Below are 57,671 nucleotides of genomic sequence, written 5' to 3' on the forward strand. Positions count from 1 at the left end.
GAATCGAAGCGGGGAAGGCACAGCCAGTCCACTGTGCCGTCCCGGCAGACCAGGGCGGCGGTCTGCATGTCTCCGATGAGTGCGTAATCCTCGATGCGCCCGGCCACGTGCATCTCCAGTCGAACGGCCATGTCGCCCCGTAGGGCATTACTGCGGGTCAAGAGGTCGTCGCAAGGGGTTGTTGTGGGGGATCCTGCGAACGTGTCACCTCGCCCTGGGCGAGTGTCCGAGCAGGATACGACGCACCTCGATGATCCGCGCGATCGTCTCGGCAACCGGTCTGACCCGAACGGGTGTGTGTACGAGTACTCGTGGTGATCATGCGAGGTGGGCGCCGGAATGCGGCCGGAAGCAGGCTCCCTTCGGCGCTGATACCCTGGTAGCCCGTGGACCGGTGGTCGTCCGCAACCGCAGACGAGGCCCCCGAACCGCAGCGACGGCGCCTCCGGAGTCTCCGGACGAAAACGCCGGTACGCACCTCACGATCGCGACCACGGGAGCCCCCTTTGGCTATGCAGCCCACATCCACGACGACCAAGCACATCTTCGTCACCGGGGGTGTCGCCTCTTCCCTCGGCAAGGGTCTGACTGCCTCCAGCCTCGGTGCCCTGCTCAAGGCGCGCGGCCTTCGGGTCACGATGCAGAAGCTCGACCCGTACCTCAACGTCGACCCGGGCACGATGAACCCCTTCCAGCACGGTGAGGTGTTCGTCACCAACGACGGCGCCGAGACCGACCTGGACATCGGCCACTACGAGCGCTTCCTCGACGTCGACCTCGACGGCTCCGCCAACGTCACCACCGGCCAGGTCTACTCGCAGGTGATCGCCAAGGAGCGGCGCGGCGAGTACCTCGGTGACACCGTGCAGGTCATCCCGCACATCACCAACGAGATCAAGCACCGCATCCGCCGCATGGCCACCGACGACGTCGACGTCGTCATCACCGAGGTCGGCGGCACGGTCGGGGACATCGAATCGCTGCCGTTCCTGGAGACCGTCCGCCAGGTCCGCCACGAGGTCGGCCGGGACAACGTCTTCGTCGTGCACATCTCGCTGCTGCCCTACATCGGGCCGTCCGGCGAGCTCAAGACCAAGCCGACCCAGCACTCCGTCGCCGCGCTGCGCAACATCGGTATCCAGCCGGACGCCATCGTGCTGCGCGCCGACCGCGACGTACCGACCGCCATCAAGCGCAAGATCTCGCTGATGTGCGACGTCGACGAGGCCGCCGTGGTGGCCTGTGTGGACGCCAAGTCGATCTACGACATCCCGAAGGTGCTGCACACCGAGGGCCTGGACGCCTACGTCGTGCGCAAGCTCGACCTGCCGTTCCGCGATGTCGACTGGACGACGTGGGACGACCTGCTGGACCGCGTCCACAACCCCGACCACGAGATCACCGTCGCGCTCGTCGGCAAGTACATCGACCTGCCCGACGCCTACCTCTCGGTCACCGAGGCCATCCGGGCCGGCGGCTTCGCCAACAAGGCACGGGTCAAGGTCAAGTGGGTCGCCTCGGACGACTGCAAGACCCCGGCGGGTGCCGCGAAGCAGCTCGGCGACGTCGACGCGATCTGCGTCCCCGGCGGCTTCGGCGACCGCGGTGTCAACGGCAAGATCGGCGCCATCCAGTACGCCCGCGAGCACAAGGTGCCGCTGCTCGGCCTCTGCCTCGGCCTCCAGTGCATCGTGATCGAGGCCGCGCGCAACCTCGCCGAGATCCCCGACGCCAACTCCACCGAGTTCGACGCCGCCACCTCCCACCCCGTCATCTCGACGATGGAGGAGCAGCTGGCGTACGTCGAGGGCGCGGGCGACCTCGGCGGCACCATGCGGCTCGGCCTGTACCCGGCGAAGCTCGCCGAGGGCTCGCTGGTGCGCGAGGCGTACGACGGCCAGCCGTACGTGGAGGAGCGCCACCGCCACCGCTACGAGGTCAACAACGCCTACCGGGCCGAGCTGGAGAAGAAGGCCGGTCTGGTCTTCTCCGGCACCTCCCCGGACAACAAGCTCGTCGAGTACGTCGAGTACCCGCGCGAGATCCACCCCTACCTGGTCGCCACCCAGGCGCACCCGGAGCTCCGCTCCCGTCCGACCCGCCCGCACCCGCTCTTCGCGGGCCTGGTGAAGGCGGCCGTCGAGCGCAAGACGGGCGCCGCGGCCGGTGGCGGCAAGGGCAAGTAGTCCGGCGCCGCACAGGCATTAACGTTGACCGGGGTACGGGTCCTTCGAGGACGCGTGCCCCGGTTTCTGTTTTTCGTGGGAGGACGTAGATGGGTTTCCAGGACACGCCCGAGGAGTGGCAGGTCACCGCGACCGAGACGCCCTTCACCGGCAACAAGACCAGCGTCCGCACCGACGAAGTGGTGATGCCGGACGGCACGGTCGTCCGCCGCGACTACCAGGTCCACCCGGGCTCGGTCGCCGTGCTCGCCCTCGACGACGACGGCCGGGTCGTCGTGCTGCGGCAGTACCGCCACCCGGTGCGCCACAAGCTCTGGGAGATCCCGGCCGGACTGCTCGACGTCCCCGGCGAGAACCCGCTGCACGCGGCGCAGCGCGAGCTCTACGAGGAGGCGTACGTCAAGGCCGAGGACTGGCGGGTGCTGACCGACGTCTACACCACACCGGGCGGCTGCGACGAAGCCGTACGGATCTTCCTGGCCCGGAACCTCTCCGAGGCCGACGGGGAGCGCTTCGAGGTATCCGAGGAGGAGGCCGACATGGAGCTGGCCCGGGTGCCGCTCCAGGAGCTGGTGCGGGGCGTGCTCGCGGGGGAGCTGCACAACAACTGCCTGGTGGTGGGCGTCCTCTCGCTGGCCGCGGTCCTCGCGGGTGACGGGATCGAGTCGCTGCGTCCGGCCGAGGCGCCGTGGCCGGCCCGCCCGTTCGAGGCCTGACGGGCCGTAGGGGCGGCCCGTGGGGCCGCTGAACGCTTCACCGTGGTCCTTCGATCGGAAAAGATGCTGATCCGATCGGGGGACCTCTGCGCCCTGCTCCAGGGAAATCGTCCGCACGCCTGAACTACGCTCGGAATGCCCTGACCGGAGTCCCGGCGGGCGACGCGTGCAGCGAAGTGGAGCGTGGCCCGTGACGGATCAGGCGGTGGACACCAGCGGCCCGGCCAAGGCAGCGGGAACCGAGGAGCCGTCCGGTACCGCCCCACCCCAATTCTTCGGCCGCGAGCGCGAGTTGAAGGAGCTGCGGGCCGACATCGAGAGAGCCGGCCTGGACACCCTGGCCGGCCGCAAGGCCGCCCGCGCCCGGGTCCTGCTGATCGCCGGACGCCCCGGTTCCGGACGCACCGCGCTCGCCGGTGAACTGGCCCGCAGGCTGCTCGCCGCCGGCGGCCACCCCGACGGACTGCTCCGCGCCCGGCTCACCGATCCCGGCGGCGCGGCGGTCCCCACCGAGCGCACCGCCCGCGAGCTGCTCGACCAGCTGGGTGTCGCCGGGCCGCCCGGCGCGGACGGGGACGAACTCTCCGAGATGGTCCGCGAGGAGCTCGCCGGACGCCGCGCCCTGCTGCTCCTGGACGACGCTGCGGACGCGGAGCAGGTCGACCCGCTGCTGCCGGACAACCCGGACTGCCTGGTCGTCGCCACCTCCGGGGGCCCGCTGACCGGCATCCCCGGCGTCCGCCCCTGCACCATCGGCGGCCTGGAGGCGGGCTCCGCCGTACGGCTGCTCGCCCCCGTCATCGGAGAGGTCAGGATCACCGTCGATCCACGGACCGCCGAGTCCCTCGCCGAGGAATGCGCGGGGATGCCGGCCGCCCTGGTGATGGTCGGGGGCTGGCTCGCCGCCCACCCCATGGCGTCGGTCGCCGATGTCACCAAGCAGCTGCGCGAACTGCCGGACGACACGGAGCAGTCCACCGGCTCCCGCCCGCTGGCCCGCGCCTTCCGGCTGGCCCACGACTCGCTGCCGCCGGCGGCCGCCCGGATACTGCGACTGCTCGCCCTCGCCCCCGCCGGGCTCGCCGACGCCCACACCGCGTCCGCGCTGGCCGGCTGCTCCGTCTCGGCCGCCCAGACGACCCTCGACGACTTCGTGGCGCTCGGGCTGCTGCACAGCAATGGCGCGGACCAGCCGCAGTACGAGGTGCCCGGCTGCCTCGCGCCGCTGCTGCGGGCGCTGCTGGAGGCCAGGGACCGGCCGGCGGAGATCCAGCTCGCCAGGGCCCGGATGCTGGAGCGGACCGTACGGCTGCTCCAGTCCTGCCGGGCGGTCACCGAACCCGAGGGTTCCCCGGCCCGCCGCAAGCTCGCCGGACTGCCGCGTTCGCTGCGCTTCCCCAACCCCGAGGCGGCCGCCGAATGGCTGCGGATCCGCCGGCCCGCCCTGCTGGCCTCGGCCCGGATCGCCGTCGAGGACGGTGAACTCGACACCCTGGCAAGGCGGTTGGTGGCCGCGCTGGTGCGGGCGCTGGCCGTGCACCGGGGCACCGAGGCCGCCGCGCCCGAGCTGTACGGGCTGCACGGTCTGGTGCTGGCCGTCGCCGAGCGGCGGGAGCTGCCGCGCGAGCGGGCCGCCGCGCTGCTCAACCTCGCCGATCTCGACGCCAGGACCGGCCGCACCCGGGAGGCACTGGCCCGCTACCGGGCCGCACTGGACGCCGGACGCGCCGCGAACGACCCGTACGCCACCGGCCGCGCGATGGAATCCGTAGGTGGCGCCTATGCCGAGCTGGGGGACTTCCAGCGGGCCTCCGACTGGTACGGCCGCGCGCTGGCGCAGCGGCTCACCCAGGGGGAGCGGGCCGACGAGGCGCGGCTGTACGGGCGGCTCGGCGCCGTCCACACCTATGCCGGGCGGTACGGCGAGGCGCTGCGCAACTGGCGCGCCGCGGCGGCCGGGTACCGCAGGCTCGGCGACGTGCCGGCCCAGGCGCGGGCGCTCAGCGAGGCGGCCCGGGTGCAGGAGTACGCGGGCCGGCCGCACGAGTCCCTGCACACCTGCCAGGAGGCCGTCGAGTGGGCCAGGCGGGCGGGGGACGTACGGCTGCAGGCGGCGCTGGAGCTCCGGCTGGCCGACACCTTCGACAGGCTCGGTGACCCGGCAGCGGCCGGGCTGCACCGGGGGTTGGCCGCCAGATTGCTGGACCAGGAAGGCGTGACCTGCGAAATCCGTAGTACGGCAACAGAAAAATAATGCTTTGTAAGGCTAGACAGCGCGAAACCCTTCATTAGAATGGCTCTGCCGCGTGTGTTCGCGGTGTCTCCATTTACGTAGTGTCTATCCGGGTATGTATAGCTATGTCCGGGTAACCCTCTGAGCCAAGGACCGTGATCGACGTGAAGGTCGGCATCCCCCGCGAAGTCAAGAACAACGAGTTCCGCGTGGCGATCACGCCTGCCGGTGTGCACGAGCTCGTCCGCCACGGCCACCAGGTCGTCGTCGAGGAGAACGCCGGTGCCGGCTCCTCCATCACGGACGAGGAGTACGTCGCCGCCGGGGCGCAGATCCTCCCCACCGCCGACGAGGTCTGGGCCACCGCCGACCTCCTGCTCAAGGTCAAGGAGCCGGTCGCCGAGGAGTACCACCGCCTCCGCAAGGACCAGACGCTCTTCACCTACCTGCACCTCGCCGCCTCCCGCGAGTGCACCGACGCGCTGATCGAGTCGGGCACCACGGCCATCGCCTACGAGACGGTCGAGACCGCGAACCGCGCGCTCCCGCTGCTCGCCCCGATGTCCGAGGTCGCGGGCCGGCTGGCCCCCCAGGTCGGCGCCTACCACCTGATGCGCTCCGTGGGCGGCCGCGGCGTGCTGCCGGGCGGCGTCCCGGGCACGGCGCCCGCCGAGGCCGTTGTCATCGGCGGCGGCGTCTCCGGCTGGAACGCCACCCAGATCGCCGTCGGTCTCGGCTTCCACGTCACGCTGCTCGACAAGGACATCAACAAGCTCCGCGAGGCCGACAAGGTCTTCGGCACCAAGGTGAAGACCGTCGTCTCCAACGCCTTCGAGCTGGAGAAGGCCGTCATCGAGGCCGACCTCGTCGTGGGCGCGGTGCTGATCCCCGGCGCGAAGGCGCCGAAGCTGGTCACCAACGAGCTCGTCGCCAAGATGAAGCCCGGAAGTGTTCTTGTCGATATTGCGATCGACCAGGGCGGCTGCTTCGAGGACTCCCACCCGACGACGCACGCCGAGCCGACCTTCAAGGTCCACAACTCGGTCTTCTACTGCGTCGCGAACATGCCGGGCGCGGTGCCGAACACCTCCACGTACGCCCTCACCAACGCCACGCTGCCGTACATCGTGGAGCTCGCCAACCGCGGCTGGGTCGAGGCGCTGCGCCGTGACGCCGCGCTCGCCAAGGGTCTCAACACCCATGACGGGCAGGTCGTTTACCGCGAGGTCGCCGAAGCGCACGGCCTGGAGCACGTCGAGCTGAGCTCGCTCCTCGGCTGACGGGTCAACCGCCTCCGTCAACTTCGCGCGTCCGGCCGGACCTTGCCGAGCAAGGTCCGGCCGGAGGCATGTCGGGCCCCTGCGGGGACCCCGTGCAACTCGTCTCGAACGTAACTCTTCAACCGATTCGTACACCCGTTAAAACCGCACCCCGGTGGCTGCGCGCCCTTGACAGCGGGGTGTTCGATTGCCGACACATCGGGCCGGGTCCGGCGGATTGTGTTGCTGCGGAGCGGTGACACGCCATAGAGTCGCCAATCGTCGGCATGGTGCCACGCTGACCTATCGATAAGTTTCCTGGTCACGTCCAAGGAGGTAAGACGACTTGTGAATGAGTCGACATTTACTCCCGGAGGTGTTCATCCAGGGATGCCTGCACGGGGCCAGGGCCCGATCGGGCTGGAGGCTGTCGGCTCCGTCGCTGTCCGCACCTTCGCCACCCAACAGCACATGACGACAGCCCCCCAGATGATGGACGGCCTACACGTGAACGCCATGGCCGGCAACGAGAGTGGCCGGGAGACCGCCCACTTCGCCGACTTCGACGAGGTGCCCCAGGGGCACTTCTACGACCCCGACGCCGAGTACGAGCCCGACCCGGAGTACGCGGCCACCCTCGCGCCCGACGCTGCCCGCCAGCGCCGCGAGCGGATCGGCCCGACCGGTCGCCCCCTGCCCTACTTCCCGATCCCGGGCCCGCTGACCGACCACGGGCCCGCGAAGATCATCGCGATGTGCAACCAGAAGGGCGGCGTCGGCAAGACCACGTCGACCATCAACCTGGGCGCCGCGCTCGCGGAGTACGGGCGGCGCGTCCTGCTCGTCGACTTCGACCCGCAGGGAGCCCTGTCGGTCGGGCTCGGCGTCAACCCGATGGAGCTCGACCTCACGGTCTACAACCTGCTCATGGAGCGGGGCATGTCGGCCGACGAGGTGCTGCTGAAGACCGCGGTCCCGAACATGGACCTGCTGCCCAGCAACATCGACCTGTCGGCGGCCGAGGTGCAGCTGGTGAGCGAGGTGGCCCGGGAGTCCACGCTGCAGCGTGCCCTGAAGCCGCTGATGTCCGACTACGACTACATCGTGATCGACTGTCAGCCCTCGCTCGGCCTGCTCACCGTGAACGCCCTCACGGCCGCCCACAAGGTCATAGTGCCGCTCGAGTGCGAGTTCTTCGCGCTGCGTGGTGTGGCGTTGCTCACCGAGACCATCGAGAAGGTCCAGGAGCGCCTCAACCCCGATCTGGAGCTCGACGGCATCCTCGCCACCATGTACGACTCCCGTACGGTGCACAGCCGTGAGGTCCTCGCGCGCGTCGTCGAGGCATTCGACGACCACGTCTACCACACGGTCATCGGGCGCACCGTGCGCTTCCCGGAGACCACGGTCGCCGGTGAACCCATCACCACGTACGCCTCCAACTCGGTCGGTGCCGCCGCCTATCGCCAGCTCGCCAGGGAGGTGCTCGCCCGGTGTCACGCCGAGTGAGTCTGCCCGGGGCCGACGAACTGTTCCGTACCACCGGAGGAATGGGGCTCCAGGCCTCGTCCCCGGCGGACCGGCGGCGCAAGGCGAACGGCGAGGCCCGGGTGCCCGGTCCGGCCGGTGAGAGCGATGGCGCGGCGGACGGAGCCGGGGCGGACCCGGCGCAGGCCACCGAAGGCGCCTCGCGCGAGGAGCACTCCGCGGCCGACGCCGACGCGGCGGAATCGCGCACCCGGGGCGGCGACGGCGACCGGGTCGCGGTGGCCGCGCAGGCGGGCCGCAGGCCCCAGCAGCCCGCACCGGCGGCCGCCTCGCCCGCCGCGCAGGAGGCGGTCCCCGCCCCCGCCGTCCAGCAGCAGCGCAGGCGTGGTGCCGGGCGCGGGGCGAACCGGCGGCCCAGCGGCCGTGAGCGCCACGACGAGAAGATCACCGTCTACGTCTCGGCCGAGGAACTGATGGACCTCGAACACGCCCGCCTCGTACTGCGCGGGGAGCACGGGCTCGCGGTCGACCGCGGACGGATCGTCCGTGAGGCGGTCGCGGTGGTCCTCGCGGATCTGGAGTCGCGGGGCGACGCGAGCATCCTCGTACGGCGGCTGCGCGGCCGCTGACGGGTGAGGCGCCGGTAGCCTGCCCGGTGGGCGACCGCCGAAGGAGCGGCCCGGCCCTTCCCGTACGGGCCACGCCCGCCGCCCGTATCCCGCTGCCCCTGGATCTTCATGCCGACGACCGACGAGCCCGCCCGCACCCCCCGCCGCCCCCTGGGGCGCGGTCCGGGCGGCCGGTCCGGGCAGCCGGAGCCGGCGGACGGCGGGGGCACCGTCGCGCAGGCCCCCGCCCCGCCGCCCGTCGAGGCGCCCGAAGCGCCCGTGGAAGCGTCTGTCGCGGCGGCCGGACCCACCGGGCTCCCCGAGCCGTCCGAGCCCGACGACGGGCGGTTCACCGTCCGGCTGGCGAACTTCGAGGGGCCGTTCGACCTGCTCCTCCAGCTCATCGCCAAGCACAAGCTGGATGTGACCGAAGTCGCGCTGTCGAAGGTCACCGACGAGTTCATGGCGCACATCCACGCCATGGGGCCGGACTGGGACCTGGACCAGACCACCGAGTTCCTCGTCGTCGCCGCGACCCTGCTCGACCTGAAGGCGGCCCGGCTGCTGCCTGCCGCCGAGGTGGAGGACGAGGCGGATCTGGCGCTGCTCGAAGCGCGGGACCTGCTCTTCGCCCGGCTGCTCCAGTACCGCGCGTACAAGCGCATCGCGGAGATCCTCAGCGACCGGCTGGTGTCGGAGGGGCGGCGGTTCCCGCGGACCGTGGGGCTGGAGCCGCACCACGCCGAACTGCTGCCCGAGGTCGTGATCAGCATCGGGGCGGAGGGCTTCGCCGCACTGGCCGTGAAGGCGATGCAGCCGAAGGCCGAGCCGCAGGTGTACGTCGACCACATCCACGCCCCGCTGGTCAGCGTGCGGGAACAGGCAGAGATCGTGGTGGCGCGGCTGCGGGAGGCGGGGGAGGCCAGCTTCCGCACGCTCACCGAGGACGCCCCGGACACCCTCACCGTCGTCGCCCGGTTCCTCGCGCTGCTGGAGCTGTACCGGGAGAAGGCCGTCGCGCTCGACCAGGACGAGGCACTCGGGGAGCTCCTGGTGCGCTGGGCCGGGGGCGAGGGGGCCGGGCCCGTCGTCACGGACGAGTTCGACCCCGAGACGCAGGACGTCCAGGAGGATGTGAAGGCATGAGTCAGCAGGAGAGCACCGGCTCCACCGTCGCGGATCTCGACCTCGGGCCCGCGCTGGAGGCCGTCCTCATGGTCGTGGACGAACCCGCCACCGAGGAGCACCTCGCCAAGGTCCTGGAGCGGCCCCGCCGGGCCGTCGCCGACGCGCTGCGCGCGCTGGCCGACGAGTACACCGTGCAGCGCCGCGGTTTCGAGCTGCGGCTGGTGGCGGGCGGCTGGCGCTTCTACACCCGCCCCGGGTACGCGGCGGCCGTGGAGGCCTTCGTCCTGGACGGCCAGCAGGCCCGGCTGACCCAGGCGGCACTGGAGACCCTCGCGGTGGTCGCGTACCGCCAGCCGGTCAGCCGCTCCAGGGTCTCCGCGGTCCGCGGCGTGAACTGTGACGGGGTCATGCGGACCCTGCTCCAGCGGGGTCTGGTGGGGGAAGCGGGCGCGGAACCCGAAACAGGTGCGATCCTGTACAGGACGACGAACTACTTTCTGGAGCGGATGGGCCTGCGTGGCCTGGATGAGCTCCCGGAGCTCGCGCCCTTCCTCCCCGAGGCGGACGCGATCGAGGCTGAGACGCTAGAGGGTGTGCCGTCGTTCGATCCGGACGCACCGGACACCCCGGATACTCACGCAGACGACAAGACGGAATTTTGATGCGAAGCAGTGGCAGGAACAGCGGAAGCGGCAGCGGCGGCGGCAGGAGCGGCGGCAGCCGGAACCCTCGCGGTGCCGGCGCCGGGCGCGACGGCAAGCAGGAGCAGCGTCCCCGCCGGCCCCGGCCCGAGGAGCGCCGCTACGACGTGGGCGCCACCGGGGAGAAGAGCGGCGACGGTCCCCGCAAGGGACGCGGCGCTGCGGCCCGCGGCGGCGCCAAGGGCGGCCCGAAGCCCGCACAGGGCGGCAGGAGCGGTGGCCCGCGTCGCCAGGGCGCCCCGTCCCGTCCGCGTGAGCTCGACGCCAAGATCGAGCAGCGCAACCGCGACCGGTACGCGAACAAGCCCGACATCAGGACGCCCAAGACGCACCCGGGCGCCGAGCAGGAGGGCGAGCGGCTGCAGAAGGTCCTCGCCCGGGCCGGCATGGGCTCGCGCCGGGCGTGCGAGGAGCTGATCGAGCAGGCCCGCGTCGAGGTCAACGGCGAGATCGTCCTAGAGCAGGGCATGCGCGTCGATGTGAACCGGGACGAGATCAAGGTCGACGGTCTGACCGTCGCCGCCCAGTCCTACCTCTTCTTCGCGCTGAACAAGCCCGCCGGTGTCGTCTCCTCGATGGAGGACCCGGACGGCCGCCAGTGCCTCGGCGACTACGTCACCAACCGTGAGACGCGGCTCTTCCACGTCGGCCGGCTGGACACCGAGACCGAGGGCATCATCATGCTCACCAACCACGGCGAGCTGGCCCACCGCCTGACCCACCCCAAGTACGGGGTGAAGAAGACCTATCTGGCCGCCATCCAGGGGCCGCTCCCGCGCGACCTGGGCAAGCGGCTCAAGGACGGCATCCAGCTGGAGGACGGGTACGCCCGCGCCGACCACTTCCGGGTCGTCGAGAACACCGGCAAGAACTACCTGGTCGAGGTGACCCTCCACGAGGGCCGCAAGCACATCGTCCGCCGGATGCTGGCCGAGGCCGGCTTCCCGGTCGAGCGGCTCGTGCGCACGTCCTTCGGGCCGATCCCGCTGGGCGACCAGAAGTCCGGCTGGCTGCGCCGCCTCACCAACACCGAGGTGGGCATGCTGATGCGCGAGGTCGGTCTGTAGCCCTCCTCCGTCCGCTCCACGGCCCGCGGCCGGTTCCTGTTCCCGAATTTCGAACAGGAACCGGCCGCGGGCCTTTTCCCGCGCCTCTTCCGCCTTTATAGTCAGAGTGACTATTAAGGAGGCGGGTGTGAGTCTCGCGGATTTCCTCGATCCCCTGCAACAACCCCTGGTGACGGTGCTCGACACCCCGGTCAGCTGGACCGAGGTGCTCGGCTTCGGCAGCGGGGCGCTGTGCGTATGGCTCGTGGCCCGCCAGCACCTCGCCAACTGGCCGATCGGTATCGCCAACAACCTCTTCTTCATCCTGCTGTTCACCCAGTCCGGTCTGTACGCCGACGCCGGCCTCCAGGTCGTCTTCATCGCCCTTGCCGCGTACGGCTGGTGGACCTGGACCCACGGGGGTGGACCGGGCTCACCGGACCTGCCGGTGCGGCGCACCACGCGCGCCGAATGGACCTGGCTGCTCGCGGCGGGGGCGGTGGGGACGCTCGCCCTCACTGTCCTGCTCGACCGCGCCACCGACTCGACCGTGCCCTTCTGGGACGCCCTGACGACCGCGCTGTCCCTGACGGCGACGTACGGGCAGTGCCGCAAGCTCGTCGAGTCCTGGTGGCTCTGGATCGCCGCCGATGTGGTGTACATCCCGCTGTACGCGTACAAGGAGCTCTATCTGACCTCGCTGCTGTACGTCGGTTTCCTGACGCTCTGCCTGATCGGCCTGCGCAACTGGAGGCGTGATCTCGCCGGGCAGTGGCGGCAGTTGGCGGAGGCGACGGCATGAAGAGCTACGGACACGGGCTGGTCCTCGGCAAGTTCTACCCGCCGCACGCCGGCCACCACCACCTCGTCCGCACCGCGCGGGACCGCTGCGAGCGGGTGACCGTCCTGGTCTGCGCCGCCTCCGTCGAGTCCGTGCCGCTCGCCGACCGGGTGGCCTGGATGCGGGAGGTGCACCCGGACGTCCGGGTCGTCGGAGCCGTCGACGACATCCGGATGGACCTCCACGACCCGGCGATCTGGGACGCGCACATGGCCGTCTTCACCGGGGCCGTGCCCGAGCCGGTGGACGCCGTCTTCACCTCGGAGTCGTACGGGGACGAACTCGCCCGCCGGTTCGGCGCCGAATCCGTCTGCGTCGACCCCGACCGCACGGTCTTCCCGGTCTCCGGCACCGCCGTCCGCAAGGACCCGGTCGGGTGCTGGGACTTCCTGGAGCCGCCCGTACGGGCCGCCCTCGCCCGCCGGATCGTCGTCCTCGGCGCGGAATCCACCGGCACCACGACGATGGCCCGAGCCCTCACCGGCCACTATCGCGGGCGCGGCGGCGTCTGGGCGCGGACCGGGTACGTCGCCGAGTACGGGCGGGAGTTCAGCGAACAGAAACTGGCCGCCCTGCGCGAGCGGTGGCCCGGGGCCCAGTGGGAGGACGTCGCCTTCACCACCGACGACTTCCCGCTGATCGCCGGGACCCAGAACGACAGGGAGGATGCCGCCGCGCGCACCGGGTCGCCGGTGCTCTTCTGCGACACCGACTCCTTCGCCACCACCGTCTGGCACGAGCGGTACATCGGCGGCCGCAACCCGCTCGTCGAGGAGACCGCGGACCGGGTCGCCCACCACCTGTGGCTGCTCACCGACCACGAGGGCGTCGCCTTCGAGGACGACGGACTGCGCGACGGCGAGGAGCTGCGGCCCTGGATGACCGACCGGTTCCGGGCCGAGCTCACCCGCACCGGACGGCGGTTCATCGAGCTCACCGGAAGCCACGAGGAACGCCTGGCCACCGCGGTCGCCGCCGTCGACGCGCTGCTCGCCGACAGCTGGAAGTTCGCCGCACCCCTGCCGGAGCACCGATGAGCACAGCCGCCCCCGCGGGCTACGACCCGCACGCCTTCGAACCCTTCGCGGTCACCGTCGACCTCGCCGTCTTCACGGTCCGCGGTGGACGGCTGCACGTCCTGCTCGTCGAACGGGGCGAGGACCCGTACAAGGGGCACTGGGCGCTGCCCGGCGGCTTCGTCCTGCCCCGCGAGTCCGCCGAGTCCGCCGCCCGCCGGGAGCTCGCCGAGGAGACCGGACTGACGGAGGACACCGCCGGCGCCCTCCACTTGGAACAGCTGCGCACCTACAGCGATCCGGACCGCGACCCCAGGATGCGGGTGGTCTCCGTCGCGTACGCCGCACTCGTACCCGACCTGCCCGAGCCGCGCGGCGGCGGCGACGCGGCCGGTGCCCGGTGGTGGGACGCCGGAGCGCTCGGCCCGCTCGCCTTCGACCACGACCGCATCCTCGCCGACGCGCACGACCGGATCGGCGCCAGACTCGAATACAGCTGTCTGGCCACCGCCTTCTGCCCGCCCGAATTCACCCTGGGGGAACTCCAGCAGGTGTACGAGACGGTCTGGGGCGTCGAGCTGGACCGTCCCAACTTCCGGCGCAAGGTCCTCACCACGCCCGGCTTCGTCCAGGCCGTGGAGGGATCGCCGCGCCGCACCGGCGGGCGGGGAAAGCCTGCCGCGCTCTACCGGGCGGGTGCCGCCACCGCCCTGCACCCTCCACTGCTGAGACCGGAAGGAAGAAGCACGTGATCGTGACCAGGACCATCACCAAACAGGCCGCCACCGGCGCGCTGACCGGGCTTGCGCTCGGCGACGCCCTGGGCTTCCCGACCGAGTTCAACAACGTGCCGTCGATCCTCGCCAAGTGCGGGCCGTGGCGCGCGATGCGGCTGCCGAAGCCGGCACACGTCACCGACGACACCCAGATGACACTGGCCCTGGGGCGGGGCATCCGTACCGCCATGGACCGCGGGCTGCTCACCCCGCTGCGGCTGACCCGCCCGGTACGCGAGGAGTTCGTCGACTGGTACCACTCGCCCGACAACAACCGCGCCCCCGGCCGCACCTGCATGACCGCCTGCCGGCTGCTCGACAGCGACCGGCTCTGGCAGGAGGCCAGCCGGACCGGATCCAAGGGCTGCGGCGCCAACATGCGGGTCGCGCCGGTCGGGCTCGTACCCGGACTCAGCGACGAACAGCGCTCCGGCGCCGCCCAGTTGCAGGCTGCCCTCACCCACGGCCATCCGACCGCGCTCGCCGCGTCCGACCTGACGGCCCGCGCGGTGTACCTGCTGGCGCAGGGGGCGGAACCGATGGGCCTGATCGGGCAGCTGCGTTCGTACGCGTACGAGAACAGCGGCCGCTACCTCACACGCTGGCTCGGCGACCTCTGGCGGTACGCGGGCGACTCCTCGCCCGAGCTGTACATCCAGCGCGGCTGGGACGAGTGCCTCACCGCCCTGGCCCGCGTCCAGGACGCGCTGCGCGACCCGTCCCCGGAGACCGACCCCTGCGAGCTGACCGGTGACGGCTGGATCGCCGAGGAGGCCCTGGCCACGGCCCTGCACTGCTTCCTTCTCTTCCCCGAGGAACCCGTCACCGCACTGCGCCGTGCCGCCTGCACCCGGGGCGACTCGGACTCCCTGGGCTGCCTGACCGGCGCGTTCGCCGGGGCGCACCTGGGGGCCGGGGCCTGGCCCAAGGAGTGGGCGGAGCGGATCGAGTACCGCAGCGATCTGCTGTCGCTGGGGGCGCTCTGGGATTCTTGAGCCATGCGTACGGACACCAAGCACCTCGAGGAGGACGGGCTGCCGGTCACGGACCTGGGCCCGGTCCTCGCCGAAGAGCGCCACCCGCTGCTGTTCGCCACGGTCTCCGGGGCGCATCTGTACGGGTTCCCCTCGAAGGACTCGGATGTGGACCTTCGGGGGGTCCATCTCCTGCCCGCGGAAGATCTCGTGGGACTGCGCGAGGCCGAGGAGACGCGCTCGCGGATGTGGGACCGGGACGGGGTCGAGATGGATCTCGTCACGCACGACCTGCGGAAGTTCGTCCGGCTGATGCTGAAGCCGAACGGCTATGTGCTGGAGCAGCTGCTCTCGCCGCTCGTCGTGCACACGAGCGGTCTGCACGCGGAAATGGTGGACCTGGCGCCGGGTGTGCTCACCCGTAACCACGCCCACCACTACCGGGGTTTCGCCAGCACCCAGTGGCGGCTCTTCGAGAAGACCGGCGAACTGAAGCCGCTGCTGTACACGTTCCGGGCACTGCTCACCGGGATCCACCTGATGCGCAGCGGCGAGGTGCGGGCACATCTGCCGACCCTCATCGGGGAGGTGGCTGCGCCCGCGTATCTGCCCGGGCTGATCGAGGCGAAGGCCGAGGCGGAACACGGGGGAGCGGGGGATGTGGACGGGGCGGTGGCGGCCCGGGACGTGGAGGCGCTGCACGGGGTGCTGGACGAGGCCCAGGCGGTTTCGGGGCTTCCGGAGGCGGCCGGCGGGTTCGACGCGCTGCACGAGCTCGTGGTGCGGGCGCGGCTGACGGGGCGGGCGTCCTAGGGTCCTTCGTTCGGATCGGGCCGGATCGGCGAGGCATGGCACCGGGGCACGCGAGCCCGGCCTGATCCGAACGAGAGGCCCTGGGTGTTCAGCTTGCGCCGGGCCAGGACACGGACGCCCGGCGGGTGCGGATCAGGAAGTCCTCCACCCGGGCCCGGTCGGGCTCCGGCGGGAGCGGGGAGCTTCTCGCGGCCTCGTCGTTCTCCTCGGCGAGGCGGTTCATCCGGCGGTCGACCTCCGCCCACGGCACTTCGCCCCGCTTCACCGCCAGCAGCTGCTCGCGGGCCGTGCCCACCTCGATCGTGAGCTCGCCCGTGCGCAGCAGGTCCCGGCCGGAGGCCAGCAGCCGCAGCAGGTGCATGGCGTGCTTCCAGCGCGGCGCCCCGTGCAGCCGTACGTCCGCCTCCAGCTTCCTGCGCTGGCCCAACGCGTAGCGTACGAAGGTCCGGTGGGCCAGCCGGGAGAGGAACGCCCCGCGCAGGGACAGCAGTTCACGGCCCACGGTGTCGACGTGCTCCACCAGCGGTGAGTGCAGGCACTCCAGCACGTTGGGGTTGGCGCGCAGCGCCAGCTCGCAGAAACGCTCCAGCTCCCACGAGAACTGCTCCTGCGCCGGGCCCTCGACATGCGTCGGCGGCTTCTCGAACCGCCAGAACAGCGGCGTCGGAGCGAGGAACACGCCGCGCCGGTCGGTGTCGCTCCCCTCAGTGGCGAGCCCGAAGGCACGTGAGCCCATCACGCAGGAGTAGACCGTGTGGTCGCGTACGAGAGCCTCGGGATCAGGGGTGATCATGCCGGCGAGAGTACGTGAGCGAAAACGGGTTGCACCGGGAATTGCGGGAGCGCCCTCGGGCACCCCGCTCAAGTGGCAGAAGGCCGGGTTCTGATCGACATTGTCGATAAATCACCCCCTCCGGAAAGGAAGAACCATGGCAGGAAACGATCTCGGCAGCCTGCTGGGCGGATTGCTGGGCGGCGGCCAGGGCAGCGGCGCGGGCAGCCCGGGCGGCGCGGGCGACGTCCTCGGCGCGCTGCTGGGCGCGCTCGGCGGCGGCCGGGGCGGAACGGGCGGCGGCAACGCGCTCGAAGGGCTGATCGGGATGCTCACCAGGTCCGGCCTCGTCGACCAGGCGCAGTCCTGGGTCGGCACCGGTGAGAACCAGGCGGTCAGCGGCGCCCAGATCAGTGAGGCACTGCCGGACGAGACCCTGCAGAAGGTCGCCCGGGAAACGGGGGTCACCCCGCAACAGGCGGCCGACGAGATCGCCCGGTCGCTGCCGACGGCGGTCGACAGGCTGACTCCGTCGGGGGAGGTGCCGGAGGGCCGCTCGATCGAGGACCTGGTCCGGGAGCAGCAACTCTGACAGCGGAAGCGGCCCGGGGACCCGTCCGGCGGACCGGAGCCGGGCGCGCCCCGGGCCGTGTCCGTGCGCCGCCCCGTCTCACGGACGGAGCACCCCGGACCGCCTGCCCCGCCGCCCCTCTAGGCTGACCGGGCAGAGTGATCACGCAGGCGGACAGCAGGCGCGAGACGTACGAGGAACCGAGGAGCACGACGTGGCGGTACGAGCGGTCCGCGGAGCCGTCCAGCTGGAGCGGGACGAGGCCGGGCACATGGACGAGCGGGTCGGTGCCCTGCTCACCGCGGTCCTGGAGCGCAACAGCCTCGTCGCGGACGATCTGATCAGCATCTGGTTCACGGCCACCCCCGACCTGCACAGCGATTTCCCGGCCGCCGCCGCACGCGGGCTCGGTATCGTCGACGTACCGCTGATCTGCGCCCAGGAGCTGGACATCGCGGGGGCCATGCCCCGTGTGGTGCGCGTCCTGGCGCACGTCGAGACGTACCTTCCCAAGTCCGAGATCGCCCACGTGTACCTCGGTGCCACCGCCGCACTTCGCAAGGACATCGCCCAGTGAGAACCGCCGTCGTCATCGGAACGGGCCTCGTCGGCACTTCCGCAGCCCTCGCCCTCGCCGGGCGCGGCATCCAGGTCCACCTCGTCGACCACGATCCCCAGTCGGCCCGCACCGCCGCCGCGCTGGGCGCCGGTACGGACGAGGCACCCGAGGAGCGTGTGGACCTGGCGATCATCGCCGTGCCGCCCGCCCACGTGGCCTCGGTGCTGGCCACCGCCCTGCGGGACGAGATCGCCCGCGGCTACCTCGACGTCGCCAGCGTGAAGGGCGGCCCGCGCCGCGAGCTGGAGGCCCTCGGCCTCGACCTCACGCCGTACATCGGTACCCACCCCATGGCCGGCAAGGAGCGGTCGGGCCCGCTCGCCGCCACCGCGGATCTGTTCGAGGGCCGGCCCTGGGTCCTCACCCCGACCCGTGACACCGACACCGAGGTACTCAACCTCGCCCTGGAACTGGTCGCGCTCTGCCGGGCCGTCCCGGTCGTCATGGACGCCGACGCGCACGACCGGGCCGTCGCCCTGGTCTCCCACACCCCGCAGCTGATCTCGTCGATGGTCGCCGCCCGGCTGGAGGAGGCCGACGAGACCGCCGTACGCCTCTGCGGCCAGGGCATCAGGGACGTCACCCGGATCGCCGCCTCCGACCCCCGGATGTGGGTGGAGATCCTCTCCGCCAACCCCGGCCCGGTCGCCGACGTGCTGGCCGGGGTCGCCGCCGACCTCGACGAGACGGTACGGGCGCTGCGCGGCCTGCAGTCCGACGACGACGCCAGGCGCCGCGAGGGCACCGAGGGCATCGAGGACGTGCTGCGCCGCGGCAACGCGGGCCGGGTCAGGGTGCCGGGCAAGCACGGGACCGCCCCCACCGCGTACGAGATGGTGTCCGTGCTCATCAGCGACCGGCCGGGCGAACTGGCCGGGATCTTCGCCGACGCCGGACGGGCCGGGGTCAACGTCGAGGACGTGCGCATCGAGCACGCCACCGGCCAGCAGGCCGGCCTGGTCCAGCTCATGGTCGAGCCGAGCGCGGCCCCCGCGCTGAGCGCGGCGCTGCGCGAGCGGGGCTGGTCGATACGGCAGTAGGCCCGGGGCGGCGGGACCGGGAGGGCGTTGTCCACAGGGGTGCAGAGACCTGCTCCGGCACTCGGTAACCTTGTGCGGGGCGGGTACGCACGCGCCCCCGTCCCGCCCACCCCGTGTATCAGGAAGGTGTCCACCACCGTGGAAACCCGTACGGCCCCGGCCGCAGTGATCGTCGCCATCGACGGGCCCTCCGGCACCGGCAAGTCGAGCACGTCCAAGGCCGTCGCCGCGCAGCTCGGCCTGAGCTACCTGGACACCGGCGCCCAGTACCGGGCGATCACCTGGTGGATGCTGAACAACGGCATCGACGTGCAGGACGCGATGGAGGTGGCGACCGCGGCCGCCAAGCCGGTCATCGTCTCCGGCACCGACCCCGCCGCCCCGACGATCACCGTCGACGGCGAGGACGCCTCGGCCCCGATCCGCACCCAGGAGGTCACCTCCAAGGTCAGCGCCGTCAGCGCGGTCCCCGAGGTGCGCACCCGGATCACCGAGCTCCAGCGCACCATCGCCGCCGCGGCCGAGCGGGGCATAGTCGTCGAGGGCCGGGACATCGGCACCACCGTGCTGCCCGACGCCGACCTGAAGATCTTCCTCACCGCTTCCCCGGAGGCCCGCGCCGCCCGCCGCAGCGGAGAGGTCAAGGGCTCCGACCTCGCGGCCACCAAGGAAGCGCTGATCAAGCGGGACGCGGCCGACTCCGGCCGCAAGACCTCCCCGCTCGCCAAGGCGGACGACGCGGTCGAGGTGGACACCACAGAGCTGACCCTTCAGCAGGTCATCGAGTGTGTCGTCACCCTCGTCGAGGAGAAGCGGGCCACGAAGTGACCCAGGCCACGGGCTCGCCCTCGCCGCGCGGTGCGGCGGTCGGGCGCGGGATCGGCATCGGGCTGATGTACGGGCTGTGGAAGCCCCGCGTCCTCGGCGCGTGGCGGGTTCCCGCCTCCGGACCCGTCATACTCGCGGTGAACCACTCGCACAACATCGACGGTCCGATGCTGATGGGCACCGCGCCCCGGCCCGTCCACTTCCTGATCAAGAAAGAGGCGTTCGTCGGCCCGCTCGACCCGTTCCTGCGCGGAATCGGGCAGCTCAAGGTGGACCGTACGACCGCCGACCGCACCGCCATCACCCACGCCCTCGGCGTGCTGGAGAACGGCGGGGCGCTCGGGATCTTTCCCGAGGGCACCAGGGGCGAGGGCGACTTCGCCTCCCTGCGTGCCGGGCTCGCGTACTTCGCGGTGCGCAGCGGGGCGCCGATCGTGCCCGTGGCCGTCCTGGGAAGCACCGAGCGCCGCGGACGGTTGATATCGGCACTGCCGCCGCTGCGCAGCCGGGTCGACGTCGTCTTCGGCGACGCCTTCGAGGCGGGCGACAGCAGCGGTCGGCGTACCCGCAAGGCGCTGGACGAGGCGACGGTACGGATCCAGGCGCGGCTGACCGCCCATCTGGACGAGGCCAGGCGTTTCACCGGGCGCCGGGTAAGACTTGAGTAGTGGGCCGCGCAGTCGTGGCCCATCGATGATGATGCAAAGAGGAACGGACTTCATGAACGACCAGATTCACTCCGGCGGCTCGGACCACGAGCACGGAGCGCTTGGCGACGCCGAGTACGCGGAGTTCATGGAGCTCGCCGCGGAGGAGGGCTTCGACCTCGAAGAGGTCGAGGGTGCGATCGACGAGGCCGGACACGGTCCGCTGCCCGTGCTCGCCGTCGTCGGCCGTCCCAATGTCGGCAAGTCGACGCTGGTGAACCGGATCATCGGCCGGCGCGAGGCGGTCGTCGAGGACAAGCCCGGCGTCACCCGCGACCGCGTCACCTACGAGGCCGAGTGGGCGGGCCGCCGCTTCAAGGTCGTCGACACCGGCGGCTGGGAGCAGGACGTGCTGGGCATCGACGCCTCCGTCGCCGCCCAGGCCGAGTACGCGATCGAGGCGTCCGACGCGGTCGTCTTCGTGGTCGACTCCACCGTCGGCGCGACCGACACCGACGAAGCCGTCGTCAAGCTGCTGCGCCGGGCCGGCAAGCCGGTCGTGCTGTGCGCCAACAAGGTCGACGGACAGAGCGGCGAGGCGGACGCCACCGCGCTGTGGTCGCTGGGCCTCGGCGAGCCGCACCCGGTCTCCTCGCTGCACGGCCGCGGCACCGGCGACCTGCTCGACGCCGTGCTCGAAGCGCTTCCCGAGGCCCCGGCCCAGCGCTTCGGCACCGCGATCGGCGGCCCGCGCCGGATCGCGCTCATCGGCCGTCCGAACGTCGGCAAGTCCTCGCTGCTGAACAAGGTGGCCAACGAGGACCGCGTCGTCGTCAACGAGCTCGCCGGTACCACCCGCGACCCGGTCGACGAGCTGATCGAGCTCGGCGGCATCACCTGGAAGTTCATCGACACGGCAGGCATCCGCCGCCGCGTCCACCTCCAGGAGGGCGCGGACTACTACGCCTCGCTGCGTACCGCCGCCGCCGTGGAGAAGGCCGAGGTCGCCGTCGTCCTGATCGACGCGGGCGAGTCCATCAGCGTCCAGGACCAGCGCATCATCACCATGGCCGTGGAGGCCGGGCGTGCCCTGGTGATCGCGTACAACAAGTGGGACAAGCTCGACGAGGAGCGCCGCTACTACCTGGAGCGCGAGATCGAGACGGAGCTCGCGCAGATCGCGTGGGCACCGCGGGTCAATGTCTCGGCCGTCACCGGCCGGCACATGGAGAAGCTCGTACCGGCGATCGAGACCGCCCTCGCCAGCTGGGAGACCCGTGTCCCCACCGGCCGGCTGAACGCCTTCCTCGGCGAGATCGTCGCCTCCCACCCGCACCCCGTCCGCGGTGGCAAGCAGCCCCGGATCCTCTTCGGCACCCAGGCCGGCACCAAGCCGCCGCGCTTCGTGCTGTTCGCCTCGGGCTTCCTGGAGCACGGCTACCGGCGGTTCGTCGAGCGTCGGCTGCGTGAGGAGTTCGGCTTCGAGGGCACCCCGATCCACATCTCGGTGCGGGTCCGCGAGAAGCGCGGCCGCAACAAGTAACCGGCCAGGGCGTATGACGGAGCCCCGGTCCCTCCCGCATCCGGGACGGACCGGGGCTCCGTCATACGCTCAGGCCCCTCGCGAGCCCGGGGGCAGGGCCGCCGGCTGGGCGCGCCCGGAGTGCCGGCCCACCCGATGCCAGGAACCGGTGCCGCCGGTGTGCGCGCCGGTGCCACTGCCGGTGCCGCTGTGTCCGGTGGCCCCGCCCGTGACGGCGAGACCGGTGGAGAAACCGGCGGAGTGGCCGGAATGGCTGCTCAACGGGAGACGGCTGCCGAAGAGCCCGGTACCGAAGGCCATGAAGCCGAGGTTCTCCTCGCCGCTCCGATCACCCGGCAGCGCCCGGAACGAACGGCGGTACTCGGAGTACAGCGCGTCGTAGATCGGGGTGTGGGACGGACCGCCCGAAGGGTCCTGCGAGGGGCGCATGGCAGGGATCGGGCTCGGGCGCTGGTGGGAGGAGTCGTATGAGTGCACGTATGTGCCAACGACACCGGTGTCCGTCGGATGCGGGCGCGGCGGAGAAATAGCTGTTCGCCGCCGGTGCGAGGGGCCGGCCGTCATGATCAGGTACCGGCCAGCGGCATCGCGGCGGCGACCAGGAGCCCTTCGGCCGCGGCCCGGTCCAGGGCGTCGCGCAGCAGGTCCTCGCGGGGCTGCTGGCCGATCGCCCCTGCCGGGGCGGCGAAGACGAGAACGGTCCGGGACTTGTTGGCCGCGGCCCGCCAGCCCTCGGTGACCTGGAGCGGTGCGTGCGCCTGCCACCAGGCGACCGGCGCGCCACCGCCGGTGCCGGGCTGGAGCACGGCGTGCAGCTGGCCCATGGCGAGCAGGATCGACCAGCCGTGCAGCACGGTGGGCACCCGGTCCATCCGGTGGACCGGGTGGAAGCCCTGTTCCAGCAGCAGCTGGAGGAATTCGTCGCCCCGGCTGCCGTCCGTGCCGGGACGGGCGATGGCACCGGTCGGCTCGACGACGAGGGCCGGGTGGAGCTCGTCGTCGATCAGGACGAGGCCGCTGGTGATCCCGAGGACGGCCTGTTCGGCGGGCAGGCCCTGCGGCCGCGTCGCGTCGCCGGAGCCGTCGTCGCCGGTGATGCTGCGTACCGCGCCCTGCAGCTGCTCCTCCGCGACCTGGACGACCTGCGAGGGGATGCACGTCGCGTGGGCGAAGGCGAGGACGGCGGTCTCGTCGCCGACGAAGAGCACCGTGCTGGTGCGTTCCTGCTCGGAGTCGCCGGGGGTGCGGCAGGAAGTGCAGTCGTAACTGCCCGGGGCGTTGTCGCCGACGAGCAGCCGGTCGGCTTCGGCGTCGCCGATCTCGGCGCGTACGTCCTCGCTGACGTCGAGCATGCGCGGCACGGGTGGCTCCTCGAACTCGGTACGTGCGCCGGGCGGTTCCCGGCTCATGGAAATGACAACGGGCGAGCCGCGGCCGGGGTCACGCGAGAAAGGGAACGTAATCGAACCAACCCGCGCAGAGGGTGAATCTCAGGATCCTGACGACCGATTGGTGACAGTTTGTCCCGATCCGGCGGGGTGTGATGTGGTCGACTCGGTCGCAGATCGGTGCGCCGATACGTCGACAAAGCAGGAAAGCGGGCGAGTCCACAGCTGACCGGATTTCGCCCCTGCGCGGAGTGAACCGTCGACGGGCCCGTGCCGTCATGCCAAGTGCAGCCTGCCGCTGATCAGTCGAACCGGGAGACATGGCGTTTCATGCACATTTCTTTCCTGCTCCACAACGCCTATGGAGTCGGGGGCACGATCCGCACGACGTTCAATCTCGCCGGAGAGCTGGCCGGGCACCATGACGTCGAGATCGTGTCGGTGTTCCGGCACCGCGAGGTCCCCGCGCTGGGCGCCCCCGAAGGGGTGCGCCTGAGCCATCTCGTCGACCTGCGGAAGAAGAGCCCGACGTACGACGGCGACGCGGCCGAGTACACCCGTCCCGCGACCGTGTTCCCGCGCGGCGACAGCCGGTACCGGCAGTACAGCAGGCTGAGCGACGCACGGGTGGCGGACCATCTGCGCTCCCTGGAGGCGGACGTCGTGGTCGGGACCCGGCCGGGGCTCAATGTGCACATCAGCAGGCAGGCCCGCCGCGGCCCGGTCCGGATCGGGCAGGAGCACCTCACCCTCGACAGCCACGGCTACCGGCTCCGTCGCGAGATCGCGCACCGCTACACCCTGCTCGACGCGATCACCACCGTCACCGAGGCCGACGCCCAGGCCTACCGGACCGGGTTCAAACTGCCCGGCGTACGGATCGAGGCCATTGCCAACAGTGTGCCCGCGCCGACGGTCCCGCCCGCCGACGGCGACCGCAAGTGGGTGATCGCCGCGGGCCGGCTCCACAAGGTCAAGCGGTACGACCTGCTCGTCCGGGCGTTCGCCGACGTGGTCGCGGTCCGCCCGGACTGGCGGCTGCGCATCTACGGCGGCGGCGACGCGACCGGGAACGAACGACAGGCGCTGCTCACGCTCATCGGTGAACTCGGGCTGTACGACCATGTGTTCCTGATGGGACCGGTCAATCCGCTGGAGGCCGAGTGGCCCAAGGGGTCCATCGCCGCGGTCACCTCGGACCGCGAGTCCTTCGGCATGACCATCGTCGAGGCGATGCGCTGCGGCCTGCCGGTCGTGGCCACCGACTGCCCGCACGGCCCCCGCGAGATCATCGACGACGGCACCGACGGACGGCTGGTCCCCGTCGGTGACACGGCGGCGGTGACCGACGCCCTGCTCGGACTGATCCAGGACGACGACGCACGGCACCGCGCGGGGCTCGCCGCACTGGCCGCCTCGCAGCGCTTCGACCCGTCGCGGATCGCCGAGCGCCATGAACGGCTCTTCGCCGAACTCGCCTCGCGCGGCCCGCGCGACCGCTCGCACGGCGCGATGAGCACCACGCTGCACCGTGCCCGGGGCACCGTGCTGGACGGGGCGTACGCCCTGCGCTACAAGGCAGCCGCCGTGATCCGCAAGGGGAAGACCGCATGACCGCCTCCGCAGAGCGAAGGGCGCCCCGGGCCGACTGCACCGTGGGACCCGACGGCGGGATCACCTTCGATCTCGACCTCCGCCGCCATGAGGACGAGAAGACGCCCGAGCTGCTGCTCCGGCTCCGCGGCGCCAAGGGCCCGGACCGCGACACCGGGACCGTACGGCTGCCGCTGAGCCCGCTGCGCGACGGACGGCTGCGCGCGGTGCTGCCGGGGACCGCACGGTCCGCCGAGGGCCGCTGGGACGTGTATCTGCGGGAGCCGGGCGGGGACGACGACGGGGCGGTGGCCGTCGAGCCGGGGATCAGGGACCTGCGTCTGCTCGTGGACCGCACACCGGCGAGCGGGCCGATCGCGGTCCGCATCCCGTACCCGACCCTCGACGGCCGGCTCGCCGTCCGCTGCTGGCTGCGCGCACCGCACGCCGAGGCCGGACCGGTGACCTTCGACGGGACCGGGATGACCGTCGAGGGCACGCTGTACGGGACGGGCCTCGGCGCCGACGCCCGCGTCGAGGCACGGCCGCCCGGTGCCGGCGGCCGGGTCCTGCGGGTGCCGGTCACCGGGCAGGACGGCACCTTCGCCTTCACGCTCCCGTTCGACCGGCTGTCCGACGGGGCCGTCACCGCGCAGCAGCTCTGGACGCTCTGGCTGGTCCCCGGGGCGGCGGGCGAGCCGGCCGGCGGCGTACGGATCTCCCGCATCCTCGACGACGTCTGGGACCGCAAGAAGATCTTCGTCTACCCGGGCCGCGGCGCGGGGGAGGGCGTCCGGGCCACCCCCTGCTACTCCACCGACAACGACCTCTGCGTACGGCTCGAACCGGCACCCTAGACCTGTCCGGGGCGGGGCTCGTTCCCGGTGCGGGGCTTGCGGACGCAGGCTGTCCGCAAGCCCTGGCAGACTCGCCCCATGTTGGAGACCTCGGCACGACTGCTGCGTCTGCTCTCACTGCTCCAGGCGCACCGCGACTGGTCCGGCGCCGATCTCGCCGACCGGCTCGGCGTCACCCCGCGGACCGTCCGGCGCGATGTCGACAAGCTGCGCGAACTGGGCTACCCGGTCAACGCCAGTCCCGGCACCGGTGGCGGGTACCAGCTCGGCGCCGGTGCCCGGTTGCCGCCGCTGCTCCTGGACGACGAGGAGGCCGTCGCCGTCGCGGTCGGCCTGCGCACCGCGGCGGGCAACGGCGTCGAAGGCATCGGCGAGACCTCCGTACGCGCCCTGACAAAGCTGGAACAGGTGCTGCCGGACCGGCTCCGGCGCCGGGTGAACGCGCTGAACACCTTCACCGTGCCGCTGCTCCGGGCACCCGTCGCGTCGGTCGCCGACGCGGGCGTCCTGACCGAACTCGCCGGAGCCTGCCGGGACGCCGAACGGCTGCGCTTCGAGTACCGGGACCACTCCGGCTCCGTCTCGCGGCGGACCGTCGAACCGCACCGGCTGGTGTGCACCGAGCGCCGCTGGTACCTCGTCGCCTGGGACCTGGACCGCGCGGACTGGCGTACGTTCCGGGCGGACCGGATCACCCCCACGCCGCCGCACGGCCCGAGGTTCACCCCGCGCGACGCACCCGCGGAGGATCTGGCGGCCTACGTCTCGAAGGGGATCTCCACGTCCGTGTACCCGACGCGGGCGGTGGTCCGGCTGAAGGCGGGGATCGAGCGCGCGGCCGAGCGGGTCTCGCCCGCGGCCGGGGTGCTGGAGGCGGTCGACGCCGAAAGCTGTCTGCTGCTGAGCGGGGCGGCCACCCTGGACGTGCTGGTCATCCACGTGATGATGCTGGGATTCGACTTCGAGGTGGTCGAACCACCGGAGCTCCAGGACGCGATCAGGGCGGCCAGGGACCGGCTGACCAGGGCCCTGGAGTGAGCCCGGCCTGCGACAACGCCATACGGACGGCCTGGGCGGCCCGCTATACCAGTGGCGGCCGGCGGCCGCCCTCGTACCGCATTGCGAATATTGTGACCAGAGGATAAGGCTGCCATAAGGAAGCGTGAATTCCCGGCGACGTGCTCATTTACGCAGGTTATTCGGCAAGGGAATTCCAACCGCTCGGCACGGGATATTCCCTCCCGATTCCGGGCCTTCCGCGTGATCATTTTCCGGCTTGTGTGATTACTGTGTGTCCGGCCCCCGGGTGCGTGTCCGGGTGGCGTGATCCATACGGCAGGGGTGTCGTGATCCTGTGACAGAAGTGTGACCGGCGGGGAACGTGAGGATGCCCGGCGGTGGCGGGCGCCCCGGCTTCCGCCACCGCCCGGGGCCGCCTACGGTGAAGGGCATGGCACCCATACCGACCCCTCCCGTCCAGCCCGACGACGCGCCGGGTGAGTACGTCGGCCTCGCCGCCGACGCCGCCGAACGGCGGGCCCGCAGCCATGGCTGGAGCACCGTCAGATCCCTGCCGCCGGGCGCGATCATCACCATGGAGTTCCGGAGCGGACGGATCAACTTCGAGGTCGACGCCGCCGTCGTCACCCGCTGCTGGGTGGGCTGAGACCTCCGCGACCGCGACCCGGGCGTCCGGCCCCGGACATGGGTGAGGGCCCCGACCGGAGTCGGGGCCCTCACTCATGTCCGGGGGAGCGGCTGTGCGTACCGGCTCCGTGGTCGCCTGGGTCTCAGCCGCCGGCCACCGGGCGGGCCGGGCTCGTGCCGCCGCGCGGTGTGCGGTCGGCGTGCGGCGGCCGCCGGCTGCCGGCCGGGGTGACCGGGGTCCGCTCCGAGCGCACCACGTGCGCCGGATGCGAGGCGTGCGCGCGCGAGCGGGTGGTGGTGGAGCCGGTGGCTCCCGCGACGGCAGGCTCCAGAGCCGGGCTCTGTACCGGGGTGTCGCAGCCGTCCGGCTGGGGCGGCAGTGCGGGCCTGGGCCCGCCGGCCGCGACGGGAACGGAGGGAACGGGGCGGCCGAACCCCCGCAGGTTGTCGCGCTGGGCGAAGATCCAGGCCTCCGCCCGGGTGATCAGCGGCTCGACCCAGGGCAGGCCCAGCATGATCAGCAGGCCCGCCGCCCAGCCCAGCAGGACGTCGCTGAGCCAGTGCGTACCGAGATAGACGGTGGTGAGCCCGACACCGAGCGAGACGATGGCCGACATGGCCGACAGGTAGCGCCGGGCTCGCGGGGTGGTGGCCAGATAGGCGAGGATTCCCCAGGTCACGACCGCGTTGGCGGTGTGGCCGGAGGGGAATATATCGCCGCCGGCGAAGAGTTCGGCGGAGCCGATCTGGGTCGCGTAGTGCGGTCCGAGGCGCCCGAGACCGATCTTGACCGCGCCGACCGTCACATTGAGCAGCAGCAGTGCCGCGCCCAGCGTCAGCAGCGGTCGCAGCGTGTGCTGCCGCCAGGAGCGCCAGCCGAGCCAGCAGGCGACCATGGTGGCGGTGGGTCCGCGCTGGCCGAGCACGATGTAGTAGTCGAGGAACGCATGGATTTCCGGCCACTGCTGGTACGGCCGGAAGAGCATGACCTTCCAGTCCAGGGTCACCAGCCAGGACGAGACCAGCACGGCAATGACGATGGCGAGATAGAACGCCAACGTCCCGCCGAAGAGCGCGATGCGGTGACGGCTCATCCGCGGTGGCTCTATCTTCGGCGGCTCCGGCTCCCGGTCCAGCCGGGCAAAGATGTCGGTACGCACCCAATCGACGTTACAGCGAGTTAGTGCGGGACCCGGTCGATCCGGTCTCTTTGTGATGACGATGTGATGTGGACTATGTCTCAGCGGGGTCTTAATTCCTGACCTCCGTGAGCATCTCGAAGGGTCTTCGCGCTATTGATTTCGCACGCATTTCGGAAGGGTGTTTGGGAGCGGGCGGAAAAGCGCAGGAGGTGCCGGTATGAATTTATCCGGGCCCGGCGGGCGGCTGAACGGACGGTGCCGGTCCGGTCACCGGCCGCTTTCGGACCCGGCCCGGCGGGTGCCGCGCGGGGGTGGCCGAGTACCGTCCTGTGCCGAGTACGGAGCGTGTCCCCGCAGGTCCGGGCGGTGGTTCGGCGTGGCGTACGCCACACCCCGTGGTCCGACCGGGTATGAGGTGGACCACGTGGGCGGGCTCCGAACTCGCGTACGCTGACGGATCACTCGCCCGTCGATGCCGGGCCATGAGGAGCGGCGAACCGCCGAGTCCCCGGTTGGCCCGCCGAGCGCGAGGGACCTTTTGGGAGGTACATGCATGTCCGGGACGACCACAGCCCGAATCCGGCTGCGCTCAGCGGCCGCCGGTGCCAATCGATGGGTCGTCCTCGTCGTCCTCTGCCTCAGTCTCCTGCTCGTGGCACTCGACTCGACCGTGCTCCACGTCGCCGTACCCGCCGTCACCGAGGACCTGCGGCCCAGCGCGGTCGGTCTGCTCTGGATCGTCGACGCCTATCCGCTGGTCTGTGCCTCGCTGCTGATCCTCTTCGGCACCCTCGGGGACCGGGTCGGCCGCCGCCGCGTGCTGCTGCTCGGCTACGCCCTCTTCGGTGTCGCCTCCGCGATAGCCGCGCTGGCCGGCAGCCCCGGCGTGCTCATCGTGGCGCGTGCCCTGCTCGGGGTCGGCGGCGCCATGATCATGCCGGCGACGCTGTCGATCCTCCGGCAGGTCTTCCCCGACCGGCGTGAACGGGCCGTGGCGATCGGTATCTGGACCGCGGTCGCCGCTGTGGGCGCCGCCACCGGTCCGGTCATCGGCGGCTTCCTCGTCGAGCACTTCTGGTGGGGCTCGGTCTTCCTGATCAACGTCCCGCTGATGGTGCTGATCCTGCCGGTCGCACGACTGCTGCTGCCCGAGTCGCGCGGCAGTCACGACGGTCCGTGGGACGTGCTGGGCGCGCTGATGGCCGCCGCCGGAGTGCTCGGGGTGGTCCTCGGGGTGAAGCGGGCGGGCGCGGGTGAGGTGCTCGGCCCGGCCACGCTCGTCCCGCTGCTGATCGGTGCGGGGCTGCTCGTCGTGTTCGTGCGGCGTCAGAAGCGGCGCACGCATCCGCTGATCGACATAGGGCTGTTCACCAGGCCCGCCTTCTCCACCGCGGTGGGCTGCATCGTCCTCGCCATGCTGGCCCTGGTCGGTCTTGAGCTCATAGCCGTGCAGTACCTCCAGCTCGTCCTCGGCCTGAGCCCGCTCCAGACCGGTCTGCGGCTGCTGCCGCTCACCTTCGCCGCGATGGCCGCGGGCGCCACCGGCTCGTACACCCTGCGCCGTGTCGGACCACGCCGGATGGTCGGCTGGGGCTTCGTGCTCACGGCCGTCTCGGTGCTGATCCTCACCGCGATGGGACAGCACGACCGGCCCGCACTGCTGACGGCGGCCTTCATCGCCCTCGGTTTCGGGCTCCAGACCACGCTCTTCGGGGCGTACGAATCCATGCTCAGCGAGGCCCCCGCCGACCGGGCGGGCGGGGCGGCGGCGATCGGCGAGACCTCCTACCAGCTGGGTGCGGGCATGGGGATCGCCCTGCTCGGCAGTGTCATGAACGCCGCCTACGCCCCCGGGCTCTCGAAGCTCTCCGAAGCGGGTGTCCCGGCCGGGGCCGGCGCGGCCGCCGCCCACTCGCTGGGCGAGGCCTACCAGGTGGCGGACCGGCTGGGAGGTCCGCTGGGGGCGGTGCTCCGCTCCACGGCGCGCCACTCCTTCATCACGGGACTGCATGTCACGCTGCTGGTCAGCGCCGCCCTGCTGCTGCTCGGCGCGCTCGCCGCGCTGCGGCTGCCGCGGGTGATGGACTGCCCCGCGCCGGTGCCCGACGAAGCCGGGCGGCCCGACGCGGGCGAGACCCGCGAACACCGCACCGCGCACGAGGTCCCCGCCCCGGACCGTGCGCAGCGGCCCCTCCCTCGGCCGGCCCGGCACCGACCCGCCGAGGCGACCGGCTCTGGACGGGCGGCACACTGAGCCGTAACGTCGGTGCGAGGCCATAACTAACACTGCTAGTTTTAGCATCGCGCGAGCCGTCGGAGGCATCCTCATGTCCACCACCGAGTCCTCGAAGCTCCCACCGTTCGACCCCGCCGACCCGATCGGCATCGACGATCTGCTCAGCGCCGAGGACCTCGCGATCCGCGGGACCGTACGCGACTGGGCCGCCGACCGCGTCCTGCCGCACATCGCCGAGTGGTACGAGAACGGCGAGCTGCCCGGCATCCGCGAGCTGGCCCGTGAGCTCGGCTCGCTCGGTGCGCTCGGCATGTCCCTCCAGGGATACGGCTGCGCGGGCGCCACCGCCGTCCAGTACGGACTGGCCTGTCTGGAGCTCGAAGCGGCGGACTCGGGGATCCGCTCCCTGGTCTCCGTGCAGGGATCGCTCGCCATGTACGCCATCCACCGCTTCGGCTCCGAGGAGCAGCGCCGGCGCTGGCTGCCGGGCATGGCGGCCGGCGAGATCATCGGCTGCTTCGGCCTCACCGAACCGGACCACGGCTCCGACCCCGCCGGGATGCGTACCTTCGCCAGGCGCGACGGTGGGGACTGGGTGCTCACCGGCCGCAAGATGTGGATCACCAACGGCTCGGTCGCTGGGGTCGCCGTCGTGTGGGCGCAGACCGACGACGGAATCCGTGGATTCGCCGTGCCGACCGACACCCCGGGCTTCTCGGCGCCCGAGATCAAGCACAAGTGGTCGCTGCGCGCCTCGGTCACCAGTGAGCTGGTGCTCGACGAGGTCCGGCTGCCCGCCGATGCGGTGCTGCCGGGCGTCACCGGTCTGCGCGGCCCGCTCAGCTGTCTCAGCCACGCCCGCTACGGGATCGTCTGGGGAGCCATGGGTGCGGCCCGCGCCAGCTTCGAGGCGGCCGTGGACTACGCGAGGACCAGGGAGCAGTTCGGCCGGCCGATCGGCGGCTTCCAGCTCACCCAGGCCAAGCTCGCGGACATGGCCGTGGAACTGCACAAGGGCATCCTGCTCGCCCACCATCTGGGCCGGCGGATGGACGCGGGCAGGCTCCGCCCGGAGCAGGTCAGTTTCGGAAAACTCAACAATGTGCGGGAGGCGATCGACATCTGCCGTACCTCGCGCACCATCCTCGGCGCCAACGGGATCTCGCTGGAGTACCCGGTGATGCGCCATGCGACGAATCTGGAGTCGGTGCTCACCTACGAAGGGACCGTGGAGATGCACCAGCTGGTGCTGGGCAAGGCGCTCACCGGTCTCGACGCGTTCCGCTAGAGGCCGGAACGTCCGGCGAGCGCCCTGCTCAGCTCTGGTTGAAGAAGCCGTCGGCCGGCCGGCCGACGGCTTCGGTGACCACCTGGGTGTCGGCCGGGCTCAGCAGGAAGACCCGGGTGGCGACGCGCTCGATCGAGCCGCGCAGTCCGAAGATCAGCCCGGCGGCGAAATCCACGACGCGCTTCGCGTCGGTGGGGTCCATGGTCGTGAGGTTGACGATGACCGGAACGCCGTCCCGGAAGAGCTCTCCGATGGCCCGCGCGTCCCGGAAACTGTCCGGAGTCACGGTGGCGATCCGGCGGCCCGTCTCCTCGGCAGCCTCGGACGCGATCTGCACCCGGGGGTCGGTCACCCATGCCTGGCCGGTCCCGGTCTGCGGGCCCTCGGCGTACTCGTCGTCGTAGTACCGCTCGTCGTTGTCCTCCACGAGGCCCAGCCAGGCACTCGCCTTGCGCACCGATCCCATGGACGCCTCCTCTCACCGCGGTTCCGTCTTGTTCCGCATCTCTTTCGTCTCCCTATGGTCGTCCATGATGCGGATCGTGCGCCAAGTGGATAGTCGGCGCGCAGGGGATTCGTGACGGTACTGGCACAGAAGATGTGGCGATTCGTCAGGGTTTCTCCCGCATAAGGAGTCTGAAAGAAAGAAAATATGATGCCCGGGCCGTACGGGTGATGCGGGGGACGTACGGGTGAACGGGGTGGTCGATACGATGCACCTCGCGCGGCCGCACGAGCCCGGCGCGAAGGTGAACGACTCTCGGGGGATCGTCGTGTTCGGAATAGTCAGGCCCTGCGCCCATCGGTTGTCCGAGGGGCTCAGGACCGAATGGATGGCCCATCTCTGCGGGCTCTGCCTCGCACTTCGCTCAGATCACGGGCAATTCGCCAGGATCGTTACGAACTATGACGGTCTGATTGTTTCGGTTCTGACGGAGGCTCAGTCCGAGCGCACCACCGGATGGCGCCGCACGGCGGGGCCCTGCCCGCTGCGCGCCATGCGGACCGCCCCGGTCGCCCGCGGCGAGGGGGCCAGACTGGCCGCCGCCGTCTCCCTGGTGCTCGCCTCGGCGAAGGTCCGGGACCACGTCGCGGACGGGGACGGCCTGTTGAGGCGCCGCCCGGTCGCCGCCGCCGCGCGCCGGGTCGCCGCGGGCTGGGACCGGGCCGGCGCGCGCACCGGCGCACAGCTCGGCTTCGACACGGCGCTGCTCGTGGACGCCGTCGACCGGCAGACCGGCATCGAGCTGACCGCCGGGCCCGGCACCCCGCTGCTCACGGTCACCGAACCCACCGAGACCGCCACCGCGGCCGCCTTCGCCCACACCGCGGTGCTCGCCGGCAGGCCACGGAACGCGGCGCCGCTCGCCGAGGCCGGCCGCCTCTTCGGGCGCCTGGCCCATCTGCTGGACGCCGTGGAGGACCAGGAAACTGACGCCGCGTCGGGGGCCTGGAACCCGCTCACCGCGACCGGCACCTCGCGGGCGGAGGCCCGGCGGCTGTGCGACGACGCGCTGCACGGCGTACGGCTGGCGCTGCGCGACGCGGAATTCACCGACGGCAAGCTGGCCCATGTGCTGCTGGCGCACGAGCTGCGCCAGTCGGTGGACCGGGCCTTCGATACCACCTCGTGCTCGCACCGGGCGGGCGGCGTGCTCCTGGACGGAGCCGACGCCACGTCAGGCTCCGGGCAGACCGGGTCCTTCGGGCCGCCGCCGGGCAATCCGTACGCACCGGGCCCCGGCGGCCCGGCGAGCCCGCCGCAGCCCCCGCCCGAGCCGCCGCGCGACCGGCGCGGTCTGATCGCGGGCTGCCTGGTGTGGGCGGGGCTGGCCTGCACCTGCCAGATGTGCTGCGGCACGTTCGACGACCCGTGGAGCCATCAGCGCCGCGAAGGCCTCTGCAACCAGTGCGACTGCGGGGACTGCTGCGATGCGTGCGACTGCTGCAGCAACTGCGGGGACTGCTGTGACGGGTGCGACTGCTGCGACTGCAGCTGCTGAGCCGGACGCCGGGTCCGGCTGCCGGGCGCCCGGTCCGGATCACTTGATCTCGGGCGGCGAGATCTGCGAGGTCCTGATCGCCGAAGCGCCGATGCCCCACTTCTTCAGGATCCGGTCGTAGGTGCCGTCCGCCTTCAGGCCGTTCACCGCGGCCTGGAAGGCGGGTGCCAGCTCGGTGCCCTTCTTGAAGGCGAAGCCGACGTCGAGGCGCTTGAACTCATTGAGGAAGCGCACGCCCTCCTGCTGGCGCACCGCGTACCGAAGCCCGTTGATGGTGGACATCACCACATCGCTGCGGCCCTGCTGGAGCGAGGCCCAGGTGGCGCCCTGGTCGCTGTACGTCTTCACGTCGTACGGCTTGCGGCCCGCGTCGGTGCACCGGCGCCGGTTCTCCTCCAGGGTCACCTCGAAGGTGGTGCCCGCACCGGTGCCCACGGTCAGGCCGCAGAGCTGGGTGAGATCGGTGACCTTCTTCAGCTTGCTGTCCTCGCGGACCGCGAAGCCCTGGCCGTCATTGATGTACGTGACGAAGTCGATGGTCCTGCGGCGCTCGTCGGTCACCCCGAAGTTGCCGGTGCCCACGTCGTACTTCCCGCTGCCCAGCGCCGGCAGGATCGCCTCGAAGGAGGCCACCTCACGGGTGAACCTCAGCCCGAGCTTCCTGGCCACCGCGTCCGCGAAGTCGATGTCCGTACCGGCCACCGTCTTCCCGTCCGCGAGGTAGGTGGCGCCGGGCGGGTTGCTGACGCTGGCGGCGATGTCCAGGGTCCCTGCGGAGCGGACGCCGGCGGGCAGCAGCTTCGCCGCGGCCTCGTCCTCGCGCACCGACGAGACGACGTCGGTCGTCGGCACCTTTCCCTTGGCGCCCCCGTCCCCGGCGGCACCGGCCGGTGCGGACACCGGATCGCCGGACCCGCACGCGGTGAGGGCGAGAGCGGCGACGGTGATCAGCGCGAAGGCAGCGGTGTGCCGGGTTCGGGACATGAAGAGGTTCTCCAGAGTCGTCGGCCGTGAGCGGGCGCGACCGCGGCAGGGCAGCGCGCGGCGACCTCACGGCCGGGTCGAGGAAGGACGGCGGAGCGAGGGGAGGGGAGAGCGGCGTCGTGTGTGAAGGCACGCGGGGAGAAATGCCCGGACGCCGGAAACGGCGCGAGGCGGAGACGCGGGGAGACGCAGGGGGTCAGCTCAACAGGAGGAGGACCACACGCGACCGAAGTCGATGTGGGAGCGCTTGACCAGCCACTGCTGCGAATGCATGGCCCAAGTGGAACAGGCATCCGGCGGTCCGTCAACTGAACCGAGACGTACGGCTCATAGTGTGGACAGGCTTGACAACGCGCGGCGAACAGCGCTTACCTCGGAGGCGGACCGGCGCTGAGGGGCCCGGTCCACGTTGTGTTTCGGCTGAAGGCACGCCCCGTGTTCGATCTCTGCATCCACGGAGCCTTCGCATGTCCGCGCAGACAGATACCCTCCCTCACTCTCCTCCCGCCCCGCTCACCAGGAGCGACGGAGCCGACCGGCTCCGGATCGTGCCGGTACGCCGCACGGGCCAGTGGGCGGCGGCCGCCGCAGTCCTGGCGCTGCTCGCCCTGGCGCTGAACTCCGTCATCCGCAACGACGCCTTCCAGTGGGACGTCGTCGCCGACTACTTCACCACCGCCGCGGTCCTGCGCGGCCTCGGTCTGACCCTCTGGCTCACGGCACTGGTCATGGTGCTCGGCTTCGCCCTCGGCACCCTGCTCGCCGTCCTCAGACTCTCCGCCAACCGTGTGCTCCGGACGGTCAGCTGGGGATACATCTGGCTGTTCAGATCGACCCCGATCCTGGTCCAGCTGCTGTTCTGGTTCAACATCGGCGCGCTCTACCCGGAGATCCTCGGCGTCCGTACGGTGAACCTCCTCGGCCCCGTCACGGTCGCCGTCATCGGGCTCACCCTGCACGAGGCCGCGTACGCCGCCGAAGTCGTCCGCGGCGGCATCCTCTCCGTGGAACGCGGACAGATCGAGGCCGCCCAGTCGCTCGGCCTCGGGCCCTGGCGCAGGTTCCGCCGGATCGTCCTGCCGCAGGCGATGCGCTCCATCGTCCCGCCCGCCGGGAACATGCTGATCGGCACCCTCAAGGGCACCTCGATCGTCAGCATCATCGCCGTGCAGGACCTGCTGTACTCCGTACAGCTCGTGTACCACCGCACCTATCAGGTCATCCCGCTGCTGCTGGTCGCCACCATCTGGTACGCCGTGGTCACCTCGCTGCTCGGGATCGGCCAGCACTACGTCGAGCGGCACTACGCGCGCGGCACGGCGGCTGCCCGGTGAGCGGCACGCCGACGCTCGTCGTCATAGGCGCCGGACCGCGCGGCACCGGCCTGATCGAGCGCATCGCCGCCAACGCCCCGGCCCTGTACGGGGACCGCCCGCTGGCCATCCACCTCGTCGACCCGTACCCGCCCGGCGGCGGACGGATCTGGCGGCACGAGCAGTCGCCGCTGCTCTGGATGAACTCCATGGCCGAGGACGTCACGATGTTCACCGACGACACCGTCCAGCAGGAGGGGCCGATCCGTCCCGGGCCCGCACTGCACACCTGGGCGGCGGACATCCGGGACGGGCGTGCGGCGCTCCCGGACGGGGCGGAGGTCGAACCCGAACTCCTCGTGGAGATAAAGGCGTTGGAGGGCAACGACTTCCCGAGCAGACGGCTGCAGAGCGTCTATCTGCGCTGGGTGTACGAGCAGGCGGTGGCCGCCCTCCCGCAGCACATCACCGTCCGCTGGCACCGGGGCACCGCCCTCCGTGTCACCGGGCCGCGCGAAGGCCGGCAGCGCGTCTGGCTGGAGGGGCGCGACACCCCGCTGCTCGCCGATGCCGTCGCCGTCACCATCGGCCACCTCGAAGCCGAACCCGAGCCGGAACAGGTGGAGCTGGCCCACTTCGCCGACCGGCACGGACTCGTCCACCTGCCACCGGACTTCACTGCCGACACCGATCTGACCGAGGTGCCCGCCGGTGAGCCGGTCATCGTGCGGGGCTTCGGGCTCGCCTTCGTCGATCTGATGGTGCTGCTCACCGAGGGGCGCGGCGGACGGTACGAGAACGGCGAGTACGTGCCCTCCGGGCGGGAGCCGGTGCTCCACATCGGATCGCGCCGCGGCGTCCCGTACCACTCCAAGATCGGCTACGCCTGGGCGGGCGAACGGCCGCCGCTGCCGCGTTTCCTCGGCCCGGACCGGACCGAGGCCCTGCTGAAGGCCGACGGGCCGGTCGACTTCCGGCGCGATGTGTGGCCACATATCGACAAAGAGCTCGGCTACGCCCACTACCACCGGCTCTTCACCGCCCACCCCGAGCGCACCACCGGCGACTGGGCCTCCTTCGAGGCGGCGTACGCGACGGCGGACCCGGCAGGCCCCGAACTGGCCGCCCTCGTCGCCGCAGCCGTCCCCGACCCCGCGGACCGGCTCGACCTCGAAGCGCTCGACCACCCCCTGGACGGGGTGCGCCACCCCTCGTACGACGCACTGCAGGAGGGGCTGCGCGACTACATCACCGCCGACCTGGAACGCCGCCACGACCCCGCACGGAGCCAGGACCTCGCCGTCTTCCTGGGACTGCTGTCCGCCTACGGGCAGCTGATCCGGCTCGGCGACATCGGGGGCTGGTGGCACGGCTTCTTCAGCTTCCTCGCCTCCGGTCCGCCCGGACCCCGGCTGCACCAGCTCCTCGCCCTCTCGCGGGCCGGTGTCGTCCGCTTCCTCGGCGCCGGAATGACCGTCGAGGCCGACGAGCGGCGGGGCCTCTTCCTGGCCGGCAGCGCCACCGTGCCGGGGCAGCGGATAGCGGCCCGCACCCTGGTCGAGGCCCGGCTGCCCGACCCCACACTGGAGCGCACCCGCAGCCCGCTGCTCCAGGAGCTGTACGAGGACGGGGCCGTCGCCACCGCCACCGGGCTGCTCTCGGTCGACCCCGACAGCGGCCGGATCCTGGGCCGCGACGGCCGGCCGCACCCGCGCCGCTTCGCGCTCGGCCCGTTCACCACCGCGCGGGCCGGCGGAGCGTTCACCCGGCCGCGCACCGGCGGCCCGGCCTTCCGGCAGAACGACGCCACCGCCCGTACGGCGCTCGCGTTCCTCCGGGACCTCGCCCGCAGCGACGGCTGACCGCCCCCGGGAGGGCACGGCCCGCCCCCCCACCCTCGTACACCGCAGCCCAAGGACCCCCATGGCCCTCACCAGTGATCCACCCATCGACAAGGCGACAGGAGCTGCGGCGGATCGTGCTCCCGCAGGCGATGCGCTCCATCCTGCCGAACGCCGCCAACGAGATCATCTCGCTCTTCAAGGGCACCTCGATCGTCTCCGTGATGGCGATCGGCGAACTCTTCCACCAGGTCCAGGTCGTCTACGGACGCAACGGCAGGGTCGTGCCCCTGCTGATGGTCGCGACGGTCCGGTACATCTCCTGACCACCGTGCTCTCCGTCCTCCAGCACTACGTCGAACGTCACTACGCCAAGGGGGCCGCACGATGAGCAGCACCACCACCGACACCACCGCGGCCCCGGACGCCATGGTCGAGATCCGCTCCGTCCACAAGAGCTTCGGCAGCCTCGAAGTGCTGCGCGGCATCGACCTGTCCGTAGGCACCGGAGAGGTCACCGTCGTCCTCGGCCCGTCCGGCTCCGGCAAGTCCACACTCCTGCGCACCATCAACCACCTGGAGAAGGTCGACCACGGCTGGATCAGCGTCGACGGCACCCTGGTCGGCTACCGCAGGGACGGCGACAGGCTCTACGAGCTCCGCGAGCGCGAGGTGCTGCGCCAGCGCACCCGGATCGGCTTCGTCTTCCAGAACTTCAACCTCTTCCCGCACCTCACCGTGGTGGAGAACATCGTCGAGGCCCCGGTCGCGGCACTCGGCCGCCCGAAGCAGGAAGCCGTCGCCGCCGCGGAGAAGCTGCTCGCCAGGGTCGGGCTCGCCGACAAGGCGGACGCCTACCCCAAGCAGCTCTCCGGCGGGCAGCAGCAGCGGGTCGCCATCGCCCGCGCGCTGGCCCTCGAACCCAAGCTGCTGCTCTTCGACGAGCCGACCTCGGCGCTCGACCCCGAGCTGGTCGGCGAAGTCCTCGACGTCATCAAGGACCTGGCGCTCCAGGGCACCACCATGATCGTCGTCACCCATGAGATCGGCTTCGCCCGCGAGGTCGCCGACACCGTCGTCTTCATGGACGAGGGACGGATCGTCGAGCAGGGCGCCCCCGGCGACGTACTCGACCGTCCGGAGCACGAGCGCACCCGCGCCTTCCTGTCCAAGGTCCTGTGATCCCGACCATGTTCTCTTTTGCGCTCATACGACCCCGAGAGGTACCCCTCCATGTCCACGACCGCACCCCTCCACCTGGCCGCCGAGATCGGCGGTCCGCCCCGTTACGACCCCGGGCACTACATCGGCCTCGCCCGGCTCGCCGAGCGCGGCGCCCTCGACTTCGTCACGCTCGGCGACTCCTTCGCCAGGCCCGGGCTCGACGCGCTCGCCGTGCTCTCCCGGGTCGCGCCCGCCACCGGCCGGATCGGCCTGGTGCCCACCGTCACCACCACCCACACCGAGCCGTTCCACGTGTCGTCCGCCGTGGCCACCCTGGACTGGGTGAGCCGCGGCCGGGCGGGCTGGAACGTCGATGTCTCCAGGACCGGGGCCGAGGCCCGGCTGTTCGGCCGGCGTCCGGCTGCGCCCGCCGAACAGCTGTGGCGCGAGGCCGCCGAGAGCGCCGACGTGGGTGCCCGTCTGTGGGACAGCTGGGAGGACGGCGCCGAGATCAGGGACATCGCCACCGGACGCTTCATCGACCGCGACAAGCTGCACTACGTCGACTTCGAGGGCGCCTCCTTCTCCGTCCGGGGACCGGCGATCGTGCCCAGGCCACCGCAGGGGCACCCGGTCATCGTCGTCGACGGGACGAGCGGCCCGGCCCGGGAGACCGCCGCCCGCCACGCGGACGTCGTGCTGGTCCGGGCCACCACCCCCGAGCAGGCCGCCGGGGCCCGCACCGACCTGCGCCGGCGCGCGGCGGCGTACGGGCGCGACCCCGGCACGCTCCGGGTCCTGGTCGCACTCACCGTCGACCTCGGCGACGCCGAGACCGCCCCGGAACCGGGACTGGAGAGCGGACCACCGCTCGCCGCCGGCGGCTCGTACTACCGGGGCGGCCCGGTGGACCTCGCCGAACTGATCACCCGGTGGCACCGCGGCGGCGCGGCGGACGGATTCCACCTCACGCCCATCACCCCCGGGCGCGACCTCGAACGGATCGTCAACGGAACCGTGGCCCTGCTCCAGCACCGCAGTCTGTTCCGCACCTTCCACCCCGGCGGCACCCTCCGCGAGCACCTGGGGCTGGCCCGCCCCGCCAACCGGTACGCCCTCGAAGGAGGACGGGCATGAGCACCGCGACGAGGCAGATGCATCTCGCCGCCCACTTCCCGGGCGTCAACAACACCACCGTCTGGGCGGACCCCCGCTCCGGGAGCCAGATCGACTTCTCCTCCTTCGAGCACCTCGCCCGCACCGCGGAGCGCGGCAGGTTCGACTTCTTCTTCCTCGCCGAGGGGCTGCGGCTGCGCGAGCACAACGGCCGCATCCACGACCTGGACGTGGTCGGACGCCCCGAGTCCCTCACGGTGCTCGCGGCGCTGGCCGCCGTCACCGACCGGCTCGGCCTGGCCGCCACCGTCAACGCCACCTTCAACGAGCCGTACGAACTGGCCCGTCGCCTCGCCAGCCTCGACCACCTCAGCGACGGCCGGGCCGCCTGGAACGTCGTCACCTCCTTCGACGCCTTCACCGGGGAGAACTTCCGGCGCGGCGGCTACCTCGACCGGGCCGACCGGTACACCAGGGCCGCCGAGTTCGTAGCCACCGCCCGCGAGCTGTGGGACGCCTGGACCCCCGACGGCACCCCGCGCCCGTTCAGGCACCAGGGGCAGCACTTCACCATCGAGGGCGAGTTCACGGTCCCGCGCTCCCCGCAGGGCCATCCGGTCGTCATCCAGGCCGGTGACTCCCCGGACGGCCGCGAGTTCGCCGCCTCCACCGCCGATGTCGTCTTCACCCGGCACGGCACCCTGGAGTCGGGGCGCGCGTTCTACGCCGACGTCAAGGCGCGGCTGGCGAAGTACGGCCGGCACCCCGACGAGCTGAAGATCATGCCCGGGGTCACCCTCGTGCTCGGCGACAGCGACGCCGAGGCCCAGGAGCGGGCGGCCGAGATCCGTCTCCAGCAGGTCTCCCCGCAGAACGCGATGCTGGCCCTGGAACAGATCTGGGGCCGCGACCTCTCCTCCTACGACCCCGACGGACCGCTGCCCGAGATCGACCCGGACCCCGGGTCCTCGCTGGTCCAGGGACGGGTCAAGCACGGCGACCCACTCGCCGTCGCGGCACGCTGGCGTGCGCTGTCGAAGGAGAAGGGGCTGTCCATCCGGCAGACCGTCATCGAGACGACCGGCCGGCAGTCCTTCATCGGCAGCCCTCGGACGGTCGCGGAGCAGCTCATCGAGTTCGTCGCCGCCGACGCCGCCGACGGATTCATTCTCGTACCGCACCTCACCCCGGGCGGTCTGGACGACTTCGTCGACCGGGTCGTCCCGCTCCTCCAGGAGCGCGGGGTGTTCCGCTCCGAATACACCGGTTCCACGCTGCGGTCGCATCTCGGGCTCGCCGAGCCGGTATGGAAAGGTTGACCGCATGAGCACGGAAGCACCGCAGCCGCACGGTTTCGAGCAGGCGGCACAGGACTGGAAGCACTGGCACGAGGAGCGCACCGCCACGGTGGCCGGCCCCTACGGACCGCTCTCCCTCACCGGCACCCACTGGCTCTCCGACCACCCGGAGGGCCACATCCCCGAGGTACCCGGGCAGTGGCGGGAGGACGGCGACGGGCTGGTGCTCAGTGCCTCCGCCGCGGACGGGCTGACCGTCGACGGCGAGCCCTTCACCGGCGAGGTCCGGCTCACCGCCGACCGGGGCCCGATCGACGGGTCCCGCGTCGCGCACGGCGGGCGGCGGCTGGTCGTGCTGAGCCGCGAAGGGCTCTGGGCGGTACGGGACTTCGACCCGGACTCCCCGGCGCGGCGTGCCTTCCGGGCCATCGGGGCCACCCCGTACGACGCCCGCTGGGTGCGCGCGGGCACCTTCCGCCCGTACGACAGCGCCCGTACGGTCCGGGTCGAGAACGCCGACGGTGTCGAGCGCGGTCTCGGACTCGCCGGTGAGGTCGCCTTCGAGCTCGGCGGTACGGAGCACACGCTGCAGGTCGCGGTCGAGCCCGACGGCTCGCTCTGGGCGGTCTTCGCCGATGCCACCAGCGGGAACAGCAGCTACCGCTTCCGGTTCCTGCGGCCCGCGGCGCCCGCCGAGGACGGCAGCGTGACGGTCGACCTCAACCGCGCGCTGCTGCCGCCGTGCGCCTTCGCGGATCACTTCATCTGCCCCTTCCCGCCCCCCGGCAACACCCTTTCCGTGGCCGTCGAGGCGGGGGAGCGCAACCGCGTCGACGGCTGACGTCCAGTCGTATTTCTCCGGGGCGGCGGCCCCGGCAGCCCGTGCGCTGCCGGGGCCGTTCCCGTGCGGCGCGACAAGTTCAGGCCAGAGGGCCCTCTTGCGCCACAAGTTGACGCCTTGAATACTCCCGAGCAGCGCTTGTCAGGAACACGGCATGCCCGCATGCGCGGGCGCACGACCGTGCGAACGACTGCGCCTCACGGGTCCGACCACCCCACAGGCGGACCCCCGATTTCCCCTCGGGAGGAATGAAAAGTGAGGATCAAGCGCACCACCCCCCTCAGCGGTGCCGTCAGACGCACCAGGGCCGTCGCCATCGCCGCAGGCCTTGTCGCCGTCGCCGCCGTGGCCGTCCCCAGCGCCCAGGCCGACACCAACACCACCTTCAGTGCCTCGCAGCTCTCCGCCGCGAGCGACGCCGTGCTCGGCGCCGACGTGGCGGGCACCGCGTGGAACGTCGACCCGGTGAGCAAGAAGCTCGTGGTCACCGTCGACCGCACGGTCTCGCAGGCCGAGATCGAGCAGATCAAGCAGTCCGCCGGGGCCAACGCCGGCGCCCTGAAGATCGAGCGCACCGCCGGGACGATCAGCAAACTGCTCTCCGGCGGCGACGCGATCTACGCCCCCGGCTGGCGCTGCTCCCTCGGCTTCAACGTCCGCAGCGGCAGCACCTACTACTTCCTGACCGCCGGTCACTGCACCGACGGCAACCCGCCCTGGTACACCAACTCGTCGAACTCCACCAGCATCGGCCCGACGGTCGGCTCCAGCTTCCCGACCAACGACTACGGCCTGGTCCGGTACGACAACGCCTCGGTCTCCCACGAGGGCACCGTCGGCAGTGTCGACATCACCAGCGCGGCCAATGCCACGGTCGGCATGTCCGTCACCCGCCGCGGCTCCACCACCGGCACCCACAGCGGCTCCGTCACGGGCCTCAACGCCACCGTCAACTACGGCAACGGCGACATCGTGTACGGCATGATCAAGACCAACGTCTGTGCGGAGCCCGGTGATTCCGGCGGTCCGCTCTACTCCGGTTCCAAGGCGATCGGTCTCACCTCCGGCGGCAGCGGCGACTGCTCCTCCGGCGGCACCACGTACTTCCAGCCGGTCACCGAGGCGCTCAGCGCGTACGGGGTCAGCGTCTACTGACACCCCGGCACATCCCCGGACCGGCCCTCGAACAATCGGTCGACCGAGACGGAGCCCCTGCCCGAATCCTGGGCGGGGGCTCCCGTTCACCCCGCGGCTTTTGAGAGGATGTGGGGCAGGTCGGTCAGGCAGGAGCAACGGGGGCGGGTGCTGCGCCAGCCGGGGGGATGCCTCCGGGCCCCCGGCAGACACCTCAGGGGGTTCCAGGTCCGTGAAACGCATCGGAGTGACCGGTCATCGCACCATTCCGCAGGAGGCCCACGCCCATGTGCTCGCGGGGTTACGGGCAGCGCTCTGCGGCCTCGAAGGCTCCCTGGAGGCCCTCTCCAGTCTGGCGGTGGGGGCGGACCAGCTCTTCGCCGACCTCGCCCTGGCCTGCGGCGCGGACCTGACCGTGGTCATCCCGAGCGGCGACTACGAATCCTGTTTCGCCGACGCGGCCGAACTCGCCCGCTACCGCGCCCTCAAGGACCGCGCGGTGCGGGAGGTCCGGCTGGACTTCCCGCACTCCACCGACGAGGCGTACTACGCGGCGGGCGCGTACATCGCCGACCACTGCGACCGGCTGCTCGCGGTGTGGGACGGCCGGCCGGCCCGCGGGCTCGGCGGCACCGGCGACATCGTGACCTACGCCCGGAGCCTGGGCCGCCCGGTCACGGTGATCTGGCGCGAGGGCGTGGAGCGCACCTGACCGCCGGTGAAGCCGCCCGGTATCACCGACCTCACGTCACATCTGGTGCCGGGCCAGCCAGTCGGTGTGCTGCGGCGAGACGATGCGCTCGGTCTCGAACACGGCCCCCGGCCACTGACGCTCGGTCAGCGTCGTCTCCATCGCCACCTGCATGGCCTCCAGGTCCTGCTCCACCAGCGAGTGGGCCGAGATCAGCGGGTGGTGGCGGCGCATCTCGCTCCACGCCAGACAGGCGGCCGCCGCTGCCGACAGCACCCCCGTCACGGCGAAGGACTGGGCGACGGAGAAGGTCCTCAGCAGGGCGGACACCAGGGCGAGCGCGGTGAGCGCGGCAATCGTGGTCGACCAGACCAGGGTGGCCCGCCGGGAGACCTCCTGGCGCCTGCGGTACCAGCTCCTCTGCTCGATGAGACGGTCCCGCACGTACGTCTCCTTGCGTACGGTGAACGCCTTGTCCCGTAACTCGCGCATCGAGTCGGTGATCAGTCCGCCCGAATCCGCGGTCAGGTCGCGGGGGTCGGCCCACCCCACTTTGCGCAGTTCCTGAAGACCCTCTTCCAGACGATTCGCGAACACCGCCTCGGGATGCAGGGTGCCGGTGTCGAAAGGCGAGCCGTGCACCGAGTAACGCCAGCACATCGACTTGATGAACTCCGCTGCCGAGCGGTTGAGTTGCCAATGCGACTTTGCTTTGCGCCGGGCGGAGAGGTACGTCGTGATCAGGACACCCAGGTAGGCCAACACGGCGGCCGCGTCGATGAGTTGAAACGAGTCACCCACCTCGGCGTGCCACGGCAGCGCGGCCGGGACCGTCCCCGTGACCAGGAGAATCAGCTGAATGCGGGTGGTGTTGACGGCCTCGCGCTGCCTGGCGACGGCTATCTCGTCCGTGTGGTGAAAGAGCGCCGGGAGGTCGGCGTTCCTGAAGACCATGCTCTGGAGCGGCCCGGGAAGCGCCGTCATGTTCACTCCCGTCTGCGGTTATGCAGTCACCCAAATGGCGGAATCGGCGGTTCCGTTGGATTCGGGGCAGCCGCATGTGACGCTCACGTTCCAAGGGGCGGCCCTCGGTTGCCAACCGAGGCCATGAGAGTAAAGTCGTGCTGCCGGACACTGCAATGGTTCAGATACCTTTGCTGCATTCCTGTCCGGAACCATTCCATCGGAACAAACCCCCTCAAGGACAGCCGTGAAGACCTCTGAATCCTCCGTCTCCTTCGCCGTTGCGAAGAAGAATCGTGTGCCGCTCGCCGAGATCGATGTCCGCGGTGCCGCTGCTGCCCGGAAGCTCGGTCGCGTGCACGCCGCGGCGGCCGGTCGCCCCACTCAGGTGTCGACCTTCAACTCGGCACTCTGAAAACACCCGGCACTCCGACAACAACGCGACAAACACCCTTGAACCGATGCTCCGAGCACCCCTGGGAGCTGGCTAGACTGGTGGAATGACAGGACCCCTGGTCCCTTTCCGCGAAGTCGTTCTCAAGGTTCACAGCAGGTGTGATCTTGCCTGTGACCATTGCTATGTCTATGAACATGCAGATCAGAGCTGGCGTACCCGGCCCAGGACAATCTCTGATGATGTCATTTTCCGGACTGCTCAACGTTTGGTCGAGCATGCCAAGGCACATGCACTGCCCTCCGTGTCAGTGATCCTGCACGGAGGGGAGCCTCTACTGGCGGGGCCCGCCCGATTGCGGCGCGTCTGCGATGTGCTCACCTCCGCCTTCGACGGCGTCGCGGAACTCGACCTCCGGATCCATACCAACGGACTCCAGCTCAGTCCCCGGTATCTCGACCTCTTCGACGAGTTCGGCGTCAGGGTCGGCATCTCCCTCGACGGCGACCGGGCCGCCAACGACCGGCATCGCCGCTACGCCGACGGACGCAGCAGCCACTCCCGGGTCCTGAAGGCCGTGGAACTCCTCCGTCAGGAGCGCTACCGCCACCTCGATCTCGGACTCCTGTGCACCATCGACATCGAGAACGACCCGCGCGCGGTCCTCGGCGCACTCACCGAGCTCGAACCGCCCCTCATCGACTTCCTGCTCCCGCACGCCACCTGGGACGATCCGCCGCCCCGCCCGGACGGTTCGCCCACCGCCTACGCCGACTGGCTCCTCGCGGTCTTCGACCGCTGGCAGGAGCAGGGGCGCCCGGTACCGGTGCGGCTCTTCTCCTCGGTGCTGTCCACGCTGGGCGGCGGTCCCAGCCTCACCGAGTCCCTGGGGCTCGCCCCGACCGACCTCGTCGTCGTCGAGACCGACGGCCAGCTGGAGCAGGTAGACTCGCTCAAGAGCGCCTACGAGGGGGCGGCGGCCACCGGTTTCGACGTCTTCACCCATTCCCTCGACGAGGTGGCGGCCCATCCCGGGGTGCAGGCCCGTCAGCTCGGCCTCGCCGGCGTCAGCGAGACCTGCCGCCGCTGTCCCGTCGTGCGCTCGTGCGGCGGCGGCCTCTACACCCACCGGTACCGCTCCACCGGGCCCGTCGACGCCTTCGACAACCCGTCCGTGTACTGCGCCGACCTGGCCGCCCTGGTGCGCGGCATCGAGGCGCGCACGGCCGCGTCCCTGGCCGCACCCGAGGTGACCGAGCGCAGTGAACTGGCCGCCTCCCAGCGCGAGCTCACCCGCATGCTGCTGGCCCGGCTGAACGCCGACGCCGAAGCGTGCGGCGAGGACCGGTGGGCGGAGGCGTGGGAGCTGGCCGCCGCCGTCGAGGCGTCCGAGGAGGGCGCCCGCGGCCTGGACGAGGTGCTGGACCACCCGTACACCCGCACCTGGTTGCTCCACGCCCTGGAACTGCTCCACGGACAGCCGGCGAGCATGGCGGCCGCGCGTCGGCTGCCGGTGTATCTCGCGTCCGCCGCCGTGCGGGCGGGCCTCGATCTCTCCGTGGGTGTCGGCTACTCGGACGGCAGGCTGGTCCTGCCCGGCCTCGGCGAGCTGCGGATCGGGGGAGCGGGGGAGCACGGCACGGCACGGGTGCGCGCGGTCGAGAACGGCTTCCTGGTCCGGCGGGACGAGGGCGACCCGGCCGAACGGCTGGTCCTGCGGCCGGAGGCGGCCGGGCCCGGGTGGCGGCCCGTGCGCCGGCTCCTGGTGCCCGGTGCCGCGCCCGCCCCGGTGTCCGGCCTGCTGCTCGACGACCTCGACCCGTACCGCGACTGCTTCGCCGCCCCGGCCTCGGCCGCGCTCGACGACCGGGCCGCCGCGGATCTGGCGGCCAGGATCGGCGATGCCTGGGCGCTGATCGTGGCGAAGGCGCCCGAGCGGGCCGGGGAGATGGCGGACCGCCTCACCACGCTGACGCCGCTGACCGGCCGGGCCCCCGCGGAGCCGTCCGTGGGACGGCACGGCTACGGCGCACTGGGCATCGCCGTGGACGCCAGCGCCGAGGAACTGGCCGTCGCGCTGCTGCGGGGCTTCCGGCGGGCCGAATTGCAGGCGCTTGTCGATGTCACGGATCTTTACGCGGCGGACGGCTCCTGGGAACATCGAATTCCCTGGCAGGAAGAACCAGTTCCGTTTTCCCGGTTGCTGGCCGACACCTATGAGCGGATGGCGTTGGGCGCATTCGAGCCGCGCTGTCTGGAGGGCGTACCCCAGGCCCTCGACACGCTGGAAGGTGCCGCCGAGCTGACCGTCAGTGGAAAGCGGCTGTTGGATCTGATGCGAAAAGAGATCTGAGGGTCGAATTCCGGTTCGGCCCGAGGTGTCGGCACACACGGGACAACTGGGAGGAACGGCCGCAGACCACATTCGATCAAGGAAATGATCGACTGAACCCGGGAACGTCTGACTGAAAACCGGCGTTGAATGACCGAACGCCATGGGGGTGGAGCAACGTCCGCTCCGGAATGATGAATTCGCTCGCATTCACTTCACTCCTCGGATGCGGGTGCTCACACAGGACGGGGGTCGTGTGCAAGCAACACCGCAGCAGCGAGCGGCGGACCATCGGCCGTACTTCTTCTTGAGCTATGCCCATACACCGGGCTACGGCCGTGGAACCGACCCCGATATGTGGGTCGAACGCCTCTTCAAAGATCTCTGTGACCATGTGCTGGCCATGACGGATCTGCCCGCGGGCGCACCCGCGGGGTTCATCGACCGCGAGATACGCTCCGGCGAGGGCTGGTCGGAACGGCTCGGTGAGGTGCTCGCCACCTGCCGGGTGTTCGTTCCGCTGTTCTCGCCGCGCTACTTCGCCAGCGAGATGTGCGGCAAGGAGTGGTACGCCTTTGCCCAGCGGGCCATCCATCACCGGGCCCGCTCCAACCAGCGGGCCGAGGCGATCGTCCCGGCGCTCTGGGTGCCGGTACCACCGAGCCAGCTCCCCGGACCCGCCGAGCGATTACAGTTCAACCACCGTGATTTCGGGGACCGTTACGTCAGTGACGGACTCTACGGACTCATCAAGCTCAGGCTCTTCGCCGAGGAGTACGAGCGCGCGGTGTACGAACTCGCCAAGCGCATCGTCAATGTCGCCGACACCATAAGGATCGGCACCGGCCGCCCCGTCGACTACCGGCTTGCCCCCAGCGCCTTCGGCCCGCCCAACAGCGCGGTCGGCGGCCCCCGCCCCATGCAGGTCACCATCGCCGCCGCCACCCGGCACGATCTGCCCGCAGGACGCAACGCCGATTACTACGGCGACAGTCCACAGGACTGGAACCCCTACCACCCCGCAGCCGCCCGCCCCCTGGCCTATGTCGCCGAGGACCTGGTGCGCTCCCTCAACTACCAGGCGACGATCACCTCCTTCGACGAGGAGACCGGGCACGGGGAGGGCAAGCAGCCGCCCAGCAGGCCGGAGATCCTGCTCGTCGACCGCTGGGCCCTCCAGGACGAGGACCGGCGCCGGAGGCTCGCCGCCTTCGACGCCGAGAACCGCCCCTGGGTGACGATGGTCGTGCCGTGGAACCGGGAGGACCACGAAAGCATGGCGGCCGAGGCCGAACTGACCGAGAAGCTCGAACAGACCATGCCGACCAAGATGCGCCAGGGGCGTGCCTACTGCCGGGCCGCGGCCAAGGGCGTCCCCAGCATGGAGGCCTTCGGGCAACTCCTGCCGCAGGTCGTCGAGGTGGCGGCCCAGCAGTACCTGAGACACGCGGCGGTGTACCCACCGGCGACCGGCGGCGGACACACCGAGCGGACGCGGCTGATGGGGCCGATGGCCCAGACGAACTACATCCCCGAGACACACGACCCTGCGACGGATGCGGAGGACACGGATGACGGCCAGTCGTGACGGGCGCATCGTCACCTTCTACTCGTACAAGGGCGGCACCGGGCGCACCATGGCCCTGGCCAACACCGCCTGGATACTCGCCGCCAACGGAAAACGGGTACTGGCCGTCGACTGGGACCTGGAGGCACCGGGGCTCCACCGCTTCTTCCACCCGTTCCTCGACCCGTCGACACTCGGTGCCACCACCGGCGTCATCGATCTGATCACCGAGTACGCCTGGGCCGCCACCAGCCCCGTCCAGCGCGCCGACGACTGGCACCGCGACTACGCCCGGATCCAGCCGCACGCCGTCTCCCTCACCCCCGAGGCGCTCGGCTGGGAGTTCCCGCAGGGCGGCACGCTCGACTTCGTCTCCGCCGGGCGGCAGAACCGCGAATACTCCGCGACCGTCTCCACCTTCGACTGGGACAACTTCTACGACCGGCTCGGCGGCGGTCACTTCTTCGACGCCCTGCGCGACGACATGAAGGCCAACTACGACTACGTCCTCATCGACAGCCGGACCGGCCTCAGCGACATCGCCGACATCTGCACCGTCCATCTCCCCGACGTCCTCGTCGACTGCTTCACGCTCAGCGACCAGTCCATCGACGGCGCCGCCTCCGTCGCCCGGCAGATCTCCGAGCGCTACACCGGCCGCCCCATCTCCATCTTCCCCGTCCCGATGCGCATCGACGAGGGCGAGAAGGAGAAGGCGGATGCCGGCCGGGCGCTGGCCCGGCTGAAGTTCGACCGGCTGCCGCGCAACCTGTCCGGGGACGAACTCACCGCCTACTGGGGCGCGGTGGAGATCCCGTACCGCCCCTACTACGCGTACGAGGAGACCCTCGCCACCTTCGGCGACGAGGCCGGTCTCACCAACTCGCTGCTCTCCGCCTTCGAACGTCTCACCTCCGTCATCACCGACCGGCAGATCACCTCGATGCCACCGGTCGGCGAAGAGGTACGGCTGCGCATCCGGGACGCGTTCACCCGGCGCAGGCCCGCGCTGCCGGCCGATCTCTTTCTCAGCTACGTGGCGGAGAACCGGATGTGGGCCGACTGGATCGAGTCCGTACTCACCCGGGCCGGGTTCCGCGTCGTACCGCGCGACGTGTCCGCCCAGCGGGAGTCCGCGGAACCGGCGCCCGCCGAGAGCGCAGCCCGTACCGTCGTGCTGCTCTCCAGCGCCTACCTCAAGTCCCAGCGTGCGGTGAACCTCTGGGACCGGGCCGTCGCGGAGGACCCCGGCGGCGGCCGGCGCCATCTGCTGCCGCTCAGGGTCGGTGACGTACGGCTCTCCGCGCCCTACATCGACCGCAACCCCGTCGACCTCTTCCGGCTCGACGAGGTGCATGCCACCGCCGCCCTGCTGCGCGCCCTGGACCGGCCCGTACAGCTCACCGACGCCGTGTCGCCCGGACCGCGCTTCCCGGGCACCGTCCCCAGGATCTGGAACGCCCCGCCGCGCAACCCCGGCTTCACCGGCCGTTCCCTGGTCCTGGAACGGATGCGCGACCAGCTCGGCGGCGGCATGGCCGTCGTGCTGCCGCAGCCGCAGACCCTGTACGGACTCGGCGGCGTCGGCAAGACCCAGGTCGCCCTGGAGTACGTACACCGCTTCATGGCCGACTACGACCTGGTCTGGTGGATATCTTCCGAGCAGACCGACGACGTGGTGGCCGCGCTCGCCGAGCTCGCGGTCCGGCTCGGCGCCCAGGGCGGCGACGACATGGCGGCAGCCTCACAGGAGGCCGTCGACCTGCTGCGGCGCGGGGTGCCCTCGGACCGCTGGCTGCTGGTCTTCGACAACGCCGACGACCCCGAACGGCTGCGGCGCTACTTCCCGCAGGGCGGCTCCGGCCACATCCTGGTCACCTCGCGCAACCAGGCCTGGTCCCAGCACGGCGACGCGCTGCCCGTCGACGTCTTCCTGCGCGAGGAGTCCATCGAGCACCTCCAGCGCCGGGCCCCGGGGCTGAGCGACGAGGACGCCGCCCAGGTGGCCACCGCCGTCGGTGACCTGCCGCTGGCCGTGGAGCAGGCGGCGGCCTGGATCGCGGAGACCGCCACCCCGATCGACACCTATCTGGAACAGCTGGCCCAGCAGGCGCCCGAGGTTCTGGCGCTCAACCAGCCGGCCGGTTACCCGGAGCCGGTCGCCGCGACCTGGAACATCTCCATCCAGCGGCTGAAGGAGCGCTCGCCCGCCGCGGTCCGGCTGCTCCAGCTCTGCGCCTTCTTCGCTCCCGAGCCCATCTCGGGGAACCTCCTGTACAGCAAGGAGATGATCGAGGCGCTGAAGCCGTACGACGCCTCGCTCCAGGAGAAGCTGGTGCTGGGCCGGGTCATCCGGGAGATCGGCCGGTTCGCCCTCGCCAAGGTCGACCAGGTGTCCAACTCCATCCAGGTGCACCGGCTCGTCCAGGCGGTCATCCGGGCGCAGCTCACCGAGGAGGAGCAGCGGGACGCCCGGCACGCCGTCCACCGCATCCTGGCGGGCGCCCGGCCCGACGACGACGAGCCGATCGACAACCCGTCGACCTGGCCGCAGTTCGCCACCATCTGGCCGCACCTCGGTCCGTCCGACGCGCGCAACTGCAAGGAGCCCGAGGCCCGCAGGCTGCTGATCGACCGGGTCCGCTACCTCTGGAAGCGCGGTGACTTCCGGACGGCGACGACGGTCTGCGAGGAGCTGCGCGAGATCTGGCGTCAGACGCTGGGGGAGCGGGACATCCAGTACCTCTACCTCTGCTTCCACCTCTCCAACATCTACCGCTCGCGCGGCCGTTACGTGGAGGCCAGGGAGCTCGACGAGATCACCCTGGCGACACAGCGGGAGGTCCTGGGCCCGGAGCACCCGCACACGTACATGAGCACCAGCAGCCTGGCGACCGACCTCGGCACGCTCGGGGAGTACACCAGGGCCATCGAGCTGGCGACCGAGGCCACCGACGGGTTCAACCAGATCTTCCACGAATCGCATCCGAGAACGCTGGCGGCGGCCAACAACCTGGCGTTCACCCTGCGGTCGATCGGCCAGTACGCCAAGGCCCGCGAGATCGACCAGGACGTCTTCGACCGACGCGTCGAGGTGCTCGGCGCGGAACACCCCTACAGCCTCTCCTCCGCCATGAACCTGGCCCGTGACCTGCGGGACGTCGGACGGTACGAGGACTCGGTCGGCATCCTCAGCCGTACGTACGACAGTTACAAGGCCACGCTCGGCCGGGCCTTCCCGGGCACGCTGAGCGCGGCGAAGAGCCTCGCGGTGTCGCTGCGCCGCGCGGGCAGACTGGAGGACGCCCGCCGGCTGACGGTGGCCACCCGTGCCAGGTACCGGGCCAAGTACACCTCCGCCAACCCGGAGTCGCTGGCCTGCGATCTGAATCTCGCGGCCGACCTGTTCGCGGCCGGTGAGGCGACCGAGGCCAGGGACACCGCACAGGAGGTCGTCGACCAGTACATGAAGGTGCCGGGGGAGAAACACCCGTACACCCTCGCCGCGCTGAACAATCTCGGCGTCTACCAGTCGGGCAGCGGCGCGTCCGAGGAGTCGGTGCGGGTGCTGACCAGGGCGGTAGCCGCGATGCGGGAGGTGTACGGGCCGGAGCACCCCAACACGCTGTTCTGCGTGATGAACCTGGCGAACGCGACGGCGGAGCGGGGGGATCTCGATCTGGTGCTGGAGACCGAGGAGAAGGTGTCCGGTCAGCTCAGGAGGGTACTGGGGGCGCATCACCCGGAGACCCTGGCCATGACGTCGAACATGGCGGTCACGCTCGACGCGATGGGGCGCAAGGACGAGGCGCTGCGGCTGAGGTCCGAGACGGTCGAGGAGCTGGCCCGTCAGCTCGGCGACGACCATCCGATGACCCGGATCGCCCGGGACGACGACCGGTTCGAGCGCGAACTGGAACCGACGGCGGTGTGAGCCCCGGGAGCGTCCGGCTCCTGCCGGACGCTCCCGGACCGCCGGGGCCGTCCGTCATTCGGCGGGCGGGTCCAGCAGCCAGTTGAGGATCTGGGGCAGCGCGTGCAGCGCGTCGAAGTGCGCTGCCGCCGGTTCCACCACGACGGTGGAGTTCGGGATGCGTTCGGCCAGCCAGCGCGAGTGGCCCACCGGGGAGAACACGTCCTTCTCGCCGTGCCACAGCAGTACGGGGCTCGTGATGTCCGCAGGGTCGAACCCCCACGGATTGCTGAACGCGAGCGCGTCGTCGATCCAGCCCCAGGCCGAAGTGCGCAGCCCCTCACGGTAGTTGCGCAGCAGCATGGTGCGGACCCCGGCGTCGTTGACCACCATCCGGTCGGAGTCGGTCAGCTCCCGGCGCAGATCGTCGATGAGCTGGACCGGGTTCTTCCTGATCACCGCGGACCGGGAGATGAACGACTTCGCGAGCCCGTCCGGATCGGCCGTCGCCGTGGAGTACGCCAGCACGTTGGAGGCGGCCATCCCGTCGAACCAGTCGAGACCGTCGGCCTCCCGGGGGGCCAGCGCGACCAGTGCGGCGGTACGCGTCACCCGCTCGGGCATCAGTGCCGCGCAGGCCAGGGCGTGCGGGGCGCCACCGGAGCGGCCCACCACGGCGAACCGTTCGAGCCCGAGGTGGTCGGCGATGGCCCGTACGTCCTGAACGGCATCGGCGACACAACGGCCCGGCAGCCGGTCGGACTCGCCGTAGCCCGGCCGGTCGTAGGTGATGAGCTGGGTCTTGCGCTGGTACAGGACCATGCCGCGCGGAGCCGGACCGAGCCTGCTGCCGGGCATTCCGTGCAGCAGGAAGACCGGTCTGCCGCGAGGATCCCCGAGTCGCTCCACCACCAGATGCCGCCCGTCCGCCGCGCGCACCCGACTACGCACTTGGCGCCTCCTCAGTATGGTGCGGGCACCGCGTGCCCGACTTTTCCTACCCGATTTGATGATGGCTCATCAGAGCCCTTACCGGCACGGTGCGTTGAGAAACAGCAAGGAGTGTTCGGGGGCGCGCTCGCCCCTTCCGGGCGGATCCGGTGCGGTTCCGGTGGTGGTGGGACGCCGGCCGGTGTCACCGCCGCGGGACCTCGACCTCGGCGCGGATCGCCCGCATGACCGGGGCGACATCGGCGGCGGTGAAGCCGAGCTCGGTGCCGGTGCCGTCGGTCTTCGGGATGAGGGTGATGCCGGCGGCGGTGGTCGGGGTGAACCAGGAGCAGGTGGAGACCGCCGTGACGAGCAGCTCGGTCCGGAGGAGGACGGTGTTGCAGATCGCCCGGCCGCCGTGCGGGCCGGGCTCGGCGTCGATGGCGCTGGTGGTGGTCCGGTCACCGGCGCCGTCGTCGTGGACCGCCGGGAGCTGGTCGAGGATGTCGTGCAGCCGGTCGGGCCGGAACCCGCTGCCGGTGACGCCCGTGTAGAAGATCCACGCGCCGTCGGTCCGGTCGTCGTAGTAGGCGCGTACCGGTGTGCCGGAGACGCCGAGGCGCGCGGCGTTCTTGTGGGTGTCGTCATCGAACCTCCGCACCATGTCCGCCGGCGGCTGCCCCTGCGGATGACCGGCCACGGTCTGCGGGGCGCTGAGCGCCCACGAGGTGCCGCCGCTCCCACCGCCGGAGTTGTTCCCGCCGGTACCGCCGGTCGTGGCGGTGTCGCCCCGGGCGGGGGGAGTGGCAGCGCCGCCGGACGAGCCGGTGGAAGGGCCGCAGGCCGACACCAGGGGCAGCCCCAGCAGGGCGCCTGCCACGGCCAGCGCGAGGGCGGGCCGGCCGGGGCGTGGGGCGGACATCGCCCGGACGGGCTTCGGAGCGGAACTGGCCATGGACGGCCTCCTTGTGAACGGGACATGACCGGGCTTCGGGCATGCCTGTGCCAGGGCGGTGCCGGCCGAAGCCCTCGGGATGCCGGTGAGTCTCCCAGCTGCGCGGCCATGAGGCAGCCCCGGCGCACAGCGCTGCTTGACACCCCCCGACAGGATTGCTGGCGGCGCCTCGGTACAGTCCGTGGCACGACCCCCGACCCCGAGGAGGGCGGCGCGCATGGACCTCGACCCCAGGCGCCTGCTGGTCCTGAGCGCGATCGCGCGGAGCGGCGGCCTCACCCCGGCGGCCCGCCTGCTCGGCCACACGCGTTCGGCGGTATCGCAGCAACTGGCCAGCCTGGAACGGGAAGTGGGCCTTCCGCTGGTCGACCGCTCGGGCACCCGGCTGGAACTCACCGCGGCGGGACGGATGCTCGCCGCCACCGGGGACCGCATCGGCCAGGAACTCACACGCGCGGCACAGCAACTGGGCTCGGTGGACCAGCAGGTGATCCAGGGGCCGGTGGCGATCGGGGCCACGTCATGGGTGCTGGCCCGGGTCGCGGTCCGGGCGCTGCGGCTGCTGGCCCGGTCGCATCCGCGGATCGAGCCGAGGTTCGTCGAGGCCGGGCTGCCGGACGGCCTGCGGCAGCTGCGGCTGAGCGAGCTGGACGTCCTGGTCATGACCGATGACCGGGACACCGCGCTGCCGCTGCCTCCTTCGACGCGGGCGCAGGTGCTCAGCGAGGACCACTACCGTGTGGTCGTCCCGGCCGCCTGGGAGGAGCCGTCCGCCGCCGCCGAACTCTCCGGCCGTCCATGGATCAGCGCACCGGCGCACTCCGCCCGCGGCCGTGCCTTCGCCCGGTTCGCGGGCGTACACGGGGTCGTGCCGTCGGTCGAGCACCTGGCCGACCACATGATCGCCGTCCAGACGCTGCTGGCCGGACAGCTCGGGGCCGCGGTCCTGCCCGCGCACTTCGCGGCCCAGCTGGAGCAGGTGACGGTGACGGCGCTGCCCGTCACCGGCAGCCAGATCACCCGGACGCTCCACCGCACCGGCCCCGGCGCCACCGCCGTGGCCGCCAGGGTGGTGGCCGACGCCCTGCAGCAGGCGGCCCGTGACCACGCAGAGGCGGCGACCCGCGCCGGTCGCACCAAGGGCGACATCATCGTCCGTACGCTCCACGACCCCACCGAGGTGCCCCGGCCCGCGCCCTCGCGTCGCACGCCGGGCAGGCCGTAGACGTACCTCCCCGCGCAGGCGCGTCCGCGAGGTCCCGCCCGGCGCGGACCCGACGGCACCCGTACGGCCGGCCGACGGCGTCGGCCGCGGGTTCACCGCCTCCCGGAATCCGCGCCGATGACGACCGTGCGCGCCCAGTCGGGCGGGGAGCCCGGGACGTAGTAGGGATCGTCCTCGTCCCACACCCGGGGAAACAGGCCCACCACCGTCCGGCACGACGGCTGCGCACTCGGCCACGGGGTCTGGCCGTCGGTCAGGACCACGACGACATCGGGTCGCGGCTGCAGCCGCAGGGCGGCGGCGAAGCCCGAGCGCAGGTCCGTGCCCCCGCCGCCGACCAGCGGGATTCCCTCGGCACGGCACAGCGGATGCGCGACCCGGGCCGCCGCGTCGCAGGGCAGGACGGTGACCAGGTCGCGGCGGCCGCCGACGGCGCGGGAGATCGCGGAGACCTCCAGGAGCGCGCTGCCCAGTTCGGTGTCACTGACCGAAGCGGACGTGTCGATGACCACGGCGACCCGGGGCGGTGTGCGCCTCAGGCTCGGCAGGACGACGCCGGGCACACCGGCCGAGCGCCGTGACGGCCGGCCGTACGTGTAGTCGTCGCCCGCTCCGGCCCCGGAGGCGGCCGAGCGTACCGCCGCACCCAGCAGCTCCCGCCACGGCTGCGGCGGGTGGAACGCCTCCTCGGCCCACCGCTTCCACCCCTTCGAGGCGTCGCCCGGGCGGCCGGTGATGCCCTGTGCCACCCGGAACCGGACCGCGTCCCGTTCCTGCTCGCTGAGGCCGTGCGCGCCGTCCGGCCCGAGGTCCCACTCCCGCTCCAGCCCGTCGGCGCCACTGCCGCAGTCCAGCCAGGCCAGTTCCTGTGTACGCGGCCCGAGCCGGAACCGGCGCAGATAGTCCTCCATGAGCTGCCCCTCGGGGAGCCCCAGGAAGGCCGGGTCGACGGCGCCCTCCGGCCGGGCCAGGCCCTCGCCGAACACGTCGTCGTTGATCTCGCAGTCGGCGGCGATGTTCATCCGCAGCCGTTCCGCGGCGCCGGTCAGTC

50 protein-coding genes and 1 pseudogene (1 of these 51 running past the window's edge) are annotated in these 57,671 nt (G+C 71.3%); 41 read left to right on the forward strand and 10 right to left on the reverse strand.

The window, feature by feature from the left end; all coding sequences use genetic code 11:
- Positions 1-512 precede the first annotated feature (512 nt).
- The 14 genes from ACWCPY_RS24360 (at position 513) to ACWCPY_RS24425 (ending at position 15,785) form a co-directional block, all read left to right on the forward strand.
- A complete protein-coding gene (locus ACWCPY_RS24360) occupies positions 513-2,186 on the forward strand; it encodes a CTP synthase (RefSeq protein ID WP_451268190.1) in 1,674 nt (557 codons plus the stop codon).
- Between the two features lie 89 nt (positions 2,187-2,275).
- Positions 2,276-2,902 (forward strand): NUDIX domain-containing protein, encoded by a 627-nt coding sequence (locus ACWCPY_RS24365; RefSeq protein WP_072484237.1) that lies wholly within the window; start codon positions 2,276-2,278, stop codon positions 2,900-2,902.
- A 190-nt stretch (positions 2,903-3,092) separates the two neighbouring features.
- Positions 3,093-5,156 carry a tetratricopeptide repeat protein gene (locus tag ACWCPY_RS24370; RefSeq protein WP_451268192.1) on the forward strand — a complete coding sequence of 688 codons (2,064 nt, stop codon included), beginning with the start codon at positions 3,093-3,095 and terminating at the stop codon, positions 5,154-5,156.
- Positions 5,157-5,299: 143 nt separating this feature from the next.
- Positions 5,300-6,415, forward strand: a complete 1,116-nt coding sequence (gene ald / locus ACWCPY_RS24375) for an alanine dehydrogenase (RefSeq protein WP_362443008.1) — start codon at positions 5,300-5,302, stop codon at positions 6,413-6,415.
- A gap of 369 nt (positions 6,416-6,784) precedes the next feature.
- The gene (locus tag ACWCPY_RS24380) at positions 6,785-7,903 is read left to right on the forward strand and encodes a ParA family protein (RefSeq protein WP_329815627.1); all 1,119 of its coding nucleotides are present in this window, start codon (positions 6,785-6,787) and stop codon (positions 7,901-7,903) included.
- Entirely contained in the window at positions 7,900-8,511 is a 612-nt protein-coding gene (locus ACWCPY_RS24385) for a hypothetical protein (protein ID WP_451268373.1), read from the forward strand. Before ACWCPY_RS24380 ends, ACWCPY_RS24385 begins: the two co-directional genes overlap by 4 nt.
- A gap of 108 nt (positions 8,512-8,619) precedes the next feature.
- Positions 8,620-9,636: a segregation and condensation protein A gene (locus ACWCPY_RS24390; RefSeq protein WP_451268195.1), complete on the forward strand. Its 1,017-nt coding sequence runs from the start codon at positions 8,620-8,622 to the stop codon at positions 9,634-9,636.
- Entirely contained in the window at positions 9,633-10,280 is a 648-nt protein-coding gene (gene scpB / locus ACWCPY_RS24395) for an SMC-Scp complex subunit ScpB (RefSeq protein ID WP_451268197.1), read from the forward strand. The genes ACWCPY_RS24390 and scpB overlap by 4 nt, the downstream gene beginning before the upstream one ends.
- Entirely contained in the window at positions 10,280-11,386 is a 1,107-nt protein-coding gene (locus ACWCPY_RS24400) for a pseudouridine synthase (protein ID WP_451268199.1), read from the forward strand. The genes scpB and ACWCPY_RS24400 overlap by 1 nt, the downstream gene beginning before the upstream one ends.
- Before the next feature lie 127 nt (positions 11,387-11,513).
- Positions 11,514-12,167, forward strand: a complete 654-nt coding sequence (pnuC, locus tag ACWCPY_RS24405; protein ID WP_451268201.1) for a nicotinamide riboside transporter PnuC — start codon at positions 11,514-11,516, stop codon at positions 12,165-12,167.
- Positions 12,164-13,243 (forward strand): AAA family ATPase, encoded by a 1,080-nt coding sequence (locus tag ACWCPY_RS24410; protein ID WP_451268203.1) that lies wholly within the window; start codon positions 12,164-12,166, stop codon positions 13,241-13,243. Before pnuC ends, ACWCPY_RS24410 begins: the two co-directional genes overlap by 4 nt.
- The gene (locus ACWCPY_RS24415; protein WP_451268205.1) at positions 13,240-13,974 is read left to right on the forward strand and encodes an NUDIX hydrolase; all 735 of its coding nucleotides are present in this window, start codon (positions 13,240-13,242) and stop codon (positions 13,972-13,974) included. Before ACWCPY_RS24410 ends, ACWCPY_RS24415 begins: the two co-directional genes overlap by 4 nt.
- Positions 13,971-14,993 (forward strand): ADP-ribosylglycohydrolase family protein, encoded by a 1,023-nt coding sequence (locus ACWCPY_RS24420; RefSeq protein WP_329815620.1) that lies wholly within the window; start codon positions 13,971-13,973, stop codon positions 14,991-14,993. Before ACWCPY_RS24415 ends, ACWCPY_RS24420 begins: the two co-directional genes overlap by 4 nt.
- 3 nt (positions 14,994-14,996) lie before the next feature.
- Positions 14,997-15,785 carry a nucleotidyltransferase domain-containing protein gene (locus ACWCPY_RS24425; RefSeq protein ID WP_451268207.1) on the forward strand — a complete coding sequence of 263 codons (789 nt, stop codon included), beginning with the start codon at positions 14,997-14,999 and terminating at the stop codon, positions 15,783-15,785.
- An 88-nt stretch (positions 15,786-15,873) separates the two neighbouring features.
- On the opposite strand, the gene ACWCPY_RS24430 is transcribed toward ACWCPY_RS24425, so the two are convergent.
- The gene (locus ACWCPY_RS24430) at positions 15,874-16,578 is read right to left on the reverse strand and encodes a nucleotidyltransferase domain-containing protein (RefSeq protein WP_451268209.1); all 705 of its coding nucleotides are present in this window, start codon (positions 16,576-16,578) and stop codon (positions 15,874-15,876) included.
- Between the two features lie 136 nt (positions 16,579-16,714).
- Here ACWCPY_RS24430 and ACWCPY_RS24435 point away from each other — a divergent pair, with 136 nt between their 5' ends.
- The 6 genes from ACWCPY_RS24435 to der all read left to right on the forward strand — a co-directional run bounded on the left by ACWCPY_RS24435 (position 16,715) and on the right by der (position 21,805).
- The gene (locus ACWCPY_RS24435) at positions 16,715-17,149 is read left to right on the forward strand and encodes a YidB family protein (protein ID WP_451268211.1); all 435 of its coding nucleotides are present in this window, start codon (positions 16,715-16,717) and stop codon (positions 17,147-17,149) included.
- 193 nt (positions 17,150-17,342) lie between these two features.
- Positions 17,343-17,705, forward strand: a complete 363-nt coding sequence (aroH, locus tag ACWCPY_RS24440) for a chorismate mutase (protein WP_451268213.1) — start codon at positions 17,343-17,345, stop codon at positions 17,703-17,705.
- Positions 17,702-18,787, forward strand: a complete 1,086-nt coding sequence (locus tag ACWCPY_RS24445) for a prephenate dehydrogenase (RefSeq protein WP_451268215.1) — start codon at positions 17,702-17,704, stop codon at positions 18,785-18,787. Before aroH ends, ACWCPY_RS24445 begins: the two co-directional genes overlap by 4 nt.
- Positions 18,788-18,913: 126 nt before the next feature.
- Positions 18,914-19,615 carry a (d)CMP kinase gene (gene cmk / locus ACWCPY_RS24450; RefSeq protein WP_451268217.1) on the forward strand — a complete coding sequence of 234 codons (702 nt, stop codon included), beginning with the start codon at positions 18,914-18,916 and terminating at the stop codon, positions 19,613-19,615.
- Positions 19,612-20,283: a lysophospholipid acyltransferase family protein gene (locus ACWCPY_RS24455; RefSeq protein ID WP_451268219.1), complete on the forward strand. Its 672-nt coding sequence runs from the start codon at positions 19,612-19,614 to the stop codon at positions 20,281-20,283. Before cmk ends, ACWCPY_RS24455 begins: the two co-directional genes overlap by 4 nt.
- A 52-nt stretch (positions 20,284-20,335) precedes the next feature.
- Entirely contained in the window at positions 20,336-21,805 is a 1,470-nt protein-coding gene (der, locus tag ACWCPY_RS24460; RefSeq protein ID WP_451268221.1) for a ribosome biogenesis GTPase Der, read from the forward strand.
- Positions 21,806-21,874: 69 nt separating this feature from the next.
- On the opposite strand, the gene ACWCPY_RS24465 is transcribed toward der, so the two are convergent.
- Together ACWCPY_RS24465 and ACWCPY_RS24470 are read right to left on the reverse strand one after the other, a co-directional pair.
- Positions 21,875-22,234 carry a hypothetical protein gene (locus ACWCPY_RS24465; protein ID WP_451268223.1) on the reverse strand — a complete coding sequence of 120 codons (360 nt, stop codon included), beginning with the start codon at positions 22,232-22,234 and terminating at the stop codon, positions 21,875-21,877.
- Between the two features lie 137 nt (positions 22,235-22,371).
- Positions 22,372-23,166, reverse strand: a complete 795-nt coding sequence (locus ACWCPY_RS24470) for a hypothetical protein (RefSeq protein WP_451268225.1) — start codon at positions 23,164-23,166, stop codon at positions 22,372-22,374.
- A gap of 357 nt (positions 23,167-23,523) precedes the next feature.
- Here ACWCPY_RS24470 and ACWCPY_RS24475 point away from each other — a divergent pair, with 357 nt between their 5' ends.
- The 4 genes from ACWCPY_RS24475 (at position 23,524) to ACWCPY_RS24490 (ending at position 27,309) form a co-directional block, all read left to right on the forward strand.
- Positions 23,524-24,807 carry a glycosyltransferase family 4 protein gene (locus ACWCPY_RS24475; protein ID WP_451268227.1) on the forward strand — a complete coding sequence of 428 codons (1,284 nt, stop codon included), beginning with the start codon at positions 23,524-23,526 and terminating at the stop codon, positions 24,805-24,807.
- On the forward strand, positions 24,804-25,643 hold the full coding sequence (locus ACWCPY_RS24480; protein WP_451268229.1) for a transferase: 840 nt from the start codon (positions 24,804-24,806) through the stop codon (positions 25,641-25,643). The genes ACWCPY_RS24475 and ACWCPY_RS24480 overlap by 4 nt, the downstream gene beginning before the upstream one ends.
- Before the next feature lie 78 nt (positions 25,644-25,721).
- Positions 25,722-26,681, forward strand: a complete 960-nt coding sequence (locus tag ACWCPY_RS24485; protein ID WP_451268231.1) for a helix-turn-helix transcriptional regulator — start codon at positions 25,722-25,724, stop codon at positions 26,679-26,681.
- Positions 26,682-27,093: 412 nt separating this feature from the next.
- Positions 27,094-27,309, forward strand: a complete 216-nt coding sequence (locus ACWCPY_RS24490; protein ID WP_451268233.1) for an I78 family peptidase inhibitor — start codon at positions 27,094-27,096, stop codon at positions 27,307-27,309.
- 124 nt (positions 27,310-27,433) lie between these two features.
- Here ACWCPY_RS24490 and ACWCPY_RS24495 read toward each other — a convergent pair whose 3' ends face one another.
- Positions 27,434-28,450 (reverse strand): phosphatase PAP2 family protein, encoded by a 1,017-nt coding sequence (locus ACWCPY_RS24495; protein WP_451268235.1) that lies wholly within the window; start codon positions 28,448-28,450, stop codon positions 27,434-27,436.
- Between the two features lie 535 nt (positions 28,451-28,985).
- Here ACWCPY_RS24495 and ACWCPY_RS24500 point away from each other — a divergent pair.
- Together ACWCPY_RS24500 and ACWCPY_RS24505 are read left to right on the forward strand one after the other, a co-directional pair.
- Positions 28,986-30,686 carry an MFS transporter gene (locus ACWCPY_RS24500; RefSeq protein WP_451268237.1) on the forward strand — a complete coding sequence of 567 codons (1,701 nt, stop codon included), beginning with the start codon at positions 28,986-28,988 and terminating at the stop codon, positions 30,684-30,686.
- 73 nt (positions 30,687-30,759) lie between these two features.
- Positions 30,760-31,956 carry an acyl-CoA dehydrogenase family protein gene (locus ACWCPY_RS24505; RefSeq protein WP_451268239.1) on the forward strand — a complete coding sequence of 399 codons (1,197 nt, stop codon included), beginning with the start codon at positions 30,760-30,762 and terminating at the stop codon, positions 31,954-31,956.
- 28 nt (positions 31,957-31,984) lie between these two features.
- On the opposite strand, the gene ACWCPY_RS24510 is transcribed toward ACWCPY_RS24505, so the two are convergent.
- Complete coding sequence (locus ACWCPY_RS24510) at positions 31,985-32,422, reverse strand: cell division protein SepF (RefSeq protein WP_451268241.1); 438 nt, start codon at positions 32,420-32,422, stop codon at positions 31,985-31,987.
- 307 nt (positions 32,423-32,729) lie between these two features.
- Between ACWCPY_RS24510 and ACWCPY_RS24515 the strand changes: the two genes are divergently transcribed.
- Positions 32,730-33,959 (forward strand): DUF5685 family protein, encoded by a 1,230-nt coding sequence (locus ACWCPY_RS24515; protein ID WP_451268243.1) that lies wholly within the window; start codon positions 32,730-32,732, stop codon positions 33,957-33,959.
- Between the two features lie 39 nt (positions 33,960-33,998).
- Here the strand turns inward: ACWCPY_RS24515 and ACWCPY_RS24520 are convergent, their stop codons facing one another.
- A complete protein-coding gene (locus tag ACWCPY_RS24520) occupies positions 33,999-34,943 on the reverse strand; it encodes an ABC transporter substrate-binding protein (protein WP_451268245.1) in 945 nt (314 codons plus the stop codon).
- Positions 34,944-35,410: 467 nt separating this feature from the next.
- Between ACWCPY_RS24520 and ACWCPY_RS24525 the strand changes: the two genes are divergently transcribed.
- From ACWCPY_RS24525 to ACWCPY_RS24565, 9 genes and pseudogenes are all read left to right on the forward strand, one after another.
- A complete protein-coding gene (locus tag ACWCPY_RS24525; RefSeq protein WP_451268247.1) occupies positions 35,411-36,277 on the forward strand; it encodes an amino acid ABC transporter permease in 867 nt (288 codons plus the stop codon).
- On the forward strand, positions 36,274-38,118 hold the full coding sequence (locus ACWCPY_RS24530) for an FAD/NAD(P)-binding protein (protein WP_451268249.1): 1,845 nt from the start codon (positions 36,274-36,276) through the stop codon (positions 38,116-38,118). Before ACWCPY_RS24525 ends, ACWCPY_RS24530 begins: the two co-directional genes overlap by 4 nt.
- Before the next feature lie 92 nt (positions 38,119-38,210).
- A pseudogene (locus ACWCPY_RS24535) lies at positions 38,211-38,488 on the forward strand (ABC transporter permease subunit); the annotation flags it as partial.
- Positions 38,489-38,526: 38 nt separating this feature from the next.
- Positions 38,527-39,279, forward strand: a complete 753-nt coding sequence (locus ACWCPY_RS24540; RefSeq protein ID WP_451268375.1) for an amino acid ABC transporter ATP-binding protein — start codon at positions 38,527-38,529, stop codon at positions 39,277-39,279.
- A 51-nt stretch (positions 39,280-39,330) separates the two neighbouring features.
- The gene (locus tag ACWCPY_RS24545) at positions 39,331-40,398 is read left to right on the forward strand and encodes an LLM class flavin-dependent oxidoreductase (protein WP_451268251.1); all 1,068 of its coding nucleotides are present in this window, start codon (positions 39,331-39,333) and stop codon (positions 40,396-40,398) included.
- A gap of 17 nt (positions 40,399-40,415) precedes the next feature.
- Positions 40,416-41,696, forward strand: a complete 1,281-nt coding sequence (locus ACWCPY_RS24550) for an NtaA/DmoA family FMN-dependent monooxygenase (protein WP_451268377.1) — start codon at positions 40,416-40,418, stop codon at positions 41,694-41,696.
- Positions 41,697-41,700: 4 nt separating this feature from the next.
- The gene (locus tag ACWCPY_RS24555) at positions 41,701-42,516 is read left to right on the forward strand and encodes a DUF1684 domain-containing protein (RefSeq protein ID WP_451268253.1); all 816 of its coding nucleotides are present in this window, start codon (positions 41,701-41,703) and stop codon (positions 42,514-42,516) included.
- 255 nt (positions 42,517-42,771) lie between these two features.
- Positions 42,772-43,671: a S1 family peptidase gene (locus ACWCPY_RS24560; RefSeq protein ID WP_451268255.1), complete on the forward strand. Its 900-nt coding sequence runs from the start codon at positions 42,772-42,774 to the stop codon at positions 43,669-43,671.
- 211 nt (positions 43,672-43,882) lie between these two features.
- Positions 43,883-44,362, forward strand: coding sequence for a hypothetical protein (locus tag ACWCPY_RS24565; RefSeq protein WP_451268257.1), 480 nt, complete (start codon positions 43,883-43,885; stop codon positions 44,360-44,362).
- Between the two features lie 36 nt (positions 44,363-44,398).
- On the opposite strand, the gene ACWCPY_RS24570 is transcribed toward ACWCPY_RS24565, so the two are convergent.
- A complete protein-coding gene (locus ACWCPY_RS24570) occupies positions 44,399-45,325 on the reverse strand; it encodes a DUF4231 domain-containing protein (RefSeq protein ID WP_451268259.1) in 927 nt (308 codons plus the stop codon).
- Positions 45,326-45,551: 226 nt separating this feature from the next.
- Between ACWCPY_RS24570 and fxsA the strand changes: the two genes are divergently transcribed.
- The 4 genes from fxsA (at position 45,552) to fxsT (ending at position 53,531) form a co-directional block, all read left to right on the forward strand.
- The gene (fxsA, locus tag ACWCPY_RS24575; RefSeq protein ID WP_451268261.1) at positions 45,552-45,719 is read left to right on the forward strand and encodes an FxSxx-COOH cyclophane-containing RiPP peptide; all 168 of its coding nucleotides are present in this window, start codon (positions 45,552-45,554) and stop codon (positions 45,717-45,719) included.
- Positions 45,720-45,804: 85 nt separating this feature from the next.
- Positions 45,805-48,051: a radical SAM/SPASM protein FxsBH, inactivated beta-hydroxylase extension form gene (fxsBH, locus tag ACWCPY_RS24580; RefSeq protein ID WP_451268263.1), complete on the forward strand. Its 2,247-nt coding sequence runs from the start codon at positions 45,805-45,807 to the stop codon at positions 48,049-48,051.
- Positions 48,052-48,256: 205 nt separating this feature from the next.
- Entirely contained in the window at positions 48,257-49,618 is a 1,362-nt protein-coding gene (gene fsxC / locus ACWCPY_RS24585; protein WP_451268265.1) for an FxsC protein, read from the forward strand.
- On the forward strand, positions 49,602-53,531 hold the full coding sequence (gene fxsT / locus ACWCPY_RS24590) for an FxSxx-COOH system tetratricopeptide repeat protein (RefSeq protein ID WP_451268267.1): 3,930 nt from the start codon (positions 49,602-49,604) through the stop codon (positions 53,529-53,531). The genes fsxC and fxsT overlap by 17 nt, the downstream gene beginning before the upstream one ends.
- Positions 53,532-53,585: 54 nt before the next feature.
- Here the strand turns inward: fxsT and ACWCPY_RS24595 are convergent, their stop codons facing one another.
- Together ACWCPY_RS24595 and ACWCPY_RS24600 are read right to left on the reverse strand one after the other, a co-directional pair.
- Positions 53,586-54,461 (reverse strand): alpha/beta fold hydrolase, encoded by an 876-nt coding sequence (locus ACWCPY_RS24595; protein WP_451268269.1) that lies wholly within the window; start codon positions 54,459-54,461, stop codon positions 53,586-53,588.
- A gap of 184 nt (positions 54,462-54,645) precedes the next feature.
- Positions 54,646-55,395, reverse strand: a complete 750-nt coding sequence (locus ACWCPY_RS24600) for a hypothetical protein (protein WP_451268271.1) — start codon at positions 55,393-55,395, stop codon at positions 54,646-54,648.
- Between the two features lie 217 nt (positions 55,396-55,612).
- On the opposite strand from ACWCPY_RS24600, the gene ACWCPY_RS24605 reads away from it, so the two are divergent.
- Positions 55,613-56,620: a LysR family transcriptional regulator gene (locus ACWCPY_RS24605; protein ID WP_451268273.1), complete on the forward strand. Its 1,008-nt coding sequence runs from the start codon at positions 55,613-55,615 to the stop codon at positions 56,618-56,620.
- A gap of 92 nt (positions 56,621-56,712) precedes the next feature.
- Here ACWCPY_RS24605 and ACWCPY_RS24610 read toward each other — a convergent pair whose 3' ends face one another.
- Positions 56,713-57,671, reverse strand: the 3' portion of a protein-coding gene (locus tag ACWCPY_RS24610; protein WP_451268275.1) for a vWA domain-containing protein. 286 nt of this gene lie beyond the right edge of the window; the window shows 959 of its 1,245 coding nt (coding positions 287-1,245); its start codon lies beyond the right edge, outside the window — the gene reads right to left on this strand; the stop codon is at positions 56,713-56,715.

It is taken from the genome of Streptomyces sp. NPDC002403 (assembly GCF_053593015.1).

Excerpts from the sequence above, each read along its gene's own strand:
- ACWCPY_RS24360 (WP_451268190.1), top strand. The coding sequence starts at position 513 with ATGCAGCCCACATCCACGACGACCAAGCACATCTTCGTCACCGGGGGT.
- ACWCPY_RS24365 (WP_072484237.1), top strand. The coding sequence starts at position 2,276 with ATGGGTTTCCAGGACACGCCCGAGGAGTGGCAGGTCACCGCGACCGAG.
- ACWCPY_RS24380 (WP_329815627.1), top strand. The coding sequence starts at position 6,785 with ATGCCTGCACGGGGCCAGGGCCCGATCGGGCTGGAGGCTGTCGGCTCC.
- ACWCPY_RS24390 (WP_451268195.1), top strand. The coding sequence starts at position 8,620 with ATGCCGACGACCGACGAGCCCGCCCGCACCCCCCGCCGCCCCCTGGGG.
- scpB (WP_451268197.1), top strand. The coding sequence starts at position 9,633 with ATGAGTCAGCAGGAGAGCACCGGCTCCACCGTCGCGGATCTCGACCTC.
- ACWCPY_RS24400 (WP_451268199.1), top strand. The coding sequence starts at position 10,280 with ATGCGAAGCAGTGGCAGGAACAGCGGAAGCGGCAGCGGCGGCGGCAGG.
- ACWCPY_RS24410 (WP_451268203.1), top strand. The coding sequence starts at position 12,164 with ATGAAGAGCTACGGACACGGGCTGGTCCTCGGCAAGTTCTACCCGCCG.
- ACWCPY_RS24415 (WP_451268205.1), top strand. The coding sequence starts at position 13,240 with ATGAGCACAGCCGCCCCCGCGGGCTACGACCCGCACGCCTTCGAACCC.
- ACWCPY_RS24425 (WP_451268207.1), top strand. The coding sequence starts at position 14,997 with ATGCGTACGGACACCAAGCACCTCGAGGAGGACGGGCTGCCGGTCACG.
- ACWCPY_RS24430 (WP_451268209.1), bottom strand. The coding sequence starts at position 16,578 with ATGATCACCCCTGATCCCGAGGCTCTCGTACGCGACCACACGGTCTAC.
- ACWCPY_RS24435 (WP_451268211.1), top strand. The coding sequence starts at position 16,715 with ATGGCAGGAAACGATCTCGGCAGCCTGCTGGGCGGATTGCTGGGCGGC.
- der (WP_451268221.1), top strand. The coding sequence starts at position 20,336 with ATGAACGACCAGATTCACTCCGGCGGCTCGGACCACGAGCACGGAGCG.
- ACWCPY_RS24465 (WP_451268223.1), bottom strand. The coding sequence starts at position 22,234 with ATGCGCCCCTCGCAGGACCCTTCGGGCGGTCCGTCCCACACCCCGATC.
- ACWCPY_RS24475 (WP_451268227.1), top strand. The coding sequence starts at position 23,524 with ATGCACATTTCTTTCCTGCTCCACAACGCCTATGGAGTCGGGGGCACG.
- ACWCPY_RS24480 (WP_451268229.1), top strand. The coding sequence starts at position 24,804 with ATGACCGCCTCCGCAGAGCGAAGGGCGCCCCGGGCCGACTGCACCGTG.
- ACWCPY_RS24485 (WP_451268231.1), top strand. The coding sequence starts at position 25,722 with ATGTTGGAGACCTCGGCACGACTGCTGCGTCTGCTCTCACTGCTCCAG.
- ACWCPY_RS24490 (WP_451268233.1), top strand. The coding sequence starts at position 27,094 with ATGGCACCCATACCGACCCCTCCCGTCCAGCCCGACGACGCGCCGGGT.
- ACWCPY_RS24500 (WP_451268237.1), top strand. The coding sequence starts at position 28,986 with ATGTCCGGGACGACCACAGCCCGAATCCGGCTGCGCTCAGCGGCCGCC.
- ACWCPY_RS24505 (WP_451268239.1), top strand. The coding sequence starts at position 30,760 with ATGTCCACCACCGAGTCCTCGAAGCTCCCACCGTTCGACCCCGCCGAC.
- ACWCPY_RS24510 (WP_451268241.1), bottom strand. The coding sequence starts at position 32,422 with ATGGGATCGGTGCGCAAGGCGAGTGCCTGGCTGGGCCTCGTGGAGGAC.
- ACWCPY_RS24520 (WP_451268245.1), bottom strand. The coding sequence starts at position 34,943 with ATGTCCCGAACCCGGCACACCGCTGCCTTCGCGCTGATCACCGTCGCC.
- ACWCPY_RS24525 (WP_451268247.1), top strand. The coding sequence starts at position 35,411 with ATGTCCGCGCAGACAGATACCCTCCCTCACTCTCCTCCCGCCCCGCTC.
- ACWCPY_RS24540 (WP_451268375.1), top strand. The coding sequence starts at position 38,527 with ATGGTCGAGATCCGCTCCGTCCACAAGAGCTTCGGCAGCCTCGAAGTG.
- ACWCPY_RS24545 (WP_451268251.1), top strand. The coding sequence starts at position 39,331 with ATGTCCACGACCGCACCCCTCCACCTGGCCGCCGAGATCGGCGGTCCG.
- ACWCPY_RS24550 (WP_451268377.1), top strand. The coding sequence starts at position 40,416 with ATGCATCTCGCCGCCCACTTCCCGGGCGTCAACAACACCACCGTCTGG.
- ACWCPY_RS24555 (WP_451268253.1), top strand. The coding sequence starts at position 41,701 with ATGAGCACGGAAGCACCGCAGCCGCACGGTTTCGAGCAGGCGGCACAG.
- ACWCPY_RS24570 (WP_451268259.1), bottom strand. The coding sequence starts at position 45,325 with ATGACGGCGCTTCCCGGGCCGCTCCAGAGCATGGTCTTCAGGAACGCC.
- fxsBH (WP_451268263.1), top strand. The coding sequence starts at position 45,805 with ATGACAGGACCCCTGGTCCCTTTCCGCGAAGTCGTTCTCAAGGTTCAC.
- fsxC (WP_451268265.1), top strand. The coding sequence starts at position 48,257 with ATGCGGGTGCTCACACAGGACGGGGGTCGTGTGCAAGCAACACCGCAG.
- fxsT (WP_451268267.1), top strand. The coding sequence starts at position 49,602 with ATGACGGCCAGTCGTGACGGGCGCATCGTCACCTTCTACTCGTACAAG.
- ACWCPY_RS24600 (WP_451268271.1), bottom strand. The coding sequence starts at position 55,395 with ATGGCCAGTTCCGCTCCGAAGCCCGTCCGGGCGATGTCCGCCCCACGC.
- ACWCPY_RS24605 (WP_451268273.1), top strand. The coding sequence starts at position 55,613 with ATGGACCTCGACCCCAGGCGCCTGCTGGTCCTGAGCGCGATCGCGCGG.